Annotated in this window: 55 protein-coding genes and 1 tRNA gene (1 of these 56 only partly in view); 18 read left to right on the top strand and 38 right to left on the bottom strand. The window is 35.6% G+C overall.

Annotated features, from left to right (window positions below):
- Positions 1-43: 43 nt before the first annotated feature.
- Entirely contained in the window at positions 44-811 is a 768-nt protein-coding gene (locus tag BST93_RS02620) for an enoyl-CoA hydratase/isomerase family protein (protein WP_105017973.1), read from the top strand.
- A gap of 63 nt (positions 812-874) precedes the next feature.
- Here the strand turns inward: BST93_RS02620 and BST93_RS02615 are convergent, their stop codons facing one another.
- From BST93_RS02615 to BST93_RS02590, 6 genes are read right to left on the bottom strand one after another with little or no spacing between them, the layout of a single operon-like run.
- Positions 875-2074, bottom strand: coding sequence for a metal ABC transporter permease (locus BST93_RS02615; protein ID WP_105017972.1), 1200 nt, complete (start codon positions 2072-2074; stop codon positions 875-877).
- Entirely contained in the window at positions 2068-3180 is a 1113-nt protein-coding gene (locus tag BST93_RS02610; RefSeq protein WP_105017971.1) for a metal ABC transporter permease, read from the bottom strand. The genes BST93_RS02615 and BST93_RS02610 overlap by 7 nt, the downstream gene beginning before the upstream one ends.
- 48 nt (positions 3181-3228) lie before the next feature.
- Complete coding sequence (locus BST93_RS02605; protein WP_105017970.1) at positions 3229-3966, bottom strand: metal ABC transporter ATP-binding protein; 738 nt, start codon at positions 3964-3966, stop codon at positions 3229-3231.
- Positions 3966-4880, bottom strand: a complete 915-nt coding sequence (locus BST93_RS02600) for a metal ABC transporter solute-binding protein, Zn/Mn family (RefSeq protein ID WP_105017969.1) — start codon at positions 4878-4880, stop codon at positions 3966-3968. Before BST93_RS02600 ends, BST93_RS02605 begins: the two co-directional genes overlap by 1 nt.
- A gap of 2 nt (positions 4881-4882) precedes the next feature.
- Positions 4883-5674, bottom strand: a complete 792-nt coding sequence (locus BST93_RS02595; RefSeq protein ID WP_105017968.1) for a transporter — start codon at positions 5672-5674, stop codon at positions 4883-4885.
- Positions 5671-6327, bottom strand: a complete 657-nt coding sequence (locus BST93_RS02590; RefSeq protein ID WP_105017967.1) for a metal-dependent transcriptional regulator — start codon at positions 6325-6327, stop codon at positions 5671-5673. Before BST93_RS02590 ends, BST93_RS02595 begins: the two co-directional genes overlap by 4 nt.
- A gap of 92 nt (positions 6328-6419) precedes the next feature.
- Here BST93_RS02590 and BST93_RS02585 point away from each other — a divergent pair, with 92 nt between their 5' ends.
- Positions 6420-6800, top strand: a complete 381-nt coding sequence (locus tag BST93_RS02585; protein WP_105017966.1) for a hypothetical protein — start codon at positions 6420-6422, stop codon at positions 6798-6800.
- Here BST93_RS02585 and BST93_RS02580 read toward each other — a convergent pair.
- Positions 6789-7661 carry a helix-turn-helix transcriptional regulator gene (locus BST93_RS02580; RefSeq protein WP_042277104.1) on the bottom strand — a complete coding sequence of 291 codons (873 nt, stop codon included), beginning with the start codon at positions 7659-7661 and terminating at the stop codon, positions 6789-6791. The two genes, BST93_RS02585 and BST93_RS02580, sit on opposite strands and share 12 nt — an antisense overlap.
- A 188-nt stretch (positions 7662-7849) precedes the next feature.
- Here BST93_RS02580 and hemA point away from each other — a divergent pair, with 188 nt between their 5' ends.
- From hemA to BST93_RS02555, 5 genes are read left to right on the top strand one after another with little or no spacing between them, the layout of a single operon-like run.
- Positions 7850-9106 carry a glutamyl-tRNA reductase gene (gene hemA / locus BST93_RS02575; protein WP_105017965.1) on the top strand — a complete coding sequence of 419 codons (1257 nt, stop codon included), beginning with the start codon at positions 7850-7852 and terminating at the stop codon, positions 9104-9106.
- Between the two features lie 42 nt (positions 9107-9148).
- A complete protein-coding gene (locus BST93_RS02570) occupies positions 9149-9661 on the top strand; it encodes a hypothetical protein (protein WP_105017964.1) in 513 nt (170 codons plus the stop codon).
- Positions 9643-10596, top strand: coding sequence for a hydroxymethylbilane synthase (gene hemC / locus BST93_RS02565; protein ID WP_105017963.1), 954 nt, complete (start codon positions 9643-9645; stop codon positions 10594-10596). The genes BST93_RS02570 and hemC overlap by 19 nt, the downstream gene beginning before the upstream one ends.
- Before the next feature lie 38 nt (positions 10597-10634).
- Positions 10635-11168, top strand: a complete 534-nt coding sequence (locus BST93_RS02560; RefSeq protein ID WP_060523618.1) for a 3-hydroxyanthranilate 3,4-dioxygenase — start codon at positions 10635-10637, stop codon at positions 11166-11168.
- Positions 11169-11221: 53 nt separating this feature from the next.
- Entirely contained in the window at positions 11222-12286 is a 1065-nt protein-coding gene (locus BST93_RS02555; protein WP_042277093.1) for a CNNM domain-containing protein, read from the top strand.
- A gap of 1 nt (position 12287) precedes the next feature.
- Here BST93_RS02555 and BST93_RS02550 read toward each other — a convergent pair whose 3' ends face one another.
- On the bottom strand, positions 12288-12860 hold the full coding sequence (locus BST93_RS02550) for a hypothetical protein (protein ID WP_105017962.1): 573 nt from the start codon (positions 12858-12860) through the stop codon (positions 12288-12290).
- 36 nt (positions 12861-12896) lie between these two features.
- Entirely contained in the window at positions 12897-14168 is a 1272-nt protein-coding gene (locus BST93_RS02545; protein ID WP_105017961.1) for a cystathionine gamma-synthase family protein, read from the bottom strand.
- A 158-nt stretch (positions 14169-14326) separates the two neighbouring features.
- On the opposite strand from BST93_RS02545, the gene BST93_RS02540 reads away from it, so the two are divergent.
- Entirely contained in the window at positions 14327-14755 is a 429-nt protein-coding gene (locus BST93_RS02540; RefSeq protein WP_105017960.1) for a hypothetical protein, read from the top strand.
- Here BST93_RS02540 and BST93_RS02535 read toward each other — a convergent pair.
- Positions 14748-15698, bottom strand: a complete 951-nt coding sequence (locus tag BST93_RS02535) for a histone deacetylase family protein (protein ID WP_105017959.1) — start codon at positions 15696-15698, stop codon at positions 14748-14750. The two genes, BST93_RS02540 and BST93_RS02535, sit on opposite strands and share 8 nt — an antisense overlap.
- 87 nt (positions 15699-15785) lie before the next feature.
- On the opposite strand from BST93_RS02535, the gene BST93_RS02530 reads away from it, so the two are divergent.
- From BST93_RS02530 to BST93_RS02510, 5 genes are all read left to right on the top strand, one after another.
- Entirely contained in the window at positions 15786-16235 is a 450-nt protein-coding gene (locus BST93_RS02530; RefSeq protein WP_105017958.1) for a hypothetical protein, read from the top strand.
- Between the two features lie 141 nt (positions 16236-16376).
- On the top strand, positions 16377-16868 hold the full coding sequence (locus tag BST93_RS02525; protein ID WP_167342678.1) for a nuclear transport factor 2 family protein: 492 nt from the start codon (positions 16377-16379) through the stop codon (positions 16866-16868).
- 25 nt (positions 16869-16893) lie between these two features.
- Positions 16894-19752 carry an alpha/beta hydrolase family protein gene (locus BST93_RS02520; protein WP_181072530.1) on the top strand — a complete coding sequence of 953 codons (2859 nt, stop codon included), beginning with the start codon at positions 16894-16896 and terminating at the stop codon, positions 19750-19752.
- Positions 19753-19897: 145 nt separating this feature from the next.
- A complete protein-coding gene (locus tag BST93_RS02515; RefSeq protein ID WP_105017956.1) occupies positions 19898-23269 on the top strand; it encodes a T9SS type A sorting domain-containing protein in 3372 nt (1123 codons plus the stop codon).
- An 85-nt stretch (positions 23270-23354) separates the two neighbouring features.
- The gene (locus BST93_RS02510; RefSeq protein ID WP_105017955.1) at positions 23355-25262 is read left to right on the top strand and encodes a CocE/NonD family hydrolase; all 1908 of its coding nucleotides are present in this window, start codon (positions 23355-23357) and stop codon (positions 25260-25262) included.
- Between the two features lie 237 nt (positions 25263-25499).
- Here the strand turns inward: BST93_RS02510 and BST93_RS02505 are convergent, their stop codons facing one another.
- From BST93_RS02505 to rseP, 7 genes are all read right to left on the bottom strand, one after another.
- Positions 25500-27197 carry a dipeptide ABC transporter ATP-binding protein gene (locus tag BST93_RS02505; RefSeq protein ID WP_105017954.1) on the bottom strand — a complete coding sequence of 566 codons (1698 nt, stop codon included), beginning with the start codon at positions 27195-27197 and terminating at the stop codon, positions 25500-25502.
- The gene (locus BST93_RS02500) at positions 27175-27885 is read right to left on the bottom strand and encodes a 3'-5' exonuclease (RefSeq protein WP_105017953.1); all 711 of its coding nucleotides are present in this window, start codon (positions 27883-27885) and stop codon (positions 27175-27177) included. The genes BST93_RS02505 and BST93_RS02500 overlap by 23 nt, the downstream gene beginning before the upstream one ends.
- 3 nt (positions 27886-27888) lie before the next feature.
- Complete coding sequence (locus BST93_RS02495; protein ID WP_105018139.1) at positions 27889-30222, bottom strand: transglycosylase domain-containing protein; 2334 nt, start codon at positions 30220-30222, stop codon at positions 27889-27891.
- A complete protein-coding gene (locus tag BST93_RS02490; RefSeq protein WP_060523607.1) occupies positions 30209-30706 on the bottom strand; it encodes a gliding motility lipoprotein GldH in 498 nt (165 codons plus the stop codon). Before BST93_RS02490 ends, BST93_RS02495 begins: the two co-directional genes overlap by 14 nt.
- Positions 30706-32091 (bottom strand): PSP1 domain-containing protein, encoded by a 1386-nt coding sequence (locus BST93_RS02485; protein WP_105017952.1) that lies wholly within the window; start codon positions 32089-32091, stop codon positions 30706-30708. Before BST93_RS02485 ends, BST93_RS02490 begins: the two co-directional genes overlap by 1 nt.
- A 153-nt stretch (positions 32092-32244) precedes the next feature.
- Positions 32245-32318, bottom strand: a tRNA-Asn gene (locus BST93_RS02480).
- 186 nt (positions 32319-32504) lie between these two features.
- Entirely contained in the window at positions 32505-33881 is a 1377-nt protein-coding gene (rseP, locus tag BST93_RS02475) for an RIP metalloprotease RseP (RefSeq protein ID WP_105017951.1), read from the bottom strand.
- A gap of 210 nt (positions 33882-34091) precedes the next feature.
- Between rseP and BST93_RS02470 the strand changes: the two genes are divergently transcribed.
- Entirely contained in the window at positions 34092-34784 is a 693-nt protein-coding gene (locus BST93_RS02470) for an SCO family protein (protein ID WP_105017950.1), read from the top strand.
- Between the two features lie 58 nt (positions 34785-34842).
- Complete coding sequence (locus BST93_RS02465; protein WP_105017949.1) at positions 34843-35733, top strand: DUF3078 domain-containing protein; 891 nt, start codon at positions 34843-34845, stop codon at positions 35731-35733.
- A 58-nt stretch (positions 35734-35791) separates the two neighbouring features.
- On the opposite strand, the gene BST93_RS02460 is transcribed toward BST93_RS02465, so the two are convergent.
- Positions 35792-38524 (bottom strand): AsmA family protein, encoded by a 2733-nt coding sequence (locus BST93_RS02460; protein WP_105017948.1) that lies wholly within the window; start codon positions 38522-38524, stop codon positions 35792-35794.
- Positions 38524-39222 carry a queuosine precursor transporter gene (locus tag BST93_RS02455; RefSeq protein WP_105017947.1) on the bottom strand — a complete coding sequence of 233 codons (699 nt, stop codon included), beginning with the start codon at positions 39220-39222 and terminating at the stop codon, positions 38524-38526. Before BST93_RS02455 ends, BST93_RS02460 begins: the two co-directional genes overlap by 1 nt.
- A 54-nt stretch (positions 39223-39276) precedes the next feature.
- On the opposite strand from BST93_RS02455, the gene folK reads away from it, so the two are divergent.
- Complete coding sequence (gene folK, locus BST93_RS02450; RefSeq protein WP_308736852.1) at positions 39277-40413, top strand: 2-amino-4-hydroxy-6-hydroxymethyldihydropteridine diphosphokinase; 1137 nt, start codon at positions 39277-39279, stop codon at positions 40411-40413.
- Here folK and BST93_RS02445 read toward each other — a convergent pair.
- Complete coding sequence (locus BST93_RS02445) at positions 40403-40942, bottom strand: RNA methyltransferase (protein WP_105017945.1); 540 nt, start codon at positions 40940-40942, stop codon at positions 40403-40405. The genes folK and BST93_RS02445 overlap by 11 nt on opposite strands.
- A gap of 58 nt (positions 40943-41000) precedes the next feature.
- Positions 41001-42002, bottom strand: coding sequence for a PorP/SprF family type IX secretion system membrane protein (locus BST93_RS02440; RefSeq protein WP_042277053.1), 1002 nt, complete (start codon positions 42000-42002; stop codon positions 41001-41003).
- Positions 42003-42243: 241 nt separating this feature from the next.
- On the opposite strand from BST93_RS02440, the gene BST93_RS02435 reads away from it, so the two are divergent.
- On the top strand, positions 42244-43149 hold the full coding sequence (locus tag BST93_RS02435; RefSeq protein WP_105017944.1) for a NifU family protein: 906 nt from the start codon (positions 42244-42246) through the stop codon (positions 43147-43149).
- A gap of 38 nt (positions 43150-43187) precedes the next feature.
- Positions 43188-43388 (top strand): dodecin family protein, encoded by a 201-nt coding sequence (locus BST93_RS02430; protein WP_042277049.1) that lies wholly within the window; start codon positions 43188-43190, stop codon positions 43386-43388.
- Here BST93_RS02430 and tsaB read toward each other — a convergent pair.
- The 17 genes from tsaB to BST93_RS02345 all read right to left on the bottom strand — a co-directional run.
- Entirely contained in the window at positions 43385-44074 is a 690-nt protein-coding gene (gene tsaB / locus BST93_RS02425) for a tRNA (adenosine(37)-N6)-threonylcarbamoyltransferase complex dimerization subunit type 1 TsaB (protein ID WP_105017943.1), read from the bottom strand. The genes BST93_RS02430 and tsaB overlap by 4 nt on opposite strands.
- 9 nt (positions 44075-44083) lie before the next feature.
- On the bottom strand, positions 44084-45370 hold the full coding sequence (locus tag BST93_RS02420; RefSeq protein WP_105017942.1) for an efflux RND transporter periplasmic adaptor subunit: 1287 nt from the start codon (positions 45368-45370) through the stop codon (positions 44084-44086).
- A gap of 5 nt (positions 45371-45375) precedes the next feature.
- The gene (locus BST93_RS02415) at positions 45376-46839 is read right to left on the bottom strand and encodes a TolC family protein (protein WP_105017941.1); all 1464 of its coding nucleotides are present in this window, start codon (positions 46837-46839) and stop codon (positions 45376-45378) included.
- Positions 46840-46887: 48 nt separating this feature from the next.
- A complete protein-coding gene (locus BST93_RS02410; RefSeq protein ID WP_042277042.1) occupies positions 46888-48069 on the bottom strand; it encodes an efflux RND transporter periplasmic adaptor subunit in 1182 nt (393 codons plus the stop codon).
- Positions 48070-48081: 12 nt separating this feature from the next.
- Positions 48082-49341, bottom strand: coding sequence for an ABC transporter permease (locus BST93_RS02405; protein ID WP_060523595.1), 1260 nt, complete (start codon positions 49339-49341; stop codon positions 48082-48084).
- 1 nt (position 49342) lies between these two features.
- Positions 49343-50590, bottom strand: coding sequence for an ABC transporter permease (locus BST93_RS02400; protein WP_042277038.1), 1248 nt, complete (start codon positions 50588-50590; stop codon positions 49343-49345).
- On the bottom strand, positions 50583-51284 hold the full coding sequence (locus tag BST93_RS02395) for an ABC transporter ATP-binding protein (RefSeq protein WP_042277036.1): 702 nt from the start codon (positions 51282-51284) through the stop codon (positions 50583-50585). The genes BST93_RS02400 and BST93_RS02395 overlap by 8 nt, the downstream gene beginning before the upstream one ends.
- Positions 51285-51380: 96 nt before the next feature.
- On the bottom strand, positions 51381-51593 hold the full coding sequence (locus tag BST93_RS02390; protein WP_042277035.1) for a CAMCR motif-containing small membrane protein: 213 nt from the start codon (positions 51591-51593) through the stop codon (positions 51381-51383).
- Positions 51594-51602: 9 nt separating this feature from the next.
- On the bottom strand, positions 51603-52124 hold the full coding sequence (locus BST93_RS02385) for a DUF420 domain-containing protein (RefSeq protein ID WP_042277033.1): 522 nt from the start codon (positions 52122-52124) through the stop codon (positions 51603-51605).
- A gap of 2 nt (positions 52125-52126) precedes the next feature.
- Positions 52127-52828 (bottom strand): SCO family protein, encoded by a 702-nt coding sequence (locus BST93_RS02380; protein ID WP_105017940.1) that lies wholly within the window; start codon positions 52826-52828, stop codon positions 52127-52129.
- A complete protein-coding gene (locus tag BST93_RS02375; RefSeq protein ID WP_105017939.1) occupies positions 52821-53522 on the bottom strand; it encodes a membrane or secreted protein in 702 nt (233 codons plus the stop codon). Before BST93_RS02375 ends, BST93_RS02380 begins: the two co-directional genes overlap by 8 nt.
- 58 nt (positions 53523-53580) lie before the next feature.
- A complete protein-coding gene (locus BST93_RS02370) occupies positions 53581-53964 on the bottom strand; it encodes a cytochrome C oxidase subunit IV family protein (RefSeq protein WP_042277024.1) in 384 nt (127 codons plus the stop codon).
- 21 nt (positions 53965-53985) lie between these two features.
- Entirely contained in the window at positions 53986-54990 is a 1005-nt protein-coding gene (locus BST93_RS02365) for a cytochrome c oxidase subunit 3 (RefSeq protein ID WP_085775372.1), read from the bottom strand.
- A gap of 51 nt (positions 54991-55041) precedes the next feature.
- Entirely contained in the window at positions 55042-55620 is a 579-nt protein-coding gene (locus BST93_RS02360; protein ID WP_244895615.1) for a cytochrome c oxidase subunit 3, read from the bottom strand.
- Positions 55620-56513 (bottom strand): heme o synthase, encoded by an 894-nt coding sequence (gene cyoE / locus BST93_RS02355; RefSeq protein ID WP_105017938.1) that lies wholly within the window; start codon positions 56511-56513, stop codon positions 55620-55622. Before cyoE ends, BST93_RS02360 begins: the two co-directional genes overlap by 1 nt.
- A gap of 161 nt (positions 56514-56674) precedes the next feature.
- Entirely contained in the window at positions 56675-57142 is a 468-nt protein-coding gene (locus BST93_RS02350) for a hypothetical protein (protein WP_105017937.1), read from the bottom strand.
- 45 nt (positions 57143-57187) lie between these two features.
- Positions 57188-57671, bottom strand: partial view of a methionine aminotransferase gene (locus BST93_RS02345; protein ID WP_105017936.1) — the 3' end only. Its footprint extends 653 nt past the window's final position; only the last 484 of its 1137 coding nucleotides appear in the window; its start codon lies off the right edge, out of view; the stop codon is at positions 57188-57190.

Genomic DNA, 57671 nt, shown 5'->3' with positions numbered 1-57671 from the left:
ACAAAAGATATAGAAACCTTATTTTTACAAGAAAATATTAAATATGGAAAACATTCTAATTGCTGTAGAAAACAGAATCGCAACCATCACTATAAACCGACCAAGTAAATTAAACGCTTTGAATAAAGCTACAATCGCCGAGTTAAGTCAAGCGATAGATGATGTTGAAAATAATCAAGAGGTTAGAGTTGTCATTCTAACAGGTAGTGGCGAAAAAGCCTTTGTAGCCGGAGCCGATATTTCAGAATTTGCCGATTTTTCTCCTGAACAAGGAAAAGAGCTTGCGAGATTAGGCCAAGAATCACTATTTGATAAGGTAGAAAACTGTAGTAAACCCATCATTGCAGCCGTTAATGGTTTTGCACTAGGTGGTGGATTAGAACTTGCGATGGCAGCTCATTTTAGAATAGCTAGCGACAATGCACGAGTAGGTTTGCCTGAAGTATCTCTAGGAGTGATTCCTGGATACGGTGGTACACAACGTTTACCCCAATTAATTGGTAAAGGTCGTGCTATGGAAATGATAATGACAGCTGGAATGATTGATGCCGCGATGGCTCACTCTTATGGTCTTGTGAATCACGTGGTAACAAGTGAAGAATTAATACCTACTTGTGAAAAAATAGCTGGCAAAATCATGAAAAACAGCCCAGTAGCTATAGGAGCTGCCATTGACGCTGTAAATGCTGGTTACGTAGATGGAATAAATGGTTATCAAACTGAGATTGACTGTTTCGGAGAGAGTTTTGGAACGGACGACTTTAAAGAAGGTACAACCGCATTTTTAGAGAAGAGAAAGGCTCAATTTTAAACTGAGAGATTACCATTTAAATCAAAAAAGGACAGTTTTTACTGTCCTTTTTTGATTGCACTTTTAACCTCTAAACAAGAAGAAATCGTCCTTCATATCTTCGATCTTCTCATCCTTGTTAGTAATGATGTAATCCAGGGCTTTTTCAGTAAACTCTTTACCCTTATTGGATAATGTTACTACATCACCATTTTTTGATATCATGTTATTCTCTAGCGCCAGTTTCAATACTTTTTTGGCACGTACTTTACCCCAATTAATATGCTCTTGTAAATGTGTTACACTGCGCTCCTCGATACTGTCGTGATTGTTCAAGTGCAGTAAGAACGTGAGAAGAGAAACCTCGGTACGTTGCCTGCGTTGCCTAAACAACACTGCTAGTAGTCCTCTTGAAGGAGCAAATAAATAAACGAGAAGAAAAATTAAACCTAGAACAGTTGTGATCGAGCCTGATATAGATGCATCTAACCACATGGATAAGTAGTATCCTCCAAAGGCGGCAAGAATTCCAAAAACTACAGAGAGTAGCAACATTTTTTTCAAATCGTTAGTAAGTAAATAAGCGGTCGCTGCCGGCGCGATTATTAATGCAACTACTAGAATGGCGCCTACTGCATCAAAGGAAACCACAGTGGTAACAGATGCGACACTCATTAATCCATAATGAAGAATCACCGGTGAAAAACCTAATGCACTAGTTAAGCCAATATCAAAAGTACTTAGCTTTAATTCTTTATAAAAAAGTCCTAATAACACTAAGGTAACCAACAAAACAGATCCCGTAGTCCATAAGCTTTTAGGGCCCATATTAATAAAATCTTCTGGATTGGTAATTCCTTCCTGACTACTACTTGAATTTATTATCCAATTATCAAATGGAGCGTATTCTAATTTCCCAACTAGCACAGCATCTGTATCCAGATGTACATCGTTTGCATAAATAGCTATTAATAAAACTCCGATGCTAAACAATGCAGGAAAAACTAATCCAATGGCAGTATCCTCTTTAACAAGTCCAGTTTTTTGGATAGCCTCTACCAACCATACTGTTACAATTCCACTAATTGCAGCCAATAATATAAGCCACGGTGATGCGAGATCATGAGTAATAAAAAAACCAACCACTATTCCTGGAAGAATAGAGTGAGAGATCGCATCGCTTATCAAAGCCATTTTACGAAGTACCAAAAACACACCTGGTATAGCACAAGCTACCGCGGTAAGACATGAAATTAAAAGGATTGCTATTTCTGGATTCATGATTGAGGTACGTTGTTGTTATACAAATTTTGTGCAGTATGAAATCCCGATGTAGTCAATGACCATGTATCGCCTTTGATTTCAATCCAGTTTTTTTCTTCTAACTGTCTTAGCGTTCCTTTTGAGTAACCTTGAAACTGATTAAGAATGCGTATTGCGTGTGGTCTACTTATATCGTCATGTTTCTCAACGATAGAGTACATAAATTGTAGTGTTTTTTTAAGGTGTAGATCCCTGCGATTGCGCACTAGTCTAATTTGTTTAAAAAGCAATCCTCTTGAAGGTGAAAAAACAAAGGAGAATCCAACAAATACTGATGCTACCAAAACAATAACAGGACCCGTAGATAAATTATTGTAACTAGCACTTATTCCTGTACCTACAACACCTGCAACAGCTCCAAAAACAGCTGCTAACAACACCATTACACCTAGACTATTTGTCCACTGTCTAGCAGCAGCAGCTGGTGCCAGCAGCATGGCACTCATTAAAACTACTCCTACAGTTTGTAACCCAATTACAATAGCTAGAACTATAAAAAAACTAATAAGCCCATCAATAATTCTGGTATTAAATCCTAAGGTGAGAGCATAATTTTTATCAAAAAGCAACAGTTTAAATTCTTTCCAAAACAGAAGCATTATAACCAGACTTATACCTGTTACAATAATCATTAAGTTAACATCACTCTCTACAAGTGTCGCAGCTTGACCAAATAAATACTTATCCAAACCTGCTTGATTAGCGTCAGGTTGTTTTTTTAAGTAACTAAGAACTAACTCTCCAAAACCAAAAAACAAACTCAAAATTAAACCTAAAGCAGTATCTGTTTTAAGGTGCGTTTTTGTTACTATTCCTCTTATCCACACCGTACCTATAAATCCACTTACAAGTGCTCCTAACAGTAAAACATTAGAATCTTTAAGACCAGTAAAAAGAAAGGCAAGCGCTATTCCAGGTAGCGCTGCATGAGAAATAGCATCACCCAGCAAACTTTGTTTTCTTAGAACCGCAAAACTTCCTAACATACCACAAATAGCTCCCAGAACAGCCGTTCCCAGTGTTATGGTGCGCAGTGTATAGTCCGTAAAAAAACTTGTTATGTCCATCATGGATAATTTGTATTACGCTTTCGCGAAAGCATCACTTACAACTCGTTATTGTTGTACAGCAACCTTGTAATTAATCCCATAGGTTTTGGTTAAATTGTCATCATTAAAAATATCTTTAACCGGACCAGTAGCAATGTGTTTTACATTTAAGAAAGTTACCCAATCAAAATACTCGGGTACCGTTTGTAAATCGTGGTGAACGACAATTACGGTCTTTCCTGCTTTTCTAAGCTCTTTTAAGATATTTATTATAGCAATTTCGGTAGTTGCATCAACACCTTGGAAAGGTTCATCCATAAAATAAATTGACGCATTTTGAACTAATGCTCGGGCTAAAAAAACACGCTGCTGTTGTCCACCAGAAAGCTGATTGATTTGCCTGTTCTTAAAAGGAAGCATCCCTACTTTTTCAAGCGCTTCTAGGGACTGTTTTTTCTGTTTATTACCTGGTCTTTTAATCCAACCTAAGGCACCATAGGTTCCCATCATGACTACATCTAGAGCAGTAGTAGGAAAATCCCAATCTACACTACCTTTTTGAGGAACATATGCTACTAGATGGCGTTGTTTGTGATAAGGTTTATCATAAATTTGAACAGAACCTGCAATGGGATCAATAATTCCTAAAATGGATTTAATCAAAGTAGATTTTCCAGCGCCGTTGGGTCCGACAATAGCCATAAGCACTCCTTCTGGAATAGACAGGTCAATATCCCAAAGGACTGGTTTGTAGTTGTAAGCTACTGTTAAATCATCTACAGCTACTGCAATTTTATCTGCCATTATTTAAGTGCATTTACTATTGTTGCCACGTTATGCTTATACATTCCTATATAAGTTCCTTCAGCTGTTCCTGCACTTCCTAGCGCATCGCTAAATAATTCGCCACCTATATTAACCTCATGATTACGTGCTTGAACTGCTTTTTGTAAAGCTTCGACCGTACGACGTGGCACACTGCTTTCAATAAAGATCGCCTTTATATTGTTTTCTATAATAAAGTCAGTAAGTCGTTGTACATCTTTTACACCAGCTTCAGTCGCGGTCGAAAGCCCTTGTAAGCCTACTACTTCAAAATTGAAACTGCGCCCAAAATAATTAAATGCATCGTGTGCTGTTACTAGAATACGTTGCTCTGATGGAAGAGTATTAATATTTTTATCAAGCTCCTCTTTCAAATTAGATAATTTCTTTAGATAGATTTCTTCATTAGCCTTATAAACCGACTCATTATTTTGATCTAGCTTGATTAATTCTTTAGTAACAAAACTGGTGATTTGTTCCCAGTACTCCAGATTAAACCAAATATGTGGATCATAACTACTTGCAAAATAATCACTGCCTATAAGAGTACTTTTATCCAAGGCATCACTCACTGCAACTGTACGTTTACCTTGCTGATTCATTTTCTCAAATACTTCTACCAACTTACCTTCTAGATGTAATCCATTGTAAAATATGACATCAGCCTGAGATAGCTTGCGCACGTCGCCTTGGCTTGCTTTATATAAGTGTGGATCGATACCGCTTCCCATAAGACCTTCTAATTCTATTACATCACCTCCAATTTCCTGAACTAAGTCGGTAATCATGGTGGTTGTGGTCACTACCTTCAGTTTACCCGATGGTTGTTCTTTAGGTTGCTGTTTACAAGCCGAATTCAGAATTATTAATAAAATGAATAATGTTTTTTTCATGATTACTTCTTTAGTATTCTATAACTGAAACCAGCACTTAGTAAAATATTTTGATCGGCTGCGGTTGAGTTAAATCCTGTTCCTACCGTAACATCTAGCTGTAAATTGTTATTCACTAAATAAGTACAACCAGCATCCCATAAATGATATGCTGTGGTGTCTTCTGGAAAAGCACCATATAATTCTATATAAGCCCCAAATTTCTTTGTAATATCAAATCCATAAGCAACAGTATACAAATATTCTATAGACCGATTATCTGCCACCCTAGCCCCTAAATTATAGGCTATGCTAGTGCTGTTAGAAAGTGTATGATCAAAAGAAAAAATCATTTCCATCCCAGTTTGTTCCGGTTTAAATTCGGTTACGGCTGTAAAGGGTAGCCGAAGGTGAGTCATTAAACCTATTTGAGGAATCCAACCGTTTTCATCGGTAATTTCAATTTTTCCTCCTACCAATAAAGGAGTGAAACCTGTAGCATCAGACAGTTCTCTACCTAGTGAAGTAAGGCGTTCATTTTGATAATCCCAACCCAATCGCAATTCAAAATTATCACTAAGTCCATAACGTAATAGACCTGTGTTAAAGACAAATCGCTTTACATTAAAATCATCATCACCATTTTCAGTAAATAAAGCACCTGTTTCTATTTGAAAATTACCCTTACCAACAGTGTAAGGTGATTCTGTAGCATCTGGTCTGTCAGTAATCAAGGTTTCTGATACTGTGACTGTTTCTTGTGCTAAAACTGGTAAAGCACATATTAGTAAAAGGCTCAAAATTATTTGCTTCATCCTTCTGTTTTTACCAGTAGTTTATCTGCTATTTGTTTTGAGATATGAAGTTCCTTATCATCTGCCATTAAACTACAGGACAAATCAAAAACCTCTCTATCAACAACTTTAAGTACACTACCTAGTTTTATATGATGTTTATCTAAGTATTGAAGAAATTCAGTAGACGAATCTCTTATACCTGTGAGTCTAGAGTTCTTATTTAAAGCTAGCTGGGACAAAGGAATTTGTTCCAGATGTTCCATTACACCATTAGAATCTGGAATAGGATCGCCATGTGGATCATGCTTAGGAAAACCTAAATAAGCATCCAGTTGGTTAATTAATTTTTGAGATTGAATATGTTCCAGTTGTTCTGCTATTTCGTGTACTTCATCCCAGTTAAAATTGAGCTTTTCAACCAAAAACAATTCCCATAAACGGTGTTTCCTTATAATTTGAATAGCACACTTAAAACCATCCTCGGTAAGTCTAGATCCCTTGTAGGGAACATACTGTGCTAGGTTTTTATCAGCTAACTTTTTAAGCATATCCGTTACAGAGGATGCCTTGGTATCCATGCGTGCCGCAATATCATTAGTTGCAACGAGCTCCTTACCTTTTTGTAAATGATAAATAGCTTTAATATAATTTTCTTCGCTTACTGAATGCATGATTCAAAATTAAACATAATATTTGTTACGTATAAATAATTTTTTAGACTTAACTAAAAATTTAAGAAAATTAATCAAATGGGGTTTAGATTATGAATAGAGACAAGATCATTTCCTTATCCAAGCAGGAATCAGGAGAAATTCTTCTTGAGAAATCAAACAACAACAGTGCAAGACATTTTTTATTTTATCACATTATCGGATGGCTATCCTTGTTTTTAAAAAAATCGTACGAACCAACCGATCATATTTTAATAACGAAAAACCAGTGTATCTGTACGTACAATGATAAAATCATCTTTCAGAAAAGATTCTCTAGTATAAAGGCTTTATCCTACAACCCTATAGATTCTTCCTTATGCCTTGCAACAAATCATCAAGAAATGAAAATACCGTTAAAAGTTTATGGCATAAGCTATGAAGAATCCCAACTGATTAAAAAAAGGTTGCTTACATCAATTCTAATTGGATAAATACTTCTTTGGAGTAGTACCGTATTTCTTTTTAAAAGCACTTATAAAGTGACTCGCAGTAGAATACCCAACCTTGAGTCCGACTTCATTTACATTATACTGCCCACTATCAAGCAATTGTCTGGCGTACTCCATTTTATGATCCAGGGCAAATCCATAAACAGTTTCACCATAAACCTCCTTAAAACCTTCCTTCAATTTCTTAAGAGACAAACCTATTTCAAGTGCTAGGTCTTGTAAGGATGGCAAATCAGTCATGCGCTCTAGAACAATATCCTTGGCCTTTTTAATCTTTTTCATGTTCTCCTCATCTGCCAGAAAAGGACAAGCGTCAACATTGGCATCTTCTTCCCTATTGAAATAAAGCGACAACAATTCATAAGCCTTACCCTTGAAATATAATTTTTTGATAGCGTCGTTAAGATTGTAATTCATAAGTTGATGAAGTACAACCGCCATTGAAGGACTTATTTTATCATCAACGTAATACTTCTTATCTGCGTTTTCGGGACTCAAAAAGCTTACGTGTTCAGCATCTGGAGAAAATAATGAGTGAAATTTTTTAATGGAAACTAATACAGAAATGAACCAACTAGAAGGAGCTATTTTAAGATCCATAGGTAATCCTCGTGAAGGATTATAGAGCATGTATGAATTTTGCTCCAATAAATTAAGCTTATAACTACCATTATTAAAAGCCATTTCTACCTTACCCTTTAGGCAAAAATGAAATTGTAAAAAACTTTGATCAACCTCATAATTGAAACCTGTGTTGTTATCAGTATCATTTTTGATTCTAATTACATTAAATCCGTCTTCAATTCTTGTAACCTCGCGGGCACCTATGGCGATATTTTCCATAATAGCTTATTTATATTCACTCTAAATAATAGACAATACGCTTTCGCGAAAGCGTACTCATAACAGTACTTGCCTATACAAGAAGCAAGATTTTAGCAAAAATAACATATAGCGTAGAAAAACGAACTTGTAGCGTTATTTTTCTTTTAAGGACCACAATAACTTTGCGACACTTCCTTAACAAGGGTATGTATTCAGGTAACAACAAACATTTTTCTTTTTACGCAATTGGAATTAGCTACAAAAAAGCTGATGCTGAAATGCGTGGAACATTCTCATTATCAGAAGATGCAACGAGCAATCTTCTTAATGAGGCAAAAAGAGATGGTATCCCATCGCTAGTGGTAATATCCACATGTAACAGGACCGAGTTATATGGATTTGCCCAACATCCTTTTCAACTTATAAGATTGTTATGTGAGCACAGTCATGGAACTGTAGAAGACTTTCAAAAGATTGCCTATGTTCACAAAAACGAAAAAGCTTGTGAGCACCTGTTTAATGTAGGTACTGGATTGGACAGTCAAATTCTAGGAGATTTTGAAATTATTGGCCAGCTCAAAATTGCCTTTAAAAAATCAAAAGCTATCAAACTGGTTAATCCATATATGGAAAGATTGGTTAACGCAGTGATACAAGCTAGTAAACGTATTAAGACCGAGACACAAATAAGCAGTGGTGCAACATCAGTAAGTTTTGCTAGCGTACAGTACATCCTAGAAAATTATCAAGTTAATAATGAGAAGAACATCTTGCTATTCGGTACTGGAAAAATCGGTCGTAATACATGTGAGAATCTCGTTAAACACACCTCAAATAAAAAGATCACCTTAATCAATAGAACTAAGGAAAAAGCAGAAAAAATAGCTGGTAAATTTGATCTAATTGTTAAGGATTATGCTCAACTTGAAGAAGAAATTGCGCAATCAGACATTCTTATAGTGGCAACCGGCGCACAAAACCCAACCGTTTCTAAAAATCTGATTTGTACGACTAGACCCTTACTTATCATGGACCTATCTATTCCTAAAAATGTGAATGAGGACGTGAAGGAATTAGAAAACGTACAACTAGTGCACCTGGATGAATTATCACAAATGACTAATCAAACCCTAGCCAGACGAGAGAAATTCATTCCACAAGCGCTAGCCATTATTGAAGAAATTCATACCGAATTTAAAATCTGGCAAGAATCAAGAAAGTTTGCTCCTACCATGCAAGCGCTTAAGGCTAAGCTTACTAAAATGAAGGAAGCCGAAATTAAAAGCAATCGTAGTAAAATAAACAACTTTGATCAGGACCAAGTAGATTTTATCGCCGATAAAATTATTCAAAAAATTGCCGGCCATTTTGCCAATCACCTGCGTGATGAAAATGAAAGCACAGATGAAGCCATAGACATGCTCAATAAAGTCTTTAAGCTTTCTGACAAAGTAGCTTCTTAAAAATTGAGTGAGCTTTTCCATATACATTATTTACTCAAGTCATTGTTTGTATATCCTGGCGCAAGTATCATTTTAGTTATTTACCTTGCAGAGGTTTATTTTAAGCAAAAATTCTCAATAGCTGTACAAAGTTTGAGGTGGATACTCATCTTACATGTAACATTTTCTTGGATTCTTTTTATATACCAACTAGAAACAGGCGCAACAACCTTCTGGGATCGAGCGACAGATTCTTATGCAGGTATGTACTGGTGGCTACTTTTTTGTTCCTTAGCGCTTCCTTTATTAGTATTACTTCCCAAATTAGGAAAAAATAAATGGGTAATAGCTTTAGTTTGTTGTATATCCGCTTTTGATTTATGGATGGAACGCTTGGTCATAATCATCACCAGTATTCACAGAGATTATACTGACACTACGATTTTTGAAAACTTACCTACAGTATTATTGAGTCATTTGACTTATGCCTTAATAATGGCAAGCTTGTTAATAGGAATTCATATATTATTTTGCTTTATAATCGGTAAATTTACTTCATGGCAACACCCATCATAATAGGAACAAGAGACAGCGAGCTTGCCTTATGGCAAGCTACTACAGTCCAAAAGGAATTAGAAAATTTAGGTTATCATACAGAATTACGACCAGTTAAATCTCAAGGTGATCTCAATTTGAGCGAACCTTTGTATGAAATGGGAATCACAGGCATTTTTACAAAAACATTAGATATCGCTCTTGTTAATGGAGAGATTGATATTGCTGTTCACAGTTTAAAAGATGTTCCTACCCAATTACCTAAAGGCATGATACAGGCAGCTGTGCTGCCGCGAGCGTCTCACAAGGATATACTAGTCTATAAAGAAAACTTCAATCCAGACGATTCTATCACCATAGCTACAGGAAGTTTAAGACGCAAATCACAATGGCTAGACATGTATTCTCATCATAATGTCGTTGACTTACGAGGTAACGTTAATACCAGATTAGAAAAACTTTACACTAATAAGGATTGGAGTGCAGCAATATTTGCCAAAGCCGGTTTAGATAGAATCGGGTTACTTAAAAAGATTAAGGCTAACTATGGTTTTGAATACACAGATTTAGACAGCTTTATTCCAGCACCTGCACAAGGAGCGATGATGGTAGCAGCCATGTCCAAGAACACTTATGCTGTTGAAGCATCGGCGCGACTTAATGATAAAAACACTCAATACTGTGTAGATGTAGAGCGCGCATTTCTTAGAGAACTAGAAGGTGGTTGTACCGCTCCTATTGGTGCACTCGCGCATATTTCTGACAACACGTTAACTTTTAAAGGCTGTCTATTGAGTCTAGACGGACGCACTCGATTTGATACAAATACTTCGATAGATTTAAAATCTGAAATGAATCATGAGGATTATATCGCTTTCGCGAAAGCGGAATCACAAAAAATTCTTGAAAACGGCGGAGCATCCTTAATGGCAGAAATTAAGAAAGAATTGAAATAAGTGGTATTTTTAATCAAAATATTTAAGTATTAAAAGCAATGGCCATAGCACCACCTTTCAACCTGAATAATTGGATAGAAGATAATCGCGATTTACTCAAACCACCAGTAGGAAATAAAAATCTATATACTGAATCTGGTGATTACATCGTCATGATTGTAGCTGGACCTAACGCTAGAAAAGATTATCATTACAATGAAACTGAGGAACTTTTCTATCAATTAGAAGGCCAAATAGAAGTTCATATTCAGGAAGACGGTAAGAAAAGAACAATGAAATTAGGACCAGGCGATATGTATTTACATCCAGCAAAGGTTCCTCATTCACCGGTACGACATGAAAATTCTTTAGGACTGGTCATCGAGCGCAAAAGAGTAAGTGAAGATGCAGTCGATGGGTTATTATGGTTTTGTGACAATTGTAATCACAAGCTTCATGAAACCTACTTTAAATTAGATGATATAGAAAAAGATTTTTTACCTAGATTCAAACAATTTTATGGTAGTGAAGAAATGCGTACTTGTAACAATTGCGGTACTACCATGCCTACAGATCCTAGATTTGTTGATTAAATCTTTCTTATTTTTCCTTTTTTAAAAAGTACCTTTACAAATAAACTATTTTCATGACACTGCTTATCATATATGCAATAGGTTCAATACTATTCTCCTTCTTATGCTCAATACTAGAGGCTGTTTTATTAAGTATTTCACCTACCTTTATTAAGGTTAAAGAACAAGAAGGTGCAGCTTTTGTAAAAGATCTTAAGCAGCTTAAAGATGATGTTGACAAACCTTTGATTGCTATTTTAACCTTAAATACACTAGCACACACAGTTGGTGCTATTATGGTTGGTGTACAAGCTGAGGCTCTTGTCGATGAAGGATATAGAGACAATGTTCTGGGAATTCCACTTGTAGGTGTTATATCGGCATTAATGACGGTACTTATACTTGTGCTGTCTGAAATTATACCTAAAACGATAGGTGCTACTTACTGGCAAGGACTGACGGGTTTTACAACTCGTACTTTAAAAATAATGGTAGCCATCTTAAAGTATACAGGGATATTATGGATGTTACAACTTACTACAAAAGCCATTGGTAAAAGTGCTCATATAAGCACCATGACAAGAGAAGAGTTTGTAGCACTTACAGAAACAGCAGAACAAGAAGGTGTTTTTGAAAAGACCGAAGGACAATACATCAAGAGTTTAATGAACTTTAATCAAATCGAGGTTAAAGACATAATGACACCTAGGTCAGTTATGTTTATGGCGGCACAAAGCACTCCTATCAAAGAGTTTTTTGAAAAAAACCAAGATCTAAGATTTTCGCGTATTCCTATATTCAATAAAAATAGAGATGATATTATTGGTTACGTGTTAAAAGACCACATACTCGCTGATATTATTCACGACAAACCTGCTGAAACTCTAGGAGATTTGAAAAGAGAAATAGCTATGGTACCAGCCTCTTTGCCTATTCCTCAACTATTTGAAAAAATGATAGCCACTAAAGAGCACATAGCTCTTGTGGTAGATGATTATGGTAGTGTTCAAGGTCTAGCCACTATGGAAGATGTTATCGAGACTATGTTGGGTCTAGAGATTATGGATGAAAGTGACAACATAGAAGACATGCAACAATTAGCACGTAAAAACTGGGAAAAACGTCAAAAGAACAAATAACCTACTTCTGTAGTTTTTCTAGAATTTCTTTATAGGTAAGTGTATTGTTTCGATTCTTTTTAAGATATTCCTCAACTTTATCCATTATTTGATTAGAGGATCCTAATTCAATGAACAACTGCTTATCATTTTCCCAATTCTCGTAATTACCTACACGAGTAGATAATTGACCTGATAATTCTGAAAAGGCTCTAATTTTTTTATAACCAGTAGTTGACTTTACCTTTTTAAGCTCTTCTAGCAAATCTTTATAAGTAAGAGATTCAACATTTTTACCACCTACAGTCATCTTTGAAAGTAATTTTGAAAAATTTCTAAGAGTCCCAAAGAACTGTGCATCAAATCCATCAATCCCACATGGCTCTAGCTTGATTATAGCGTCTTTTACTACTTGCTCATTTTGAAACGTCCCATCTGATAAAAAAGTAAGCTTATCATCTATAAAATCTAACTCACATAGTGCCTGAGAATTAGTGTCTTGAGCAGTTATGAATGACGTGGTAAATAGTGTAATGAAAAGGGTAAAAAAAGATGCCTCATAATATGATAACGATACAAGTTGCAAAGTTCGCATATTACAAGGCAAAATAGATGCCAAAATGAAACTTAATTAAGCAGTTTCAATAACATTTATGGTAACCTGGTCAAGAGCTTCCCCAATATCCCAGATAAGATCTTCATAATTTTCAACACCTACCGAGATTCGAATCAATGCATCAGTTACACCTATAGCTTCTAAATGCGCTTCATCTACCCCAGCATGAGTCATCGTTTTTGGGTGTTCTGCAAGACTCTCTGTACCACCTAAGGAAACAGCCAATTTTACTAGCTGCAAGGAATTTAGAAATTTAAAAGCCTCTTTTTCACCACCTTTAATTTTAAAACTTACCATGGCACCAGGACCAGAACATTGTTGCTTGTAAATACGATGATTCTCCGTTCCTTCCTCTAGCAGTCCTAGATACTTAATACTTGCTACTTTATCATGTTGAGAAAGGAATTCTGCTACTTTAATTGCATTTTCCTGCATTGCCTCCATCCGGATTTTAAGTGTTTCTAAACTACGTAACAACATCCATCCAGTATGTGGTGATGCCATATTCCCTAAAAAGGTACGCAAGGTTTTAACTCTCACCATATTTTCAGCATTACCCAAAACAGCACCAGCAATTAAATCACTGTGCCCGCCTATGTACTTAGTAGCACTATACATTACAAGATCTGCTCCATGTTTTAATGGGTGCTGCCATAAAGGTCCCATATAGGTATTATCCACAGCAATAGTAACAGGTTTCTCATCGGTCACAAAACGATCGGCTACTCTACGACACATTTCTATATCAATCAATGAATTAGTAGGATTTGCCGGAGTTTCAAGATGCATGTGGGCAAAAGTCGATGCGTGACCTGTTTCTTCAATCGCTTTTACAAGATCTTCTTCACTCATTTCGGAAGTAAAGCCTAAAGTATGCACACCAATTTTTGGCAAGAAATGATTAATAAAATGATCTGTTCCTCCATAAGTTGGTGAACTATGTACTAACAGGTCTCCAGGTTTTAAAAACTCTAATAGAACAGTTGAAATAGCACTCATACCACTTTCAAAGACAGCACAATCATCGGCGCCATCCCACAATCTCAAGCGATTTTCTAGTATTTCAAGATCAGGATTATTTATACGGCTGTAAATAAGCCCCATTTCTTCACCAGGTAGCTTTTCTCTTTTCCCATAAGCCAATTCAAAATAGGCTTTACCTTCTTCTGCGCTTTTGAAAACAAAGGTTGAAGTAAGAAAAATGGGACATTTTATAGCTCCTTCAGAAAGTTCTGGTTTGTAGCCATATGACATCATTAAACTTTCTGGTTTCATAGATTTATTCATGGTTGTAGGCTGTTTAAAAATAGTGGCTAAATGTAACAAAATTCTAAACTATAACGATATAGTGATAAACTAGCTTTTGAAAATATTTTCTTACACGTTAACAAAGATTTAAGGCTTTTGTTTATTTTTATACCTCAACCCAAAAAACTCTACCAATTATGTCGTACAGTGCAAAACCTAAATTATGGTTCTGGATTTTAGCAATCATCTTTTTATTATGGAACTTAATAGGAGTTGGGTTCTTCATGGGAGAACTCCTTAAACCGGATATCATGTATGCCGACTTTACCGATGAAGTAATGGCATATGTTGAAAACAGGCCTTGGTGGTTCATGATCAATTATGGTATTGCAACCATTGTAAGCTTCTTAGCTTGTGTAATGTTATTATTTAAAAGTAAAATCGCAGTACCTCTATCAGTAATAGGGTTAGTAGGAATCGTAATAAGTACGATTTATTTTTTCACATCTGGAATTACTCAAGTGATCACAGGAGCAGAACAAGGTTTCACGATTTTTATACTTTTAATGGGTATTTTTCTGTGGCTTTTTGCTCGCAGTTCTCGTAAAAAAGGATGGCTTAGATAAGATATTCCTTTGCCACTTTAAACGTATTCGTATGTGCGTTAACTATGTGTTTAATCTCAGGAGAATATCCACCACCCATACTACACTGAACAGGGATTTTGGCAAAGTTCCTGTCTAATTTTTTTATAGCTGTAGTTGATAATTCCGCTTTCGCGAAAGCGGAAAAAGCAATTTCATCGCGCTTTTTACAACCTTCTTGAGACAAAGAAAGCCTTCCTAACTTATCGGTCTCAACCACATCCACACCACAGAGGTAAAAAATAAAATCAGGTTTTACCGTATTGATCAAATCGGGTAAGGTTTTTTGTAGAAGCTCTAAATATTCTCGATCACCTGTTCCATCTGGCAAGGCGATGTCTAGATCGCTTTCTTCCTTTTTAAAAGGGTAGTTGCCGGCACCATGCATGGAAAAAGTAAAAACACTATCATCTTTCTTAAAAATTTGGGCAGTACCATTACCTTGATGAACATCTAGATCAACTATAAGAATTTTTTGAGCATAACCCTTATTCTGAAGATACCTTGCAGCTATCGCTTGATCGTTTAGTAAACAAAATGCTTCCCCATGATCTGTGTAGGCGTGATGTGTTCCTCCTGCGATATTCATAGCAACTCCATTTTTAATAGCATGCAAGCAACCTTCAATAGTACCCTGCGCTATAAGTAATTCTCGGTGAACCAATTCTTCACTTAGAGGAAATCCCAGCTTGCGTGCTGCTCTACGTTCTAGATTTAGCATTATTAAATCATTGTAATACGTGTTTGTATGAACCCGTAACACATCGTCCAGTTCACATTTCTTTGATGGTTCAAAAAAATCAGTAGCTGTAGCTACTCCTTCATGAATTAATTGTTGCGGTAACAACTCATATTTAATCATGGGAAATCTGTGACCATCTGGCAATGGATGCTTGTAAATGGGATGAAAGGCTATAGGAAACAAGTATCTCGTGAATTACAGGATTAAATCAAATTCAAAAATAAAGGGATGAACTTTTGTTGTAGTTTATCTTTGTAAAAATTTAGCGTTATGAAAAATATTATAGGCCTTTTACTAGTAACTCTTTTACTTTTTTCATGTAAAGAAGAACCTAAGAATGAGGAGCAACTTCAATTAGAATCAAGAATTGAAACTTATGATTCACTTATGAAGGAGGCTATTAAAGCACACGATGTTATTATGCCAGACATGGGAAGATTACTTTCTTTAAAAAAGAAATTAGAAGCTCAAAAAATAGAAGGTGACCAGGCAATGGAAATTGAGAATGTTCAAATGGATCTCCAAAAAGCTTATAATGACATGTTTACTTGGATGGAAGATTACAGCTCTAAGTTTCCTTACGGTGAACCATCGCCTTCTACTGCAGAAGAGTTAAATAAAAAAATGCCCATTCTAGAAGAAGAAGTAAAAGAAATTAAGGAACTTAAGGATTTCACTTTACAAACTATAGAAAAAGCAGAAATCCTATTACAGAAATAGATTAAAGACCATACATTTTTAATAGAGCTAGCAATAATTGCTAGCTCTATTTGTTTTCAAAATACACAACTCCTTAAAACCATTCAAAATCAACATATTTTAGACTGAATTACACTTGTAGTTTTGTCATTATCTTTAGGCATGCAAAAAACTATTCTTTATTTTGTTTTGGGGCTGGTTATGACCAGCTGCGCAACGATTAAAAATGTATCAAACAAACAAGTAAATCAAGTACTAGACGACTGGCATAATGCAGCTGCTAGGGCCGATTATGAGACTTACTTTTCATTAATGACACAAAATGCTGTTTTTATAGGTACAGACGCTACAGAAAACTGGTCAAGGAAGGAATTTGAAGCTTTTTCAAAACCTTATTTTGATCGTGGTAAAGCATGGTCCTTTACACCGCTTGAACGTAATATTTATACGAAGAACGGCATCACTTATTTTGACGAGTTATTAGAAACTCAAATGGGTATTTGTAGAGGCAGCGGTGTATTGTTTGTAGAAAACAATCAACTCAAAATAGCACATTATGTTCTCTCTATAGCTGTGCCTAATGAAAATGTAAAATCTCTCACTCAACTTAAAAAAGATTGGGATCAACAGTATATCTCAAAACTTAAAAACTAATACCATCAAAGTACCTCAAATGAAAATGAAAACAATTTTTGTGTGCTTACTATTGCTAGTAGGCGTTTCCGTTCATGCTCAAAAGAAATCACTCACTCATAATAATTATGATTTATGGAAAAGCGGTCGCAATGTTCAAATATCAAATAACGGCAATATAATAGTATATAGTGCTGTCACAACTACCGGTGCTGGTGACGGATATTTACAAATTCATCATTTAAACGACAACACAAGCAAGCAATTTTTTAATGGTGTGTCACCTGTGATTTCAAAAGATGAGAAATTTGTTTTCTTCCTAAAAAAACCAGCTTACGACATAACTAGAAAAGAGAAAAAAGATAAGGTTAAAAAAAATGAGCAATCCAAAAACGTCTTCATGGTTTACGACGTTGCTACCGGTAGAATAATTGATTCTGTCACCAGAGTTAATAAATTCAATACGGTTAAGGATGTAGAAGATTTTGTAATCATAGAGCACTACAAAGACTTAAAACCTGAAAAGAAAGAAGAAGCCAAGCCTACTGTGCCTGAAAATGAGTCTAAGCGAGAAAAAAGACGCAGGTTGCGACGTGAAAAAAAAGAAGGTGTTTTACCAGCGGTTACTCTTAGTTTACCACCGTATGAAAAAGAAGATTATTTGATAATATATCAACCTAGCACAAAAAGAAGAGATACTATTTCTAATATTAAAGATTACACCTTATCAAAGAAAAGTAGCAATTTCATTTTTTCAGTAAAGCAGTCCAAAAAAGAGAAAGATAACGGAGTTTATTTGTGGAATGGTGATACCAAAAAGATAGATACATTATTACAAAGCGCATGGAGATATTCTAATCTAAGTATCGATGAAAAAGGTGAACAAATAGCCTACCATGTTGCCATGGATAGCGCACACAAAGACTCGCTTCATTATGAACTATTTTATCAAAAAAACAGTCTTGCAACTACTCAACAATTGGGTTATGGCAGTAACACCATTAAAGAAGATTGGCGTTTAACTTCAAAAAAGGCCAGATTTTCTGAAGACGGAACAAGACTTTTCTTTTACAGTCAGCCTAAAATTGAATACACCATAGACACAACTTTATTGGAAGAAGAATTGCCTGATGTTGATGTATGGACCTACAAGGATCGATTAACCCAACCAGAGCAAAAAGTTAGACTCTCTTCTTTAAAAAACAAAAGCGCTACTACCGTTTTTAATACAGAAGACAATAGATTCATCCCGTTCAACAATTATGAATGGAGTGATCCTATAATGGATCGAGATCTTAATTCGAGATATGCGTTATTCGCAGATAACACTAAATATGATATTGAAAGATCATGGGAATACCCATGGCGCAGCGACTATTATTTACTTGACATACAAACTGGTAGGTTTGCTCAAACTTTAGCAAACTCAGGAAGCAGACCCATCTTAAACCCAGCATCTAATCATATTGTCTATTATAATTATGACACAGAGGACTGGCATAGTATAAATCTAGAAACTAACATCGGGCGCAACCTAACTAAATTCTTGAAAGTGAAATTTAGTGATGAAGATGACGACCATCCTGCTCCAGTTGCTTCAAATGGTTATGGAGGATTTGATAAAGATGGTAACTTCTATGTTTATGATAAGTACGATATCTGGAAATTGGATCCAACTGGTAGGCAACAACCCATAAAAATTACACCCGATGGTCGCGAGAAAAAAATAACATATCGACTTAATCGAATGGATAGAGATAAGGTCAATCAGGTTACTCTTATAGATGGTAAATTTTTAGTTTCTGTTTTTGATCACAAGACTAAAGAAAGCTCCATTTCATTACTAGGTAATAATAATTTACAACCCTTATTGAAAGAAAGTGATTATGCCATTAACGCTTTCGCGAAAGCGAAAAACACCAACGCCTTACTTTACACAAAAGGCAATTTCAAAACATACCCAGACTACTACGTTTTCATAGATGGAAAAAGTGAAAAGATATCCAATCTAAATCCACAACAATCTGATTTTAAATGGGGTACTGTGGAATTATTTACTTGGAACGCCTATGATGGAACTCCATTAGAAGGATTATTGTATAAACCTGAAGATTTTGACCCAAACAAGAAGTATCCTTTAATTGTTTATTTCTATGAGAAATACTCAGATCGTTTACACAGTTATCGATCTCCTCAACCTAGTGCAAGTACTGTAAACTTCAGCTATTTAGTGAGTAATGATTACCTCGTTTTTGTTCCAGACATTGTATACAAGGATGGTTATCCTGGACAAAGTGCCTATAACTGTATCGTTTCCGGTACTGAAGCTTTAGAGAAAACGGGTTATGTAGATTCAAAAGCCATGGCTCTTCAAGGTCAAAGTTGGGGTGGATATCAAACAGCCTATTTAGTGACTAAAACCAATAAATACGCTGCTGCTATGGCAGGTGCTCCCGTATCAAATATGACAAGTGCTTATGGAGGAATAAGATGGGGCAGCGGACTGAGTCGTGCTTTCCAATATGAACGCACGCAGTCCAGATTAGGTAAAAATTTGTGGGATGGATTTGACTTATATGTAGAGAACTCGCCATTATTTAGTGTACCTAAAATTGAAACTCCATTATTAATGATGCATAATGATGAAGATGGTGCCGTTCCATATTACCAAGGTATTGAAATGTTTATGGCCATGAGAAGGTTGAATAAGCCAGCCTGGTTACTTGTATATAATAAAGAAGCTCACAACCTCAGAAAAACTAAGAATCGTCGTGATTTATCTGTAAGAATGATGCAATTTTTTGATCATTATCTTAAAAATGAACCAGCTCCTGAATGGATGACTAATGGATTATCCCGTTTAAAGAAAGGCAAGCAACTAGGCTATGAATTAAATAACGAGTAATGTCTATACATTTGATCGAGTAATAGAATAAAAGTTCGTCAAAACATTAATATCACTCGATAAAATACATCTTTGATGTATAATGTGATACTTTTTTGATGTTCTATCACTATTTTGCTATCCCTTAAAAAAATATTAAAGTTTAATGAAAAAATTTATTAGCCTTTTCATAGTGTTGTTTTGCAGCGCGATGGCCTTTTCTCAATTAGGAAGTGATGCTCCATGGATGAAGGAACTACAACTACAAAAGAAAGATGGTTCTATTACATTAAAAGATATCAAACTCGCTGGAGATGCCTACTGGCAAACACATGACAAAAACAAAAAAGGTAGTGGTTATAAACCATATATGAGATGGCTCAATCAAATGGAAGCATTTGTTAAACCTGATGGGACCTTGCAATCAAGCAAGGAAATAATGGATCAATTAAATGCAATATCGGTGGCAAAATCAACCATGATGGATGAATCCAATTGGGTGCCTGCTGGACCATTTAATTATACTAATACAGGTTCTTGGTCTGCCGGACAAGGTAGAGTAAATACCATAAAAGTTGACCCTAACAATCCTAGCACCTATTACATAGGAGCTCCAAATGGTGGAATATGGAAATCTACTGACGCCGGTATTAATTGGACACCATTGTCGGACTTCATAGGACGTATAGGTGTAAGTGCTATTGAAATAGACCCTAATAATTCTAATATTATTTACATAGGAACAGGTGATGACGATGCTGGTGACAGTCCGAGTATAGGAATGCTTAAATCTACTGATGGCGGATTGACCTTTAACCCTACTGGACTTGTTTTTGCTGGCAACTCTAGAAACATTTCAGAAATTTATGTAGATCCTAATGACTCTAATAAGCTATTTATTTCTGCAAATAATGGATTTTACAGGTCTACAAATGGCGGACAAACAGTCGTGAGAACTTTTCAAGGTAACGTAAAGGATATAAAATTAAATCACGCAGATTCTAATATAATCTACCTGGCTACTGATGAATCTTTTTACAGATCTACCGATAATGGGGTAACATTCACTTCAGTTACCGCTGGTCTTCCATTGCCTAATAATGTAGGTCGTATAGTTATTGGTGTTACACCAGCAAATAGCAACTATGTATATTTACTGTATGCACAAGGAGATATGAGTTTTGGTGGAATTTATAGATCAACCAATGGAGGTTCATCATTCACAAGACGTGATAATGGCTCAACTGATATTTTAGAAAGTTCACAAGCCTGGTTTGATCTTGCTCTTGAAGTTTCAGAAACTGATCCTAATTCTATATACACTGGCTGTTTAAATGTATGGAAATCGACAACAGGTGGTTCTTCATTTTTTAAAATCAATGATTGGAACAACCCAACAGGAGCTGCTTACACTCATGCTGATATTCATCAAATACGTCAATTTGGAAACGAACTATTTGTTTGTTCTGATGGTGGTATTTATAAATCTACTGATACAGCAGTAACCTTTACTGATTTGACTGGTAGTGCTCAAATAAGCCAATTTTATAGAATTGCAGTGAGTCCAACTAACAGTGCCGATATGATCGGTGGATTACAAGATAACGGAGGTTTTACAAGAACAAATAATGCGTGGAGCAATTACTATGGTGCCGATGGAATGGACACCGGAATAAATCCTCAAAACCCCAATATAAGATATGGGTTTACTCAAAACGGTGGCGGATTGTATTTTACAACTAACGGAATTTCTAATGCTGGATCCATAGGTGGTCCAGAAGGTGGTAATTGGATCACACCATTAAAAACTGCTAGTGATGGAACTATTTATGCAGGATACAGCAGGTTATACACTGTGGATCCTTCAAGTGGTTTTACTCCTGTTTCATCTTCCTTTGGTAGCAATATAGATGTGATAGAAATTGATCCATCAAACAATAATAGAATATATGTAGGTGTAAATACTAGACTGTTTCGTAGTGACGATGCTGGATCAACTTTTAACCTTGTTTATACCGATTCCAGTAACATCCAAGCTATTGAAGTGAGTAATACTGATAGTAATGTTGTTTATATTACCACTAATGGAATTAATGGTAGAGTTTTGAAGAGTACCAATCTAGGTGCAAGTTTTACTAACATTACAGCAAACTTACCTTTCCTAGGTAAAAACACGCTAGCTCACCAACCTTTAAGCGCTAATGACGCGTTGTACGTAGGTTGTACTGTAGGTATTTATAGACTTACCAATTCAAGCAACCAGTGGGAACCATTCATGAATAATTTACCTAATTCCAACATAAGAGATTTAGAGATTAATGCAGTTGATAATACACTGACTGCCGCAACCTATGGTAGGGGAATATGGCAAACTGCCGTTACAGTTGTTCAAGCACAAGACGACGCTAGTATACAAAATGCAGCCTTATTAAGTGGCAGTACTATAAGCTGTAGTAGTGATGATGTAGATGTAACCGTGAGAAACAATGGTCAGAATATCATATCAACACTAGACATCAATTATACCATAAACAATGGAGCTGTAGTTTCACAAACGCTAAATACAAATATTCCAGCAGGTAGCAGTTCTACGTTTACTCTTTCAGGAATACCTTTTACCGTTGGTGACAATGAATTAAATATACAGATTGTTGCACCCAATGATCAATTCCCAGGTAATAACAACTATAACCTAAATATTATAAGAAATCAAAGCTCGGTAGGAAATGATATATATTCCTTTGCTAGCAGAGACTTCTTAACAGAAAATGCCGATGGGTCTAGCCCTTTATGGGAACGTGGTGTGCCTGCAGGAAGCGTATTAAATAACGCGGGTGCAGGAAACGATTCAAACGTGTATGCAACTAACTTAGATGGAGATCATGGAAACAACACTATTGCTTATTTATATAGCGGTTGTTATGATTTAACGTCCATGAGAAATCCGGTAGTTCAATTTGATATGGCTTTTTCTATTGAATTAAACTGGGATTTATTATACATGCAATATTCAGTAGATGGAGGAATAAGCTGGTCTGTACTAGGAACAGCAAGTGATCCTAATTGGTACAACAGCAATAGATCACCTAATGGTCAAAATTGCTTTAACTGTGTAGGAGCACAATGGACTGGTTTTTCAACAACGCTTTCAACATACAGCTACAATCTTGCAGCCCTAAGCAATGAAAACAGCATTATATTTAGATTTGTTTACCATTCTGACCAATTTGAAACAGAAGAAGGTGCCGTCATTGATAATTTTGTGGTAACAGGAACATTATCAAATGAAAACAATACTCTTGAAAATTCTTTTACGATTTATCCGAATCCTAGCAAAGGAGCTTTCAATTTAAGATGGAATAATGAGCAATCTTTTGATTATTCGATTTATGACCTCAGCGGTAAACTTATTCAATCACAAATCAACAACACAGGAACCGATCATAAAATTGATTTGAATAACGTGAGTCAAGGATTGTATTTGATAAAAATAGCTACAAAAGACAGTGTTACCACTCAAAAACTTTTAATAGAATAAATTTCTCAAACTTAGATTATCAATTAAAAAAGCATCTCTTCAACGAGATGCTTTTTTGTTATTATCTTAGGGCAAAAATTAAACCATGAGAAACTTTTTTCTATTCTTGATTATAGGATTTTTCGCTTTCGCGGAAGCGAGCTGTCAAGAAAACTACGTAAAAGAAAATTACGACAAAACTACCTACCAAATCCCGATGCGCGATGGTGTGAAACTATATACTGTAGTTTATAGTCCAAAAGACACCAGTCAAGATTACCCAATCATGATGCAACGCACCTGTTATAGTGTAAGACCGTACGAAGAAGGAAAATACAAACGCAGTCTAGGACCTAACCCATATATGATGAAGGAAGGTTACATTTTTGTGTATCAAGACGTAAGAGGAAGATGGATGAGTGAAGGAGAATTTGACAACATGCGACCTCATGTGCCAGGAAATGACCCTAAGAATAAAAATGACATAGATGAAAGCTCTGATACGTATGACACTATAGAATGGTTACTTAAAAATCTTAAAAACCATAATGGTAAAGTCGGGCAATGGGGAATTTCATATCCAGGTTTTTATACAGCAGCTGCTTTACCAGAAGCTCACCCAGCTCTTGTAGCTAGCTCACCACAAGCACCTATTGGAGATTTCTTCTTTGACGATTTTCATCATATGGGAGCAACATTACAATCTTATTTAATGGCTTATCCAGTATTTGGACATCAAACTGAAGAACCAACTACTCAAAGCTGGTACAATGATAAATGGAATAAACTGAGGGAAAGAGGTGGAATGAACGATTCATACACCTTTAATATGAATATAGGACCGCTTTCAACGGTAACTGATAGTATATATCCAGATAACTTCTTCTGGAATGATGTGGCCACACATCCTAACTATGACGAATTCTGGCAAAAAAGAGCCATTATAAATCATTTAGATAACGTCGATCATGCTGTAATGACAGTAGGTGGATGGTTTGATGCCGAGGATTTATACGGTCCACTTAACATATATAAGAACGTAGAACAGCGCAATCCTAACAATCCTAACAACATGATTGTAATGGGGCCATGGAGCCATGGTGACTGGTCTAGAGAGCGTGGTAAACAAATGGTTAATCACATTCACTTCGGTGATAGTATTTCTGATTTTTACCAAGAAAACATCGAGAAACCATTTTTTGATTATCATTTAAAAGGTAAGTCAAACCCAAATTTGCCAGAAGCTTACATGTTTGACACTGGTAAAAAAGAATGGAAACAATTTGCGCAATGGCCACCAAGAGATGGAAAAATCACTTTAGGATTTCAGGAAAATGGCAAATTGGTGATCAACCCTAAAAGTACCTCGCAAGCTCAATTTTCCTACATAAGTGATCCTAACAAGCCTGTACCGTTTAGAAGTGAGATTAAACCCGTTACATTTACTCCTAGGGCTTACATGACAGATGATCAACGTCATGCTAGTTTTAGACCCGATGTTCTTACTTTCAAAACTGACATTTTAGACGAGGATTTAACCTTGAGTGGAGAAATCCTTGCCAAATTGGATGTTATTCTTAAAGGAATTAATGATGCCGATTTTATTGTTAAACTAATCGATGTTTACCCTAATAATATGGAAAATGGAGAACACACTCCTGATCATATCTCACTTGCAGGATATCAACAACTGGTAAGAGCTGAAACTTTTAGAGGAAGATTTAGAAATAATTTTGCACAACCAGAAGCATTTAAAGAAGGTCAAGAGGAAGAGGTAAACTTTCCTTTACAAGATATTTTACACACATTTAAAAAAGGTCACCGTGTTATGATACAAATACACAGCACTTGGTTCCCTTACATCGATCGCAATCCACAAAAGTATGTTGAGAATATTTTTGAAGCAAAACAAGAAGATTTCACTACAGGTACGATAATCATAAAAGGTTCAAGTACAGTTGAAATTGGAGAAAATGATGGTATTGAACAAAAGTTACCTCAAATAAAGATGTAATAAACTTTAAACGACAATTTTACCACATTGTCTTGTTTATTAAGATTTTTTTTAGATATTAGCGGTATCAAGATTTAAAAATGGCAACTAATTATCCCCTTAAAAAACCTAACGCATTGATACGCAAGTATTTATTAGCAAAAGGCGTTTTTAAACTAATTACGAAGACATTTTTTACATTTTGATAATCTTAACTAACAAACGTAATAAGCCTAGCTTTCCCTAAAGCTGGGCTTTTTAATTTGGAATAGCTTGAATCAACTTTTTAGTGTACATTTTTTGAGGATTTTTATACAGCTGTTCTGATTCTTGAATTTCTTCAATTTCTCCCTTATTCATAACAACAATACGGTCACAAAAGTGCTTCACTACTGCCAGATCATGAGAAATAAATAGGTAACTAAAACCAAATTCTTGCTTAAGTGTGTTCAATAGATTTAAAACCTGTGCCTGTACTGAAATATCTAAGGCGCTCACACTCTCATCACACACTATAAATTCTGGTCGTAAGGCTATCGTCCTAGCCACACCTATACGTTGACGTTGTCCACCGCTAAATTCGTGTGGATATCGATAATAATGCTCTTCTTTAAGTCCTACTTTAACCAGCAGTTCTTTAACCATTAATTCTCTCTCCTTATTAGAACTACCTATCTTGTACCAACTCATAGGTTCTAAAATGGCAGAACCTACAGTCAATCTAGGATTTAAACTAGCAAAAGGATCTTGAAAAATAATTTGCATTTGACGACGCATCTTTCTCAAAGATTTTTGAGATTGTCCTACAACCTGCGTTCCTTTATACAAAACACTACCCGAGGTAGCTTCTTTTAATCCTAGGATGATATTGCCTAGGGTGCTTTTACCACAACCACTCTCTCCTACCAATCCCAAACTTTCACCAGGAAAAATATTAAAGCTCACTCCATTGACAGCAGTGAAAGCATTAGATTTATTAAACCAGCCGTTTTTTACCTCATATACTTTTTTCAAATCCTTGATTTGAATTAAAGGTTCTTGTGTATACATGGTTTTAAGTGAGTGCTCTCTTTGTACAGCATCAACAAGTTTCTTTGAATAATTATTATCTAAAAAATCAGATATTGTAGGTAAAACCTCAACACGTTCATTAAGATCAGGTCTCGCGGCTAATAATGCCTTTGTGTATCGCTCCTTTGGCTCATTAAAGATCGATTGAACTGTACCTTTCTCAACAATGTGACCTTGATACATCACCATTACCTTATCTGCAATAGATCTTACAAGAGATAGATCATGTGAAATAAATAAAACACTCATGTTAAACTCTTGCTGTATATCCTTTAGTAATTTGATAATTTCCTTTTGAACAGTAACATCAAGAGCTGTTGTAGGTTCATCGGCTATTAATAAAATGGGATTGCAAGCAACTGCCATTGCAATCATAACGCGTTGCATTTGTCCACCACTTATTTCATGAGGATATTTATGATACAAAGACTCTGGTTGTAGCAAGTGGACTTTTTGGAATAAGGAAATTACTTTATCCTTTATTTGGGCTTTAGTAAGATCAGTGTGTTGCTTTAAAATTTCAGCTACTTGTTTCCCACATGTAATAGTAGGATTAAGTGCGCTCATAGGTTCTTGAAAAATCATGCTTATTACGCTTCCGCGAAAGCGTGACCAATCACCAGAAGAGAAATGCAAAACTTCCTCATTATTAATAACCAACTGACTAGCGTTAATTATAGAGTTCTCAACAGGCAACAAGCCCATTAAAGCTTTACTCATTACCGACTTACCACTACCCGATTCTCCAACAACTGCGACAAATTCATTAGATAATATTTCAAAAGAAACATCATGAAGAACCTGTGTAGAGTTTTTACCTGTGCTGAAGCTTACATTTAAATTTTCACAAGTGACCAGTGTATTATTTTGAGATAATTTGGTCATTCGATAAGATAGGTTGGTTACGTAATTTTAGAAATATCTGAGCTATTGCGACTACATCCTTTTCACAATAATCTGAAATACGTTTGATGTTATTTTCCTTATAATATACATCTCGTACCTGGTCACCACTGATATCATCTTTAGGTGATGGAATACCCAAAACCCTAGTTAACAACTTAAGGCTAGTAAAATGTTTATAATCCCCAAATTTCCACAACTCCATGGTGTCAAGATGAGGTACTTCCCATGGCTTCTTACCAAATAAGTTTAGTTTTTCTGGTAAATCTATCCCTAGGATGATCATTCTCCTAGCAATATAAGGAAAGTCAAATTCCTTACCGTTATGGGCACATAATAGGTGTCGTCTAGACGAAAAATGTTCTTTTAATAATTGAGAAAACTCTATTAAAATGTCGCGCTCATCACCCACAAAACTTTTGGTTCTAAATTGTGTGTCGCTTGTATAAGCAAAATACCCTACTGATATACATACAATTTTACCAAACTCTGCCCATATGCCAGCACGCTCATAAAATTCTTGTGGCGTAAAATCTTCTTTACGCTGGTATTTTGTTTTATCAGAATATAGCTCTTGATCTGCTTCGTCTAATTCTTCAAAACTGGCATATTGAGGAACAGTTTCAATATCCAGAAACAAAATATGGTGCATGTCAATTTTATGAATCATACTTTAAATTTCTAATTCATCGCTGTCATCTTCTTCATCTAATCCTCCAGATTGTTGAGCTTTATATTCTTCACAGTCGGTTTCAATGGATAGGTTATCTGGTTTTTTGAATTTCTCTTTTGATATGTCCAGAGATTCTTCGTTATAAAGATTTTTCATGTAAAGACCCCAAATAGGTAACGCCATTGTAGCACCTTGACCGTATTTTGTAGAGTTAAAATGGACCGATCTATCCTCGCCTCCTACCCATACTCCAGTAACTAAATCAGGAACCATTCCCATAAACCAACCGTCGGAATTGTTTTGTGTTGTTCCTGTTTTACCTGCGATGTCATTCTTTAATTCATAAGGATATCCTGTGATGACGTTCTTATAAATATATTGAGATTTTCTCCAGCTGTCCTTTAATCTACTACCACTACCGTAGTTTACTACACCTCGCATGAGGTCAACGGTAACATAGGCCGTTTCCTCATTCATCACATCTTTAGAATCAGGCACATATTGGTAAAGGATTGTACCATTTTTATCTTCAACACTAGTAACGAGAACTGGCTTATTGTAAATTCCTCCATTAGCAAAAACACTATAAGCTCCTGTCATTTCAAACAAATTAACATCAGGTGTACCCAAAGCAAGAGATGGAACAGCATCCATTTTATCGGTATTAATTCCTAATTGAGAAGCTCTATCGATAACAGGTTGAGGACCTACCTCGTCAATTAATCTAGCCGATATTGTATTCTTTGATTTTGCCAAAGCTTCTTTTAAGGTAAGAATATTACCGTAATCACCACCAGAATCTTTAGGAGTCCAGTCTTTCAAGTTACCCCATTTGCCTGCTGGTATCGTATACTCACCATCTGGTAATTCTTTACATGGTGAGTAGTGCAACAAGTCTACAGCAGTAGAATATAAGAAAGGTTTAAAGGTAGATCCAGCTTGTCTTTTTCCCTGTTCTACATGATCATATTTGAAATGTTTATGGTTTATTCCTCCTACCCAGGCTTTCACGTGTCCACTTTGTGGATTCATAGACATTAATCCTGCTCTTAGATATTTTTTATAGTGAACAATACTGTCTCTAGGCGTCATTAATGTATCTACTTCACCTTTCCAAGTAAAAACAGTCATGTCTGTCTTTTTCTCAAAGCTGGCGTAAATTTCCTTTTCAGATTTACCTGCAGCTTTCATGATACGCCATCTATCAGATCTGCGCATAGCAGCTTTGATTATGTTTTCGGTTTCCTTTTTGGTTAAATCTCTAAAAGGTGCAGTTTTGTTTTTGATATTTTGTTTATCAAATTCGGCCTGCAAGTTTTTCATGTGATCTTGTAAGGCTTGTTCTGCAATTTCTTGCATTCTGTAATCGATGGTAACATTTACGCGTAGCCCATCATTGTAAATATTGTAATTCTTTCCTGTATCTGGATTCACGTGATCCTTTGCCCATTCTTTCAACCAATCTCTTAGGTATTCTCTAAAGTAGGTAGCAAGACCATCATCATGGCCTTCTGGTTTAAAATCTAGGACAATAGGTTGTTCACGCAAACTATCCTTCAATTCTTCAGTCATTTTATCATTGCGTACCATCTGAAAAAATACCTGGTTACGTCTATTAAAAGACTTCTTTTTTGATATTTCTCTTTGTGGATTATATTGTCTTGGGTTTTTAAGCATTGCAACTAGCACAGCGCTTTCCTCAACCTTGAGGTCTTTTGGCTCTTTTCCAAAGTAAATACGAGCTGCCGATCGTATACCTATGGCTCCTTTAAGAAAATCAAACTGATTAAGATATTGAACTATAATTTCTTCTTTGGTGTACTGTTTTTCCAATCGAGTAGCAATAATCCACTCTCTAATTTTTTGAATTCCTCTTTCAAATTTGTTTGCTCTAGGCTCGACAGTAAAATAAAGTTTTGCCAACTGCTGGGTAATGGTACTTGCACCACCTTTACTTCCTAAATAAGCAAATGCTCTAGCTGTTCCATAGCCATCAATACCGCTGTGATCCCAAAATCGTTCGTCTTCAGTTGACACTAACGCATCAACGAGGTTTTGTGGTAATTCATCATAAGTTACAGGTGTCCTATTATTCCCTGGATTGTAAAACTTTCCCAGTGTTTTACCATCGGCAGTAATGATCTCTGTAGCCAGGTCTGTTTGAGGATTTTCTAATACCGTGTGATCAGGCAAGGCACCAAAAATTCCCCATGCCGCTAGGAGGAATAACAGTACTACCAGCCCTATACCCGTGAAAACTAGTTTCCAAAATAATTTTACGTTTTTACTTACGGCTTCTTTATCTTGTACTTTTTGTGCTTTAGTCTTTGCCATAATTTTTAGGTTTTTCAATACTGTAACCTAGGTCTACAATACCGTTTAAATTTTGTACTGGTGTTATTTCACCTGTCTTACGCATTACGTGTCTTAAGGTTAGATGGTAGGTTCCGCTTTCGCGAAAGCGTATTCCTTCTCTTAACCATAATTTGTTTTCATATAAATCACCTCGTTCTCTACCCAAATAACGACCGTAATTATCGGTCATATCAAACTCTAGGGTATCAACAAAAGTCCTACCTTGAGGAAATTTAATTTCTGAGATTAAAAAGAGGTTACTAAAAGCGTACTCGTGGTTATTTCGCAGGTTTATAAAGAGGTCATAAGTATTTGTTGTGTCTGGTGGAGACACTTTAAAAACTGGTGCCTGATTAATATTCCATTTTGCGTTTTCCAATGAAACAGTTTGCGAAGAAACTAAATAATCATCACAGCTTATAAGAACCACAAGGAGTGTGCATATATAAATTATCTTTTTCACTAATTTGAAGAGTCTTTAGGCTTGTTGTTACTGTTACCTTTTGGACGATTGTTACGTCGTTTATTTTGAGGCTTCCCTTTAGTTCCCGTTTTTTTCTGGTTACTAGCGTTATTGTTCTGATTTGGGCTTTTGTTATTGCTGCTTTTTGCGTTTCTGTTAGTGTTAGAACGTTGTTTATTCTTGTTTCTGTTATTTTGAGTCCCTTTTTTTGCTGGTGTTTCTTTAACAGTAGCTACTGTTTCCTTTTTATTAGAGCCCGGTTTTCTTCTATTTTTACGCTTGTTACGTTTTGATTTTGGCTTGTCAAACCTAGTAAGGCTGTCCTGTCCAACTACATTTTCAAATGAAGCTTCTTCTTCTATAATCAATTCACTTGCGTACTCCTCTATGCTAGAAACTTTATCTCCTGATTTATTTACAGCAACTATTTGGTGAACCTGATCAGTAGTCAATACATGCCAGTTCATCCATTCGCCTTCATAACAATACCACATTATACCTTTAAAAATATCTACCTTTTGACAAACGGCAGTTCCTTTATGAGTATATAGCTTTTGATTTTGTTTAGGAAATGAACTTAATGCATCTAGATAAGAATCTAACTCGTAATTTAAACAGCATTTTAATTTTCCACATTGACCAGCGAGTTTTTGCGGATTGAGAGAGAGGTTTTGATAACGCGCAGCACCAGTTGTAACCGATCTAAAATCGGTAAGCCACGTGCTACAACATAATTCACGACCGCAAGAACCTATACCACCTAATCTGGCGGCTTCTTGCCTAAGTCCAATCTGGCGCATTTCTATACGTGTTTTAAACTCAGATGCATATTGCTTAATAAGCTCCCTAAAATCTACACGGTCATCGGCCGTATAATAGAAAGTAGCCTTGGAACCATCTCCTTGAAACTCAATATCAGAAATTTTCATTTTAAGTTTGAGCTCGATGGCGATTTGGCGAGCTCTTACTTTCATAGGCTCTTCTCTATCGCGAGCATTTTGCCATTTCTCAACATCTCTTTCATTGGCAATGCGATAAATTTGAGGAAAAGCTTCATCTTGAAACTTTACTCGCTTCCTTTTCATTTGAACCCTAACTAGCTCTCCGGCTAGAGTTACCATTCCAATATCGTGACCATTTTGTGCTTGTGTGGCAACTAGATCACCTATCTTAAGACTTAGGTCGTTATTGAATTTAAAATACTCTTTACGACTGTTTTTAAATCGAACCTCTACATAAGGAAAACTTTCCTGTCCATCAGGAAGCTCCATGTTAGAAAGCCAATCAAAAACGGTTAACTTATTACATCCACCTGTTCCACAGGTTCCGTGATTTTTACATCCACCTGGCACGCTACCGCCAGATCCACAACTACTACAGCTCATTCACTTATCCTTATATATTGACGCCTAGCGGTTTATTACCCTAAGCGGAATCATTATTGTTTAAGGTAAAGATAGGGAAAGTTGTGAGAACTGAAATCAAATGAAAAAGGGAATAGAACAAAAAATCCCGACCATTACTGATCGGGATTTAGGCTCCTCTTCTTGGGCTCGAACCAAGGACCCTCTGATTAACAGTCAGATGCTCTAACCAACTGAGCTAAAGAGGAATGTGATATACACAAACTTAAGTTTTCTTAAGCGATGGCAAATATAAAACCTTTTTTAATTGTTGCCAAAATAATTTCTAAAAAATCAAGTAAATTTTAAGCTCTATTTAATGAAACAACATGAAATTATATGAATATCAAATGATTGCATCACTAAAAAATTTACCGCCATTTTACGTCTAGGGATTATCCCGTTATCGCACGCACCACATCATTACCATTAGCATATAATAACAAACCTAGCAGTAACAATATCCCGATAATTTGAGCGCGTTCTAGGAATTTATCTCCAGGCTTTCTTCCTGTTACAATTTCATAAAGTAAAAAGGCAACGTGACCACCATCTAATGCAGGAATAGGAAGAATATTCATGATTGCTAATATAAATGATATCAATGCCGTTGTTCCCCAAAATTGAGTCCAATTAAAGGTGTCTGGATACATCTTTGCAATTGTACCAAATCCACCCAGTTGACTTGCTCCTTTACTAGTGAATATGTATTTGAATTGAGAAACATAATCTCTCATTGTCCACCAGCCCTTGCTTATTCCTTCACTAACTGCCTCGCCAAATGAAAGTTCCTGAACTCTTGAATCAAAAATATCAGTATCTGGAAATCCTTTACGAATTCCAAGAACTTTAGGTGCTGGCACCTCAGACTCTACACCCCAAAAATTAGTTTCAGTTACTGTACCAAAACTAGTTGTACCCGATTTGGTTTCACCATCAATCTCCCAAACCACCTCGAACTCTTCATTCACCTTTGTTTTATTCAAAAGCGCATATTCATAATCTGAATCGTAATTAATCGGGTATCCCGCTATGCTTTTTATCACAGCACCTGATTTCATCCCCATTTTTGCAGCAGGAGTATTATCAGCAACGGTATCTACTATAAAAGTTCTTCTAGGTAGTAAGATGGGTCTTACACCAGCTTGAAACATCTTGCTTCCCGTATCCTCTGGAATTGAAATCACCTGTTCCTTACCATCACGCAAAACTGTAACGGTTTCAACATCCCTGAACATAATATTGTGATACAAGCTAGGCGCTCTTTCTAATTCTTGATTGTCTACTAGTATAGGTAAATCACCTTGTTGAAATCCAACTTCTTCTAAGACCTTAGGATAACCAAAACCATAAGTAGCACCAGACGCAGGTTCTAATATTTTACCATTAGCGTACATCAAGCATATATAAATCACAAACCCAACGATCACATTTACAATCACACCACCTAGCATTATTATTAATCGTTGCCAGGCTGGTTTTGATCTAAATTCCCATGGTTGTGGCGGTTTTGCCATTTGTTCTTTATCCATGCTCTCATCAATCATACCAGCGATTTTTACATAACCACCTAATGGCAACCAGCCTATCCCATAAACAGTTTCTCCTATTTTTTTCTTGAATAATGAAAATTTTATATCAAAAAAAAGGTAAAACTTTTCGACACGAGTTTTGAATAATCTTGCAGGAATAAAGTGCCCTAATTCATGTAAAACGATGAGAATAGATAAACTCATCAAAAAATTGATCACAGTAACTAAAATCGGATGCATATTTTGAATTTGTTAAGGCGCAAAAATAGGACATATCAACCACAGTAGCTGTCATACAATGTGATAATTAGGATGATTTTAGAATTGCGATTTAGCACGCTTTCGCGAAAGCGTAATTACCAACCACAAATAGCACTTAAATAGTAATGTATTAGTATTCCTAAGGACTAAATGTGAAGATTGGTAAGTAACTTTGCAAAAACAACTATTATGAAAGATTTTCTCGTTAAAAACAAATGGCGCATTGTCTTTTTATTTGTGTTGTGCTCACTAATTCTTGCTGCTTTTCAATATGCACTCACTCCAGTAAAAACTCTACCGGTACTACAACCCGACGATTTTGACCCAACACTGGTGGATGACAGCAAGCTTTTCGTTAAAAAATATCATACTATCGCACCTTTTGAGCTAGTTAATCAAAACGGTGATACTATTACAGAAAAGGATTACGAAGGAAAAATCTATGTAGCAGACTTCTTTTTTACCACTTGCCCTACCATTTGTCCAGTGATGACCAAAAACATGAAGTTGGTACAAGATGAATTTAAAAACAATAAAGATGTGATGATCTTATCCCATTCTGTAACACCAGAACGAGATAGCATTCCTGTATTAAAAGAATATGCTCTCAAAAAAGGAGTTATTGATGAAAAATGGAATTTAGTTACAGGAGATCGCAAACAGATTTATGACCTAGCAAGAAAATCCTATATGGCAGTTAAACAACCTAAATATGGTGATGAATATGCCATGGTGCACACAGAGAACTTTTTACTTATTGACAAACAAGGTAGATTGCGAGGTCGCTCTTATGACGGAACAAGTATTGAGGATGTAAAACTGCTGATCGAAGACATTCATATACTTTTAAACGAATATGAACGAAAAAATGAAGTAGACTAAGTATTTTTTTCTCTCACTAGCAGATAAATGTACCTTTGCCGCATAAAAATTAAGTTTAATGAAAAAAATTTTACTTTTACTTGCGGTTCTAGGAACCTCATTTACAGCAATCGCACAAGATGACGACGCACCTAAAGAAGGATGGTCTAAAGGTGGTAACTTCCAAGCTTTATTCAACCAGAGTGCCTTTAATGCAGAATGGACTGGTGGTGGTACCTCAAACATTTCTTTAAACCTAGGTGTAAATTATGACCTTAATTATTTGAAAGGACGTACAACCTGGGATAATAAAATTATTGCAGAATACGGTATAACAAAACTGGATAATCAGGAATTTACAAGAAAAACCAACGACCGTATTGAATTAAACTCTGTTTACGGTTATAAAATTAAAGAGGAAAGCAACTGGTCTTATTCTGCTTTTTTAAACTTTTTATCTCAATGGACAACTGGATACCGATTTGGTGAGGACGTTGATGGAAATGAAACTCGTACTGAATTTACTAAATTTCTATCACCAGGTTATTTATCATTTGGTCCTGGTATCTTATACAGAAAAAGCGATGACTTACAAGTAAACATCGCTCCTGCTACAGCTAGATTTATTTTTGTTGACGATGCATTTACAAGTGTTCCTGGTTATGTAGATGGCGATTATTTTGGTGTGGATGCTGGCGATTCCTCTAGATTTGAGTTTGGCGCTTCTCTTAATGGTATCTATAACTTTACTATAGCAGAAAACATAACTATGTCTAACGTTCTTGCCCTATATTCTAATTACCTAGAAAATCCTGGTAACATTGATATCAATTACAGTGCAAACGTTAACATGAAGGTAAACGAGTGGTTAAGTGCAAACTTAATTTTCCAAGCGATCTACGATGATAATGCAGTAGGAGCTTTTCAAGTACGTGAAGTATTTGGTTTAGGATTAAACTACAAGCTATAATAATAACAACCACTATTAAAAACCTCCTTTTAGAACATCTTTCTAAAAGGAGGTTTTTTTATTTAGCCTTGGTAGTATCAACTGGCTTTTTCTTGTTACGACCAAATAGATCTTTAATTAAATTACCTGCAGTCTCTTTAACCTTGTCTTTAGTATTTTGCTTTAAAGAATCGGCGGTTGAAGAAACGGGACTTGTAGTCTGTGTGCTGTCTTTAACTTGACCTTTATCTCCTTTGATAACATCCTTAATGTTATCCAGTGGATTATTGCCTTGTAAGATATCGTTGATTGCGTTATTGGCAGCTTCCTCGCCTTTATCCTTCAACTTTTGCTTTTGAATCTCAATAATTTGGTTTGTTAAATTTTTGACCGCTAGATCAAGATTTAAATCTACTGAAGGCGAGCTTATACTACCACCTAATTTTACTGGAACAGGTACGGTGATTTGATCTATTTCTTTACTTTCTAACTTTGATAGTAAACTAGCTCCTTCTTTACCAAAATATTTTGCAGGAACCTCTAAGTTCAAGGTATAATCCATTGAATTGGACAAGCTGTGCTTACCACTAGCAACTACTTTTATATCCTTAATATTAAAATCAAAAGGTGCTATTTCTACCGCTCCGTTATTTAGTTTAAGTTTAGTAGTTATGTCTCTTAGATTTAAATTGTTTACATCAATAAAACCTAATTTATTATCCAGTAGATTAAGTAATTTATTTTGACTAGTATCAACGTCATCGGTTAAAAGTTGTGCAAATGCATCACCAGCTATTGTAGTCAAAACAGGAGTAAGATCATTAGACAAATCTCCTTGTATTTCAAGATCGGTATTTAGTTTCCCTTTAAATGCATTAATTAACGGTACTAATTTTTGAAACATTTCAAATCCCTGAAACGATTGTGCGATATCGAGTTCATTCATATTTAAGGCCATCTTAAATTTAGGAGTAGTACCTTTTGTAGAAACAGTTCCGTCTAGACCGATGGTACCATTAAAAACTTTTGTTTTTAGATCGTTTAAAAACAAAGTTTCATCTCTTACCATAGCGATTCCAGACACATCATTCAACGTGATATTATCATAAATCACGCGATTAGCATTAAAATCCAACTGAGCATCTAGAAAATCTGGTATTTTGATTGCCTCATTATTGGTAGTAGCGACACTTTTATTTTCTGTTGTAATAGTTTCTTCTTTGGAACCAGTTGTAGTACTCATGAAATCAGAAGTATCAAATTGATCAGACGATACTTTGAAGTTTCCTTTAAGCTTTTGATCTTCAAATAAAAACCCAATTAAATTATTAATTGTTCCCGATGCGTTAAGATCTGTATTACCTGTTCTAGCATTAAAACTTTCTAATTTTACACGACTATTATTCATATTAATTACAGCAGTGCTTACATCAAAGGATTGGTTAAACGCATCACCTTGATAGGTGAAATCTCTAAGTTTTGCCAGTCCTTTGGTTTGGATATTCGCATAGCGTTCATTCTCTACACTTTCCATATCAAACACCGTTGCAATGTCTAAATCTAAAATTCCATTCAATGAGGTGTTATCAGGAAAAGGTATGGCTTGTTGTAATTTCAGAAGGTCAATAATACCACGAGCCTCTAGGTCCACTTTCATATTTTCCGTAAGTCTTGTAACCAGTGCTTTGGCACTTACTGTTTCACCAGCAAGATTAAAAGTTGCGCTAGGCACACTTAAATAAGTATCCTCAACCTTACCAGTAGTATTAAGTAAGGCTGCGTTAAAATTAATATTACGAACTGTTTGTGGTAAATCTGGATATTTGAATGATGCATTTTGCGACGATACTTTTATATCCATTTTAGGAATTAATTCGTCGGTAACCTCACCGTTTATAGTCCCGTTGACAATAAAGTCTCCTGTTGTTGTTATGCCTTCTAAATTGCTACGGTACTCTTGTGGAATAAGAGCAAAAAAGTTTTTAAAATCAGAACTTGGAGTTTTAAATGTAAGATCAACGAGCGTGCTATTTTCTTCTAAATCAACAAAACCGTCTAATTCCAGTGATAAGTCATTCACCTTTGCTTCATTTTCTTTAAAAGTATAACGTTGATCATCTAGGTTCATGAGAACATCAGCTACTAGTGAGACATCTTGATCATTAACATACTTTATACCGTCCAACTCGTAAGTAACCTTGGCATTTGTGATGGTTTGTAAGGTAGATTCATTTAAACTAAAATCACCCGTACCTTCATGATTTAAGTCATTAAGGAGCAACACATTCTTACTCTCCTCATCGATATAAGAAAAACTTGAATTATTAATTTCATAATGGTTAAGGTCAAATACAAATCCTGTGTTTTCTTGAGGTGTTTGTGTCGTTTCCGCTTTCGCGAAAGCGGAATCCCTAACAGCAATATCCCAGTTTGCGGCACCTGTTGCATTAACCTTCAATCTAGCTATAGCATCGTCAATTGTTAATTCATATACTTCAATAGGCTCACCGACTTCATTGAATAAATCCATAACGGGTAACGACAATTTAATAGCGTCACTGTAAAACAATGTATCACCTACAAAAGGCTCTTTATTGATTACCTGAAGTTTTTTTAAGTTAAGTGAGGCATCTGGAAATGCACTGAATAAGCTTAAATCAACCTCGGCAAAGTCCACCTGAGCATTAAGGCTGTTGTTGAGTTTATCCTTGATCACTTGTGCAATTTGATCCTTCAATAGAAATGGAGCTGCTATTAACAACACCACAACCGCGAGCACAAATACTCCTACTATTTTCAATATTTTTTTCATCAATCGACTTTAATTTCTTCTCCCATTTTAAGTTTGAACATACGCTGAAAAATGCCTACGCCTAAATACAACAACGGTGTATCAAATAAGGCCACTAACATTTTAAATAATACTCCTGAGATTAAAAAGGGTATAAAATTGTCCCAGGAAATTATCTCTGTTGAACATAGCAATAATAAAACTGCCAGTGTGTCAACAAATTGTGAAAAAACCGTACTTAAATTGTTACGCAGCCATAACATGCGCCCTTTAGTAAGACGTTTCCAAAAATGATATAATTGAATATCTACAAATTGAGCACACAAATAAGCCGTCATACTAGCAATAACTGCGATTGTAGTAGCTCCAAAAACTTTTGTAAAGACAACATCTTGAATAGGGCTGTCTTTTACGGCAGGAGCAGCATCGGCAATAAAGATGATAATAAGACTAAAAATACTTGCAAAAATTCCTGCTAGCACCAATTCGTTAGCCTTGCGTTTACCATAAATTTCACTTACTAAATCAGTAACCAAAAAAGTAACAGGATACGGCATTAACCCAACAGATAGCTCAAAATTGAACCATCCAAATGGATTCCAATAAAAAAACTTCTGAAAAATTAAATTTGAAACGACTAGGGAGCAAATAAATAAAGCTGCTAGAACCAGATAGATACGATTTGCTCGACGTAAATCCCTACCAGTAAGTGTTTTCATATAGGTGTAAAAGTAGTTTATGGTCGAGTAAATATTCCTTAATTTGGCGATAAAATTATAGGCATCTCAAAAATAGGCAATCATAAGGTAATCATAGCGTTAGGCACAAACCTAGGTGATAAAAAAAACCAAATAGAACGCGCTACACGACTTATTGAAACCAAAATTGGTTTAATCATTAAGGCTGGAAAAGTGTATGCAAGCCAAAGTTTTGGATTTGATGGACCTGATTTTTATAATACGGTTCTTCTAATTCACACTATTTACACACCGCAAGATGTACTTGATAAGCTTAAAAATATTGAAAGTGAAATGGGTCGATCGGTTAAGGTCACAGATCATTATGAGAGTCGCCCTATCGATCTGGATATCATTTTTTATGATAACATCCAATTCCAGTCAGAAAGGCTTGATATTCCCCATAAACATTGGCAAGAACGGAATTTTGTTGTATTACCCTTATTGGATTTCTGCAAAGAATGGGAAATAGAAAACGAAACCATTCACATAGGTAATATTGCATCTAAAATGGAGCCATTAGAACCTGTGGATGATGTTGAAATTACGCTTTCGCGAAAACGATATCCCATTCAACGCCATAATTTCATTGCCATTGAAGGAAATATTGGGTCAGGAAAAACTAGTTTAACACATAAAATAGGTGAAGATTTTACGGGAAAGGAAGTTCTTGAACGATTTGCCGATAATCCTTTTTTGCCCTTGTTTTATAAAGAACAAGAACGTTATGCTTTTTCACTAGAAATGTCATTCCTAGCTGATCGCTACCAGCAACTACATGATGAAATAGGTCAACAGGATCTTTTTAAAGAATTCACGGTAGCTGATTACTACGTGGTAAAGTCACTTATCTTTAGTAAAATAACATTATCAGAAGAGGAATATACTTTATACAAACGACTGTTTTACATGATGTATAAAGAGCTCGTCAAACCAGAATTGTACATCTATTTGTACCAAACTGAGGAGCGTTTACTGGATAACATTAAGAAAAGAGGTCGTGAATATGAACAAGATATTCAAACTGAATATCTAATGGAAATCCAGAAAGGATATGCAGATTTTATCAAAACGCAAGACAGTTTAAAAATCAAAGTTATTGATGTAACTGAACTTGATTTTGTCAATAAGCATGAGGATTACATCACAATACTGGATCAAATCAACTCCTAAGTGAACTTACTTTATTGAAAAGGTCATAAATCACAATTCCTGCACAAACTGAAATGTTTAGACTGTGTTTTGTCCCGAATTGCTGTAACTCAATAATCGTATCGCAATAGTCTACAACTTGCTGCTGTACTCCTTTAACCTCGTTCCCAAATACAACGGCTAGTTTTTGTCCTTTCTCAGGTTTAAAATGATACAAGCTGGTACTGTTTTCGGCTTGTTCTATAGCACACAAGTGGTATTGATTATTTTTTAGATTTTCTAGTGCTTTTAAGGTATCCTCTACATATTGCCATTCAATAGATTCTGTTGCGCCTAGAGCTGTCTTTCTAATATCCCTATGCGGTGGTTGGGCTGTTATACCACATAATATTATTTTCTCGACACGATAACAATCGGCTGTTCTAAAAACGCTTCCTATATTATTAAGACTACGTATGTTATCTAAAACAATCGTAATGGGTGTTTTGTCGCTGTTTTTATAGGCATCAACATCTAACCTATCTAGCTCTTCATTAAGTAATTTTCTCATCTTGATTTAATTAAAAAAGGCAGCTTTGCAGCTGCCTTAATAATAAAATAAAGTTGGTTTATAGGTTTACAGCAGGACAGTTACAACTCCATCTGTCTTTACGACATAAGAAATCAATTCCTAATGTAATTTGGTGAAAACCACCACTATCAAATCGTATATCTCCAAATTGGTAGCTGTAGGTATAAGCAATAGTGAAGTTATCTATTTTCGCCCCTAATATTGGAGAAAGTAAACTCAAGTTTTGTTCTTGTACACTATTACCGTCTAAATATTCTGCACCATCAAAACTTTGACGGTAAGATAAACCTAGATATAAGACACTAGTATCATTTAAATCATAATATGCCTTTGCGTTGAAATCCATGAACTGCTCAGCTGTTCTATCAGTTCTTTGATATAATACAGATGGTTCCCATTGCCACTTACTATTTCTAGGTGCAAATAAATAACCCAATGTAGCTATGTAACGTCTTTGATTTGTACTTTCAAATTCACGACTAAAAAGATCACGATTTTGGAAAAGAGCATTCTTTACTGTAAAGTGAGCATAAAATTCTTTGAAAAAATAGGAAGCTCCTATATCGATATTCCAGTAACTGTCACTACGCAAAACGCCTGTTATAATAGGATCAAAATCAGTTAAATCAAATTCAGATTCATCTAGACGACTTTGAACCATACCAGCGTTTATACCAAAAGATAATCTATTTAAATCTTCATATCCACCACCTACTTGTAAGTGGTATGCATAAGATAAGTAAGCTCCAGTTTGTGAATGGTAACCATTACGGTCATTAAATAAAATCGCTCCTACACCACTGTTTTCTCCTACTCCAGTGTTAAATGAAAGGGTTTGTAAGTTAGGTGCGTCTGATTGATCAAACCATTGCTGTCTAACGGTACCACGTACCTTTCCACAAGCCGCTGCACCAGCCATTGATGGGTGTAATAAATAATAATTATCGGTTAAATAATCTAAGTAAACAGGTACACCTTCTTGAGCTGTCACACATTGTATTCCTAGAACAACTGCTAGTGTTAAAAGTATCTTTTTCATGCGGTAGATAATAGTCTATTTTCCTAAACGTTTGAAAATTAGATTTGTTTTAAAACAAAACTTGTTGGTTTTTTTCAAACAGGCGTAAATATATAATAAATTCTCTAGAGATAGGTTTTATTCAACAGCTAGTTCGAGTATTTCATCGAGTATCAAATTCCTATAGTCCTCTATAAAATGTTCTGATTGTTTGAACTGCTTTAAACTAAGAAACCAACTATCTTTGTTCAAAAATTTCACAATGCATAAAATTGAAATCGTACCTACTGCAAATGAGGCTATTGTAAAGTTTGAAAGCAGTCAGTTTTTAGTAAAAAACAACAGCTACGAATTTAAAAATATAGACGAGGCAAAACCATCGCCACTTGCACAACAATTGTTCTACTTACCTTTTGTAAAAACAGTATATATAGCACAAAATTTCATAGCCATTGAACGATATGATATAGTACAATGGACTGATGTACAGCAAGAGGTTGCTACTCAAATTGAAACCTACCTCAATAGCGACAAACCTTTACTAACTGAAGAATCAAAAACAAAGAAGATTCCAGTAACGGTTTACGCGGAGTCAACACCTAATCCTAATGCCATGAAATTTGTGGCAAATAAAAAGCTTGTAGTAAAACCTATTGAATTTAAATCAATAGGCGATACTCAAACCGGAAGCCTAGCTAGAAAATTATTCGAGTTTTCCTTTGTAAAGGAATTATATGTTTCTGAAAATTACATCTCCATTCTTAAACACGATATTATAGATTGGAATGAAGTAAGTAATGAGTTGCGTTCCATGATAAAAGAATCCATGGAAAATGGTCTAGAAATAGGTACTAGCAATCATGAATCAAAAGCTATTGAGAAAAGTAAGGAGCCCGAAGAAAATCAAAAAGTTTTTGAAAATTTAGATGACATCTCTCAAAAAATTGTGGAGATACTAGACGAGTACATTAAACCTGCTGTTGCTGGTGATGGTGGTAATATTGCTTTTGAAAACTACAATGAAAATACCAAAGAGGTAAGCGTTATTCTACAAGGTGCTTGTAGCGGTTGTCCATCATCTACTATTACCTTAAAAAATGGAATTGAAACGATGCTTAAAGAGATGATTCCTGGTAAAATTGATCGTGTAGTTGCTCTTAATGGATAATTTTATTATAACTTTATAGAAATCAATTCAATAAAGTTATGGCAATTTTAAAAGTTATAGAAGTATTAGCAAACAGCGATAAGAGCTGGGAAGACGCAACTAATAATGCAGTGGAACAAGCTGCAAAAAGCGTCAACAACATCAGATCGGTTTACATCAACGAGCAAAGTGCTCAAGTTAAAGATGGAAAAGTAACCGAGTATAGAGTTAATGTAAAAATTACATTTGAAGTAATTTAACCACCTATCTTAAATTCTTTGAGATAATTTGGCTCAAAATAAGCGACATCAACGGTGTCGCTTTTTTTATACCCATCAATAGCGAGAGCACACAGTGCTGCTGCTGTTGGGTTTACTTCCGTGATATATTGCTGTTCGATATTTAGAAGTTCTCTCGTTTTTTCTATACCAGTTCCTATGTAGGATATTGTTCCGCTTTCGCGAAAGCGAATAAAAGAATCATCTTCAACAACTACTGGTTGTGATTCAAGTACTCGTTTACCTGATCGGTCAAATATTGAAGCATATACTTCCATGCGACGTGCATCAAGAAAAGCGGCTGTAAATTCGGAATCAATTTTATTAATTGTAGATAATGCTTGTAGTGTATCAATAGCAATTAAAGGTACGTCTAGGGCAAAACTCAAACCTTTAGCTGCACTCACACCAATTCTTAACCCAGTATATGATCCTGGTCCAGAGCTTACAGCAATAGCATCATAATCACCCATTACATATCCATTCCTAGTGGTGATTTCATCTATGAAAACATGAAGCTTTTCACCATGATTGTATGAATCACTATTGTCTTCAAGAATATCCAGCACCATAGCAGCACCATATATATTACTAGCAGTAGCGCTGTCGTTAGCTATTGCAACTGAACAATTAGTACTACTTGTTTCAATACAAAGAATCAATGGCATAGCTGAAATTTAATTTTCTTCAGATTCCGATTCTGAAGTATCATTTGAGCGATCCTTTTTAACACGAACTAGTTTTCCCGTTTTTAATTTATCAGTAACTGCTCGATAAGGACCGGTAATGATTGTTTCTCCTATATCCAGACCATCTGTGACAACGATGTTACTGTTGTCTTGAATTCCTGTCTCTACTACTCTAAGCTTGGCTTTGTTACCATTTAATACATAGACACACTCAAACTTTTTAGCATCCAAAGAAATTTCTGACCTTTTCTTTTTTTCTGTAGTATCAGTTTTAACTACTATCGAACTTATTGGCACTGCAACAATATCTTTACTTTCTCTAGTAATAATATCTACTGTTGCGGTCATACCTGGTTTAAACGGACTGTAATTTTCACTTTTACCTTCTAACAAGTCAGTGTAACTTTCTGGTAAAATTCTAACCTTAACTTTAAAATTTGTTACTTGATCTGCCGTTAATTGACCGCTTGCCGTATTTGCAATTTCAGTAACAACACCTTCAAATTCCTTCTTTAAATAAGCGTCAACCTCGACGATTGCCTTATCTCCTACTTCAATCTTAACGATATCATTTTCATTTACATCTACTTCTACCTCCATGGAAGATAAGTCGGCTACTCTTAATAATTCTGTTCCTGCCATTTGTTGTGTACCAACTACACGTTCACCTAATTCAACTGCAAGAAGTGAAATTGTACCAGACATAGGAGCATAAATACTAGTACGCTGTAAGTTGTCAGATGCTTCATTAAGAGTAGCACCTGCACTTTGAACATTATAAAACGCACTACGTTCTGATGCTTTGGCTCTTTCATAGGCAGCTGTACTGGTATCAAAATCTGCCTGAGAAATTACTCCTTTATTAAAAAGTTGCTTACTTCTGTTATAATTTGCAGTTGCCTCAGCAAGGGTTGCTTTTGCTTGTTCATATCCGGCTCTTGCATTTGCCACACCAGCTCTTGTACGACTAACACTTGATTCTAATAAATCTGGATTAATGCGCACAAGTAAGTCTCCTTTTTTAACAGCCTGACCTTCTTTAATAGGTAATTCAATGATTTCACCAGGAACTTCTGGAGAGATACTAACTTCAACCTCTGGTCTGATTTTTCCGGTAGCACTTACTGTTTCTGTGACATTCATTTTTGTCACTTCCTTGGTCTCTACCAGTAAACCTTTATCACCGCCGCCTATGGCTCCAGTCGATTTAAGACCGATTAAACCTAAAACCGCTACAACGATAATAATACCTATGATGATTAAAGTTTTTTTCATTTATCTTATAATTTTAATTCTAGAGGTTCTATCCCAAAAAACAATTCAAGCACCTTAAGTCTAAAGATATAGTCGTATTTAGCTTGATTTAATGTAATGATAGCATTGTCGTATCTCAACTTACTTTGACCAAAATCAAATGCATTTGTAAGTCCCACATCATATCTTTCTTTTGCATACTCATAAGCTAATTCTTGAGATTCTAATGCGGTTTTTGCAGCGTCAAAAGCCTGACGTGATCCTTGTACATCAACGTAAGCTTGGTACACACTACTTTCTAGATCCAATTTTGCTTGTTCTAATTGGTATTTAGAACGTTCAATATTAATTTGACTGCGCTCTACATTACTACGAACACTAAAACCATTGAAAATTGGAACATTAAGTTGGAAACCATAAGCTATACCATCGTTTTGATACAATTGATCTATAAAAGGCTCTGCTCCTACTAGTACGGTTTCTAATACTGGCACTTCAGTTACCACATTTTGTCCTGTACCTTCAACAGTTCCTATGATTTGTGTTTCGGTAGGATTATTAGGGTCGGCTATACGTTGGTCAAACGAGGCATTGTTAGTATATCTGGTATCATAGCTAAAAAACGCACTTACTGTAGGCAAGTAAGCTCCTTTGGCTATTTGTAAGTCTTTCTTGGCTAATTCTAAATTCTGTTCTGCGATTCTAACCTCTGAACGATTTTCTTCAGCAGAACTGATGATTTCTGTAACTGGTTTTTCAGAAACATCTTCATCAATTACCTCAAAATCCTCATCGGCAATATCAAAGTTCTCATAGTCCTCAATCAACAGCAATTGAGCAAGACTTACTCTACTTATAATTACAGCATTTTGTGCGTTGATAATTTGTTGTTGCTCTGTAGCATCTTGAGCTTTGATTTCTAATAAATCTCCTCGTGGTAGTTGACCAGCATCTACCAATTCTTGAGTTTGCTTAATTTGATCCTTTGTAATCTCGTTTTGAGCTTTGAAGGTTTTCAAATTTGCTTTATTTGTAAGTATTTGAAGGTAGTTATTTGCAACTGCAAGCGCTATGTCATCTTTCATTTTATCTAGACGATATTCACTAGCAATTTTTGAAATTTTTGCTCTTTGTAATTGTCTAAAGTTTCTAAACCCGTCAAATACGTTATAACCTACATTAACTCTTCCTGTTGCAGAAAGGAATGTTGTTGTTTGAGCGTTATTGGTAACTGGGTTAAAACTTAATCCGGTATTTTCTGAAACTCCTGCACCTGCATTTAACGACGGTAAAAGATTACCCAGTGCGCTCAATTTATCGGCATCTGCTGCTTTTAAATCTAACTCACTTTGTTTGATTGAAATGTTGTTATCCAGTGCGTATTGTACACACTCTTGTAAAGTCCATTTCTTATCGGTAGATGTTGTTGATTGTGCTTGAATCGCTTTCGCGAAAGCGAAACACATAATAATTAAGAGTACTTTTTTCATAATTGGATATCTATATGTAGATCTCGAAGATGATTTGTTACAAGAATTTTATCCATTATATCCTCCACGGCCTTGTGGAGCTTTTAATGGATTCCAAACTTTTATTGCGTCGTCCTTGCTGATACCTGATTTAATTTCAACAAAAATCCCATCACTAAGTCCTAATTCAACTTCCTTGCGCTGGAATTGTTGATCTCCTGTTTGGATTTCAACGAAAGGTTTTTTTGTCTCATTATCGTATTGTACAAGGGCTTCCTTGATTGCAAGCACATCGGTACGTTGATCAAGGATAATACTTGCGTTTGCACTGAGTCCTGCTCGTATAAATGAATTTGTTTTGTTTTCCTCTGGAGCTTTAAGGGTTCCTTTAATCGCAAATTGAATAGCACCATTTTCTTCTACACCTTTAGGAGCTATATAGTCAAGTACTGCGTCGTATTTTTGGTTATCATAGGCACCTACAGTAATCTTAAGCGGTAATCCTTCTTTGATTTTACCTACTTCACTTTCATCTACCTTACCTTCAAATATCATCTTATTAATATCTGCAATAACCGCAATGCTAGTTCCCTCGTTAAAATTATTTGCCTCAATTACTTGGTTTCCTTCTTTAACTGGAACGTCAAGTACCATTCCATCAACGGTAGATCGTATTGCTGTTTGTGCGTATTTACCCAAAGATCCTGAGGTCGTTCCTGTGCGCAGGATGTCATAATTTTGTTGTGCTCCTCTTAAATTGACTTGTTCTTGTTTATAACGTTGTAACGCATTGTTGTATGCGTTTTGTGCTAGATCAAAATCATTTGCGGCTACAACTCCTTTATCAAAAAGCTGTTTTTGCCTTTTATAAATCGACTCCTGATTATCTAGTGCAAGTTTTGCGGTTTGTACCGCGTTACGAGCTTGGTCAATACTATTCTTTGCATTTGTAAGTGAGCTCACGTTAGGAACCACTTTGATTTCTGCTATAAGATCACCTGCTTTAACAAACTCACCTGCTTCAACATGAATTTTATCAATAACACCTGAAATATTAGGCTTAATATTAACTTCTTCTTTAGGTACAATGCTACCTGTTGCGACAGTTTCTTTAACGATCGTTTTTGTTTCTGGTTGTTCTGCGGCATACTCAATCGGATCTTCTTGATCCTTTTGCCATATCCAATAAATTCCGATTAATGAGGAAATTACGATTACTAATAAAACAATTATAGTCCCTGTTCTTTTCATCTAGGTTAGTGTTTATTCTGTTCTTAAAGCGTCTACTGGTTTCATAGTGGTTGCACGACTAGCAGGAATTAATCCTGCAAAGAGTCCTGCAACAGTAAGAAATATCAAAGCGATAATTATTACTGTTATATTTACTGTTGGATTTTTAAAATTATCTACCGGTCCATTCATATCCAGTGCATAATTCATTAACCACATAACTAATGCAGAAAATGCAATACCTGCTAATCCAGAAATTAAGGTAAGGACAAGTGATTCTTGAAGAATTTGTTTTTTAATCATCCAAGGAGTAGCTCCCAATGCACGGCGCACTCCTATTTCATTAGTTCGTTCTTTTACTACAATGAGCATGATATTACTGATACCGATTCCTCCTGAGAAAAGGACAAGTATTCCTACGAAATAACCAACAATTTTTAGAATATTAAAAAGGCCTGAGAATTGTGCAAACCTTTCTGCTAAATCAAAATTACCTACAGCTCGCATATCATCTGGATGCACTTTGTGCTGGGATCTCATTAATGCAAGTATGTCTGGCTTTAATTCGGTAATACTGATATCATCATGAGCGGTCAATGTAAACCACCCAACGTTGTCTGCTGTGTTGAAAGCCTTGGCAAAGGATGTAAAAGGAATAAAAATGGTATTCGCCTGTTCCTCACTATCTCCTTTTGTGTTTGGGTTATTAAACACTCCTATCACTTTAAAATTAACACCATTAATTTTTATGTACGAGCCGATAGGCTCTTCTCCCAAGTCAAATAAAGTTTTTTCTACATCTACACCGATTACCGCACTTTTCATTTTATTATCAATATCTGAGTAACTGATCCAGCGACCCTTGATAATATCCATGTATTGTTGATTAATAAATTCTGGGTAATCTCCATTTACCTGAAAGGCTCCTGTTTTTTCTTTACGAGTAACATTATTTGCTCCACGATAACCACCTAGTTGTAATCTAGGTGAGACATACTTTAATCCAGGAATGTTATTTTTTAAAGCGTCGATATCATCTGTTTTGAACTGAACACGACGACCTTTATTCATTCCTTTGTAGGCCATTGACGTACTTTGACCCCACATGAACATGGTGTTTGTAGCTTGATTTGCAAAATCAACGGCTACACCTGTACGCAAACCGTTAGTTAAAGCTAATAACAACACTAGTATTGTTATTCCCCAAAAAACCCCAAATGCGGTTAGAAAGGTTCTAAATCTATTTGCGTTAAGCGCTTCTAATATTTCGTTCCAACGATCTCTATTAAACATACTATTCGTCTCTTAATGCCTCAATTGGCTTAATATTAGCTGCTCTCCTAGCAGGTATAAAGCCGGCTAGTGCTCCTGCCACAACAAGAATGAAAACCGTAGTCATAACAGTAGTAAAGTCTACTGTTGGATTGTGTATGAAATCCATTTCTACATAAGGAGCAAAAATTTGTAGTAATCCTACACCTGCAAACAAACCTAATAGTCCTGCAATTAATGTTATAAAAATAGCCTCTTGGAGCACCATAAATATAATTTCTGAAGGTAGAGCTCCTAAAGCTTTACGTATTCCTATTTCTTTGGTACGTTCACGCACGATAATGATCATAATATTCCCTACACCTACTACACCTGCTATTATTGTACCTATACCAATAAACCAGAAAACAAATCTTATTGTATCGATCAATCCGAATATTTTCTTTGCTTCTTCTAATGTGTCGTCAACTCTAACCGCTATACGATCATCTGGAGCTACAATAAATTTAGTTCTTAAATCATTGTCTATTGCTTGAGCTAGCATTGCACTGCGTTCCACAGTTTCATCAAAAGTTGCAGCTGGCTCAACCGTTATTGCAATTCGATTTACATTATCTCCTGCGTTAAATACTTGTTGTGCACTAGATATAGGAATAAATGCTCTAGATTCTTCACGAGTTCCTCCAGGATCCGTATAAACTCCTATAACTTTATAGTTAATGTTGTTATTAAGGAGGATTGTTTTACCAATAGGATCTTCCTGCTTAAATAGATCTTCTTTAATTTGATAACCGATAACAGCTACCTTTCGGTTTTCATCAACATCTTGCTGACTGATGAATCGACCTGAAACTAATGTTTGATTTTCTATGTATTGTTGGTCTGCCTCGGCTCCTTCAATACGGTAATTACCTTGCTGCTGCTTGTAGTTTATTTGTCCGCCCCAATTTGAGTATAAAGGCGTTTTATACTCAATATAATCTTCATACTTTTCAGTAAGGTTATTGTAATCACCATTGCGCAATTGTAATCGCCTTCCAGGATTTAATCCTTTATATCCTTTTGAAGTTACCCTTGTGGAAACCTGAATACGATTAGTAGCGTCTTGTTCAAATTGTTTGCGAACTCCATTTTGTATTCCAGAGGAAAATCCAAGAAGAATTACCAATATGAAGATTCCTGATGCGACCGACATACTGGTTAAAATAGTACGTAATTTATTTTTGCTTATTGCTTCAAATATTTCCTGCCATCTTTCTACATTAAACATGTTGGATAGCTTTTACTTGTTCTACTTTACGATCGTCAATGATTAAACCATCTTTTAAATTCACCACACGCTTTGTCATTTCGGCAATGTCGGGTTCGTGTGTTACAATAAGAATGGTACGACCTTCATCATTAATTCCTTGAATAAGATCCATCACTTCGTATGAAGTCTTGGTATCTAGAGCTCCTGTTGGCTCATCGGCAAGTAGTACCTTTGGATCACTGGCTAGCGCTCTAGCGATTGCGACACGCTGCTTTTGACCTCCAGAAAGTTGATTAGGTAAGTGTGTTGCCCAATTTGCCAGACCTACTTTATCTAGATAATGAAGCGCCTTTTCTTCACGTTCTTTTCTATTTACTCCTTGGTAATAAAGTGGCAAGGCTACGTTATCAATTGCTGTTTTGTAATTGATCAGGTTAAAAGACTGAAAAATGAACCCCAAAAACTTATTTCGATACTGGGCAGCAATTTTTTCATTGAGATTTTTAATAGGAACACCATCAAGAACGTAGCTACCTTCATCTGCCTCGTCTAACATTCCTAGAATGTTAAGCAATGTACTTTTACCAGAACCTGAGGAACCCATGATTGAAACTAGTTCTCCTTCTTTAACACTAAAGTCTATACCCTTAAGTACATGAAGAGAATTGTTACCTGTACGGTAACTTTTGTGTAGGCCTTTAATTTCAATCATTATAATGGTTGTTACTCTGTTTCTTTAAAGAAACATATTAACTAGACCTCAAATTTCCGCAGATGTTACAGTGACAGAACCTAAAAAAACGTTAAATCAAGTTTTTTTGGTAGTGCTGCGATAGATCATATATATAATACCGCCAATTAAAATGTATGGAAATGCCATTAGGTAGGTAATTCCATCGTTTAAACCTTCTGCCTCTGCTTTGTTGCCAGAACTTTCAATTACGGCACGGCACATTGCACATTGCGCTTTCGCGAAAGCGGAATAAAGAAAAACAGTGAGTAATACTAAAAACCTTTTCATTCTAGTCGATTAGTAGTAAGGAGCCATGAAAACATACACTAAAACACCTGTTATTGCAACGTATAACCAAATAGGGAACGTCCATCTTGCTATACGACGGTGTTTCTCGTATTTTTTATTCCAAGCAAAATACATAGTGTATAGTACTAACGGCAGTATAATACCAGATAAAACAATGTGCGATATCAAAATGAATAAATAAATTGCTCTAAAAGGGGCATCCTCGGGATATGGAGTTGGATCGTTGCTAATTTTTGATATTACATAGCTCACAAGAAAAATGGCACTCAATACAAAAGCGGTAGTCATAACCTTGCGGTGCTTTTGTCGATCACCATTTTTTATTAAGAGTAAACCCGTTACTAACAATAAAGCAGTCATACCGTTTATACATGCATGAAGTAAAGGAAACATGCCTGCTTCAACTCCTAAAAAGTTGAAACGCTCTGGTAAGAACATAAGAACTACCACTACCAATGGAACTAATATTGAAATGGCTATAATAATGGCTGGACCTCTTTTTTCTAACATAATTAATCGTTTAAAAGTGTAACTGCATCCTCAACTATTTCATCTATTTGTGGCGGCGCATCAAATTCCTCAACACCGCGATATACCATAATCCAATTACCGTATTCATCCTTGCGAGACCTTAAGAAACCTTCTTTATCTACTAAAGCAAAGTTTCCACTGTGTTCAAATCGAATTGCTGGATCATCACTTTTTTTAATGTATGAACTAAAACCTTTTTCGGCTAGTTCAAAAACATCGTCAATCTCTCCATGTAAGAACCACCAGTTACGCGTATCATCGGTATACCTTGCGGCATACTCCTTCATCACTTCTGGAGTATCTGTAATTGGGTCAATGGTTATAGAGATTGCTTTGAAATTTTTGTATTCCTTTAATTCATCATGAACGGTTGCCATATTCTTACTCATGGGTGGACAAATAAGACCACAACTTGTAAAGAAAAAATCAACGATATATACCTGACCCAATAAGGTTTCATTAGTTATCGTATCACCACGTTGATTGACAAATTTAAAGTCTGGAATCTTTCCATGCTTATACAGAAATTTATCGGCCACGGGAGCGCGATCTTCTGTACGATTGCTATCTACGACTTTATCCTTATTGATATAATGCACGACATTCTTAACCGCAAAATAGCCGAAAATGACAATTATTATTGCCAAGCCAATGTAATAGGGCGTGTCCTTTTTCTTACTCATCTTTCTTTATCTTTTCTGAGCGATTCTTCTTAAAAGCCATACGATATTCGGCCATAAATACACGAATATCATCAACCATTGTTTTATTTATGGCTGCAAGTGAGCTAGTATCATAACCAATAACTTCATCCTCTTCATCATTGCCAGGTCTGCCACGTAAGCGTGCCTTTTTATCAACCATAAAAGCGTAGTCAGACGATAGATCAGAGTTTAATTCCAAATCTGTTCCTAAAGAATTAAAAAAATCTTTGATGCTTTGGCCATTACCAGTTAAAAAATGCCAATCGGTTAAATCAGTATTTGTTTTTAATTGATAGTAAACATCTTTCATATCACCTGTTCCACTGGTATCAATGATACTTATCATTTGAAAATTTTCAAATTCATGAAATTTGCGGTACACCTTTTCATTGATGTTTGAAATATAACCAATACGTTGATAAGGATTTTTACCGAGAAATGTAATTATTGTAAGACTATCCTTTAATTGTAATGTGGCATTGTCCTCCAATCTTTTGAAATTTTCAATAGATCCGATAGATTCCTTAACCACTGGCAAAGTTTTAAACTTGTGCTCTCCATTCAAAAAAAACAAATATGCAATTAAAGGCAATGCAAAAAGTACTATGAGTACAAAATTACTTTTTGCCTTATTTGTTTGATTAATTCCTTTTGCCGGTGGTAACTTTTCCATAATCAGGTATAAAAAAGGACGGTAAATACCGTCCTAGTTCGTTTGTTATTAGTAAGCATTAGAAGTCAAAACTTACGGCTGCATTCTTATAAACCTCATATATATAATCACCTTCTACAAGAAGTATAGCTATTAAGTAGATTATTAAGAAAACTCCTGTCCAAACTACTGCTCTTCTCAAACCACTTACCTCGTCACGCATGTGCATGAAATCCCAAGTAATATAATAAGCTTTTACAAGAGTAAGTATGATAAATATCCAGTTAAGCCATTTAAGGGCAAGGAATTTACCGTTTAAAATATCTGGCTTTATATAACCTAGAGCAACTTCAATAATAGTTACGATAGATAAGAAGATAAGTACACCCCAAATCTTTTGAGTGTTTGATTTAAACTTAACTAAACCTCTAAATATCTCTAATTTATGTGCGTGTTCTGCCATTTTAAAAATCTTTATCTATTATTAAACTAAGTAGAAGAATGTAAATACGAAAACCCAAACAAGGTCTACAAAGTGCCAGTAAAGACCAACTTTTTCAACCATTTCATAACTTTTTCTTCTTTCATATGTTCCTAAAAGAACATTGAAGAAAATCACTAGATTGATCATCACACCACTAAATACGTGAAAACCGTGGAATCCAGTGATAAAGAAAAAGAAGTCTGCAAATAGAGGAGCTCCGTACTCGTTTACCGTAAGGTTTGCACCTTCAACTACAGCCTTACCATCCTTTTCTAATTTAATTAACGCTTCTTCTCTAGAAAGAACTAACTTCTCTGAAGCACCAGTTTCTGGGTTTTCAATAAGTTGTTGTGTTCTTATTGTAATATCTGGATTAGCTTTAAAAGCATTTTTCACTTCTTCAATAGTATAAGTTCCTTGATATCCAGATGACTCATACCATATTCCTTCACTATTACCTAAAAACTCTGCATCTCTAGGTCCAACAGTAACAAATTCATCAAGACCTACACGTTTTTTATGATCATCAACCTTAACAAATTGTAAAATTTTACCACCGTTTGTTTGAACAGCTCCGTACTCTCCATTGATGAAGTTTGCCCATTCCCAAGCTTGTGAACCAACGAAAATGAAACCTCCAATTATAGTAAGCAACATGTAAAGAGAAACCTTCTTTTTGTCCATGTGGTGACCAGCATCAACGGCTAGTACCATTGTAACAGAAGAACCAATAAGGATAAAGGTCATCAACGCCACATAAAACATAGGTGCATCAACACCATGTAAAAATGGGAAGTGGTTAAACACTTCATCGGCGATAGGCCATTCTTCAATAAATTTAAATCTTGAAAAACCGTATGCGGCAAGAAATCCTGAGAAGGTTAATGCATCGGACAAGATGAAAAACCACATCATCATCTTACCATAGCTAGCGTTTAACGGTTTTGCATCACCGCCGCCCCATTTTTGTCCTTCAGTTCCAGTAGTAGCTACTGCTGTTTCCATAGTTAGTTATTAGATATTCAATAAGTCGCAAAAATAAGTCTAAAAATTCTTTTATGCTAGTAAGAAAAACACAAGTAATAACACCCACAAAATATCTACAAAGTGCCAGAATATAGCACCTAGCTCAAATCCTAAATAATTTTGAGAGTTATACTTACCTTTAATTGCATTAAATGTTATCACCATTAAGCTTATTAATCCCGCGACAATATGGACCAAGTGCGCAAAAACAATGATATAAATAAAGCTAGCTGATACACTACTACCACGACCGGTAAAGTAATGTTTTAGGTTATATAAAGTTTCAAAACCTGCGAATTGCATGTAGACAAAAACAGATCCCAAGACAAAAGTAGTAACCGTTAAAATAACAGCACCCTTATTATTTCCAGCTTTAATACTGCGCTTTGCAAGCCACAATGCTATTGAACTTAAAATTATAATTCCTGTACTGTAGTAAAATTCTTGTGGCAATTCTATTTCAACCCAATCTTTTCTGGGCCTACTTACTAGATAACCTGAGGTAAGACCTGCAAACATCATCACCATACTGGCAATTGCAAAATACATCATTTGCTTTTTGCTTCTTGCTAACTTCACCTCATGAGGTACTTCTGTATAATCAGTCATTAACGTAAAAATTTATCGGCAACATAAATTATCTGGATTAGGGTAATGTAACTCACACTAACCAACATTAATTTACGTGCTACTGTTTTACTTTGTTCTTTAAATAATTTGATGGCATAATATAAAAACCACAATCCTAATATTCCTACCAATATTGCACTGTACCAAGTGATGTACAATTCTCCCGTGATGTTAAACACTGGAATTATAGAAATCAAAACTGTCCATATGGTGTATAATACAACTTGTAATGCCGTTCCTTTATCGGCAGCACCTGTAGGTAACATTTTAAAACCACCAGCTTTATAGTCGTCTTCTAACATCCAACCTATCGCCCAAAAATGAGGAAATTGCCAGAAAAACTGCAGCATAAAAAGAGTTCCTGGCTCTATACCAAAATCACCACTAGCAGCTACCCAACCTAGCATATAAGGAATAGCTCCTGGAAATGCTCCTACAAAAACACACAAGGGTGTAATTGTTTTTAAAGGAGTATAAATAGCCGCGTATAACACAATACTTAGAGCACCAAAAAATGCCGTCGGTATATTAATAAGATAAAGTAAAAACACACCTGTAAGGGCCATGGCTATTCCATAAGTCCAGGCAACAGGCACGCTTATTCTACCCGTAGGAAGCGGTCTGTTTTGAGTACGCTTCATGAGAGCATCACGATCGCGCTCAATAATCTGATTAAAAACATTTGAACTACCTACAAGAAAATATCCGCCTGCACATAAATAAAAAAGCTCTAGAAAATCTGCGTTTTCAACAGCAAGAAAATAACCTGCAATAGAAGAAAAAACAACAACCACAGATAGCCTAGGCTTTGTTATTTCAACAAAGTTTTGAATAGCGCTTGGAGATTTTATAACCGTTTCTGTTTGACTCAAATCCTCAATTTAAAAGGTTTGCAAAGATACTTATGAAGTCGTCCTTGAGCAAAGGAATTAACAGATTGTCGCACAATATTTTCCAAGAATAATGCGATAAAAATATTCTTCTAAAGTGAGTGTGAATACGCTTTCGCGAAAGCGTACTTAATTATCAACTTTTACTGCTGCCTAGGTGGTGCGCTGGGATAAAAAAGCGGCTCTTTGACAGGAACATTGTTTACAATAATCCATAGATCACCAATTAGAACAGCCATATCACCGTCATCTACTTTACGCACGGCGTTTTCAGGGAAAGGTATTTCATTTACAACCTCTTTTGAAGAATCTGAATGCATTACCACGTCTCCTTTTTGATTATTGAGTCTCACCCTATACCAGTTAGGTTTATCTGGATGGATGGATACCTTATCGGTCCAAGAACCCTTGAAATATACTTTACTAGGTTTTGCATCAAAGAATGCTTTTTCAAAATCAATTAAATATCCTGATCCAGAACCTGGCGCGCCACCGCTCCATTGCTGTACAGATATTGTATTTTCATTGTTTTTTGCATTCATAGTTGCTACTCCTTCTTTTGATTTACAATTAACAAGTGTTAATGCAATCATTAAAACCATCCATTTCATTTTTAATCTTTTTACAAACGACTACATAAATCTAGCCAAATTATACTAAAGTGCTTTTAAGATATTTGCTGCTTGAATAAGCTCATCATTCTTTTTTGCAAAACAAAATCTAAGTTTCGTTGTATTATCATTACTCATGAATACCGAAATAGGAATTGAGGCAATTTTATTTTCAATCGTTAATCTTTTTGCAAAACTTACGTCATGCTCATTAGTTAATGATGAATAATCCAATAACTGAAAATACGATCCTTGAGCAGGCGAGAATTTAAACATACTATCTTTAAGTAAACTTAAAAATAAATCTCTTTTACGTTGATAAAAAGCCCCTAACTCTAAATAATGTTTTGGTGTTTTCAAATACTCAGCAAGAGCAACTTGAATGGGGTGATTTACACAAAACACTAAGTATTGATGAACCTTTAAAAATTCTTTCATTAGAACTTTACTCGCGACACAATAACCGGTTTTCCAACCAGTTATGTGATAGGTTTTTCCAAAACTACCAATTATAAAACTACGCTCTTTT

The organism is Nonlabens tegetincola, assembly GCF_002954355.1.
Lineage (GTDB): Bacteria > Bacteroidota > Bacteroidia > Flavobacteriales > Flavobacteriaceae > Nonlabens > Nonlabens tegetincola.
This window is presented reverse-complemented; position numbering and strand designations above follow the sequence as displayed.

Excerpts from the sequence above, each read along its gene's own strand:
- BST93_RS02620 (WP_105017973.1), top strand. The coding sequence starts at position 44 with ATGGAAAACATTCTAATTGCTGTAGAAAACAGAATCGCAACCATCACT.
- BST93_RS02610 (WP_105017971.1), bottom strand. The coding sequence starts at position 3,180 with ATGGACATAACAAGTTTTTTTACGGACTATACACTGCGCACCATAACA.
- BST93_RS02605 (WP_105017970.1), bottom strand. The coding sequence starts at position 3,966 with ATGGCAGATAAAATTGCAGTAGCTGTAGATGATTTAACAGTAGCTTAC.
- BST93_RS02600 (WP_105017969.1), bottom strand. The coding sequence starts at position 4,880 with ATGAAAAAAACATTATTCATTTTATTAATAATTCTGAATTCGGCTTGT.
- BST93_RS02595 (WP_105017968.1), bottom strand. The coding sequence starts at position 5,674 with ATGAAGCAAATAATTTTGAGCCTTTTACTAATATGTGCTTTACCAGTT.
- BST93_RS02590 (WP_105017967.1), bottom strand. The coding sequence starts at position 6,327 with ATGCATTCAGTAAGCGAAGAAAATTATATTAAAGCTATTTATCATTTA.
- BST93_RS02585 (WP_105017966.1), top strand. The coding sequence starts at position 6,420 with ATGAATAGAGACAAGATCATTTCCTTATCCAAGCAGGAATCAGGAGAA.
- BST93_RS02580 (WP_042277104.1), bottom strand. The coding sequence starts at position 7,661 with ATGGAAAATATCGCCATAGGTGCCCGCGAGGTTACAAGAATTGAAGAC.
- hemA (WP_105017965.1), top strand. The coding sequence starts at position 7,850 with ATGTATTCAGGTAACAACAAACATTTTTCTTTTTACGCAATTGGAATT.
- hemC (WP_105017963.1), top strand. The coding sequence starts at position 9,643 with ATGGCAACACCCATCATAATAGGAACAAGAGACAGCGAGCTTGCCTTA.
- BST93_RS02560 (WP_060523618.1), top strand. The coding sequence starts at position 10,635 with ATGGCCATAGCACCACCTTTCAACCTGAATAATTGGATAGAAGATAAT.
- BST93_RS02555 (WP_042277093.1), top strand. The coding sequence starts at position 11,222 with ATGACACTGCTTATCATATATGCAATAGGTTCAATACTATTCTCCTTC.
- BST93_RS02550 (WP_105017962.1), bottom strand. The coding sequence starts at position 12,860 with ATGCGAACTTTGCAACTTGTATCGTTATCATATTATGAGGCATCTTTT.
- BST93_RS02545 (WP_105017961.1), bottom strand. The coding sequence starts at position 14,168 with ATGAATAAATCTATGAAACCAGAAAGTTTAATGATGTCATATGGCTAC.
- BST93_RS02540 (WP_105017960.1), top strand. The coding sequence starts at position 14,327 with ATGTCGTACAGTGCAAAACCTAAATTATGGTTCTGGATTTTAGCAATC.
- BST93_RS02530 (WP_105017958.1), top strand. The coding sequence starts at position 15,786 with ATGAAAAATATTATAGGCCTTTTACTAGTAACTCTTTTACTTTTTTCA.
- BST93_RS02525 (WP_167342678.1), top strand. The coding sequence starts at position 16,377 with ATGCAAAAAACTATTCTTTATTTTGTTTTGGGGCTGGTTATGACCAGC.
- BST93_RS02520 (WP_181072530.1), top strand. The coding sequence starts at position 16,894 with ATGAAAACAATTTTTGTGTGCTTACTATTGCTAGTAGGCGTTTCCGTT.
- BST93_RS02515 (WP_105017956.1), top strand. The coding sequence starts at position 19,898 with ATGAAAAAATTTATTAGCCTTTTCATAGTGTTGTTTTGCAGCGCGATG.
- BST93_RS02510 (WP_105017955.1), top strand. The coding sequence starts at position 23,355 with ATGAGAAACTTTTTTCTATTCTTGATTATAGGATTTTTCGCTTTCGCG.
- BST93_RS02505 (WP_105017954.1), bottom strand. The coding sequence starts at position 27,197 with ATGACCAAATTATCTCAAAATAATACACTGGTCACTTGTGAAAATTTA.
- BST93_RS02500 (WP_105017953.1), bottom strand. The coding sequence starts at position 27,885 with ATGATTCATAAAATTGACATGCACCATATTTTGTTTCTGGATATTGAA.
- BST93_RS02495 (WP_105018139.1), bottom strand. The coding sequence starts at position 30,222 with ATGGCAAAGACTAAAGCACAAAAAGTACAAGATAAAGAAGCCGTAAGT.
- BST93_RS02485 (WP_105017952.1), bottom strand. The coding sequence starts at position 32,091 with ATGAGCTGTAGTAGTTGTGGATCTGGCGGTAGCGTGCCAGGTGGATGT.
- rseP (WP_105017951.1), bottom strand. The coding sequence starts at position 33,881 with ATGCATCCGATTTTAGTTACTGTGATCAATTTTTTGATGAGTTTATCT.
- BST93_RS02470 (WP_105017950.1), top strand. The coding sequence starts at position 34,092 with ATGAAAGATTTTCTCGTTAAAAACAAATGGCGCATTGTCTTTTTATTT.
- BST93_RS02465 (WP_105017949.1), top strand. The coding sequence starts at position 34,843 with ATGAAAAAAATTTTACTTTTACTTGCGGTTCTAGGAACCTCATTTACA.
- BST93_RS02460 (WP_105017948.1), bottom strand. The coding sequence starts at position 38,524 with ATGAAAAAAATATTGAAAATAGTAGGAGTATTTGTGCTCGCGGTTGTG.
- BST93_RS02455 (WP_105017947.1), bottom strand. The coding sequence starts at position 39,222 with ATGAAAACACTTACTGGTAGGGATTTACGTCGAGCAAATCGTATCTAT.
- BST93_RS02445 (WP_105017945.1), bottom strand. The coding sequence starts at position 40,942 with ATGAGAAAATTACTTAATGAAGAGCTAGATAGGTTAGATGTTGATGCC.
- BST93_RS02440 (WP_042277053.1), bottom strand. The coding sequence starts at position 42,002 with ATGAAAAAGATACTTTTAACACTAGCAGTTGTTCTAGGAATACAATGT.
- BST93_RS02435 (WP_105017944.1), top strand. The coding sequence starts at position 42,244 with ATGCATAAAATTGAAATCGTACCTACTGCAAATGAGGCTATTGTAAAG.
- BST93_RS02430 (WP_042277049.1), top strand. The coding sequence starts at position 43,188 with ATGGCAATTTTAAAAGTTATAGAAGTATTAGCAAACAGCGATAAGAGC.
- tsaB (WP_105017943.1), bottom strand. The coding sequence starts at position 44,074 with ATGCCATTGATTCTTTGTATTGAAACAAGTAGTACTAATTGTTCAGTT.
- BST93_RS02420 (WP_105017942.1), bottom strand. The coding sequence starts at position 45,370 with ATGAAAAAAACTTTAATCATCATAGGTATTATTATCGTTGTAGCGGTT.
- BST93_RS02415 (WP_105017941.1), bottom strand. The coding sequence starts at position 46,839 with ATGAAAAAAGTACTCTTAATTATTATGTGTTTCGCTTTCGCGAAAGCG.
- BST93_RS02410 (WP_042277042.1), bottom strand. The coding sequence starts at position 48,069 with ATGAAAAGAACAGGGACTATAATTGTTTTATTAGTAATCGTAATTTCC.
- BST93_RS02405 (WP_060523595.1), bottom strand. The coding sequence starts at position 49,341 with ATGTTTAATAGAGATCGTTGGAACGAAATATTAGAAGCGCTTAACGCA.
- BST93_RS02400 (WP_042277038.1), bottom strand. The coding sequence starts at position 50,590 with ATGTTTAATGTAGAAAGATGGCAGGAAATATTTGAAGCAATAAGCAAA.
- BST93_RS02395 (WP_042277036.1), bottom strand. The coding sequence starts at position 51,284 with ATGATTGAAATTAAAGGCCTACACAAAAGTTACCGTACAGGTAACAAT.
- BST93_RS02390 (WP_042277035.1), bottom strand. The coding sequence starts at position 51,593 with ATGAAAAGGTTTTTAGTATTACTCACTGTTTTTCTTTATTCCGCTTTC.
- BST93_RS02385 (WP_042277033.1), bottom strand. The coding sequence starts at position 52,124 with ATGTTAGAAAAAAGAGGTCCAGCCATTATTATAGCCATTTCAATATTA.
- BST93_RS02380 (WP_105017940.1), bottom strand. The coding sequence starts at position 52,828 with ATGAGTAAGAAAAAGGACACGCCCTATTACATTGGCTTGGCAATAATA.
- BST93_RS02375 (WP_105017939.1), bottom strand. The coding sequence starts at position 53,522 with ATGGAAAAGTTACCACCGGCAAAAGGAATTAATCAAACAAATAAGGCA.
- BST93_RS02370 (WP_042277024.1), bottom strand. The coding sequence starts at position 53,964 with ATGGCAGAACACGCACATAAATTAGAGATATTTAGAGGTTTAGTTAAG.
- BST93_RS02365 (WP_085775372.1), bottom strand. The coding sequence starts at position 54,990 with ATGGAAACAGCAGTAGCTACTACTGGAACTGAAGGACAAAAATGGGGC.
- BST93_RS02360 (WP_244895615.1), bottom strand. The coding sequence starts at position 55,620 with ATGACTGATTATACAGAAGTACCTCATGAGGTGAAGTTAGCAAGAAGC.
- BST93_RS02350 (WP_105017937.1), bottom strand. The coding sequence starts at position 57,142 with ATGAAATGGATGGTTTTAATGATTGCATTAACACTTGTTAATTGTAAA.